Below are 54,281 nucleotides of genomic sequence, written 5' to 3' on the forward strand. Positions count from 1 at the left end.
TTCGGCATGGTGCCGCGCGGCGAAGTGGGCGTGGTGATCGCCAGCCTCGGCCTCGCCGCCGGCGTGTTCAACAACCGCGTCTACGCGATCATCGTGGCGATGTCCCTGCTGACCGCGATGGTGACGCCGCCGGTGCTGGCGTGGCTGCTGCGGCATACGCCTGCGGTCGGTGACGCCGGCAAGGCGGATGAGTCGTCGCCATGACACCTGCGCGCGCTTCCACCAGATGCCGGCAGCCTCGTTCACGTAACGTGGGGGTAGTCACAGCATAAACTTGCGTTCGACCGCATTAATACCGTACCCGTCACCCAGGAGCTCCCCGATGAACGCCAAGTCCCTGCTCGCCCTCTCCTTTGCCACCGTGCTCGGCTTCGCCGCCAGCGGTACCGCCGCCGCCCAGAGCAACGGGGTGCTGGTGCGCAACGACGGCATCTACCTGCGCTGCGACCAATGCGGCACCGTGCAGCGCGTGGACCAGAACATCACCCAGGGCGGCGGCCACGGCACGGCCGGCGCGATCATCGGCGCCATCGCCGGCGGCGTGCTCGGCAACCAGGTCGGCAAGGGCAACGGCAGGAAGCTCGCCACCGTGGGCGGCGCCGTGGGCGGTGGTTTCGCCGGTAATGCCATCGGCAACAACGCCGGCAGCAGTACCAGCTGGATCGTGCAGATCAGGATGGGCAACGGCAGCTACCAGAACGTGCAGGTCAGGGATGCCAGCGCCATCCGCGCAGGCGACCTGGTGCAGGTCGACGCGAACGGAAACATCCAGCGGATCCAGTAACGACCGGACCGCGAGAAGCAAAGCGCCCCGCAAGGGGCGTTTTGCTTGGCGGAGATCCTTCCGCACCGCAGATCAAGCTCCCTGCCCGTTGCCGCACGCGGCCGCCGGCCGAGGATCGCGGTTGCGCCACGTGGCCGGGCAAAGCGCATCCGAGCGCTTGACCCCGTCCTGCGGCGCCCGCATCCTGCCCGTCTTCACTCGCCAGAAACCCCACGCATGAGCAGTCGCTACAACGCCGCCGACATTGAAGTCCTTTCCGGCCTGGACCCGGTCAAACGCCGCCCGGGCATGTACACCGACACCACCCGCCCCAACCACATGGCGCAGGAAGTGATCGACAACTCGGTGGACGAGGCGCTGTCCGGCCATGCGAAAGCGATCGAGGTGGTGCTGCACGCGGACGGTTCGGTCGAAGTCACCGACGACGGCCGCGGCATGCCGGTGGACATCCATCCGGAAGAAGGCATCCCCGGCGTGGAACTGATCCTCACCCGCCTGCACGCGGGCGGCAAGTTCAGTGGCAAGAACTACAACTTCTCCGGCGGCCTGCACGGCGTGGGCGTGTCGGTGGTGAATGCGCTGTCGCAACGCGTGGAAGTCACCATCCGCCGCGACGGCAACGAATACCGCATGGCGTTCGAGCACGGCGACCGCGTGAGCGAGCTGCAGGTGATCGGCACGGTGCCGAAGAAGAAGACCGGCACCACCGTACACTTCTGGCCCGATCCGAAGTACTTCGACTCGCCGAAGATCTCGCTGTCGAAACTCAAGCATCTGCTGCGCGCCAAGGCCGTGCTGTGCGCCGGCCTTTCGGTGAAGCTCACCGACGAAGCCAGCGGCGAAACCAGCGAATGGCTCTACGAGGACGGCCTGCGCGACTACCTGCGCGGCGAGCTCGACGGCGGCGAAGTGCTGCCGGCGGATCTCTTCGTACACCACATCGCGCGCGACACCGAGGGCATGGACGTGGCGCTGGCCTGGTTGCCGGAAGGCGAGCTGGTGCAGGAAAGCTACGTCAACCTGATCCCCACCGCGCAGGGCGGCACCCATGTCAACGGTCTGCGTTCGGGCCTCACCAACGCCATCCGCGAGTTCTGCGACATCCGCAACCTGCTGCCGCGCGGCGTGAAGCTGGCGCCGGAGGACGTGTGGGAGCGGCTGGCCTTCGTGCTCAGCGCCAAGCTGCTCGATCCGCAGTTCGCCGGCCAGACCAAGGAGCGCCTCTCCTCGCGCAACGCCGCCGCGCTGGTCGAGAACGTGGTGCACGACGCCTTCAGCCTGTGGCTGAACCAGAACGTGGACAGCGGCGAACGCATCGCCCAGCTCGCCATCGAGCGCGCCAGCGCGCGGCTCAAGGCCGCCAAGCAGGTGGTGCGCAAGAAGATCGTGCAGGGCCCCGCCCTGCCCGGCAAGCTGGCCGACTGCACCTCCACCGACCTCTCGCGCACCGAGCTGTTCCTAGTGGAAGGCGACTCCGCCGGCGGCAGCGCCAAGCAGGCGCGCGACAAGGAGTTCCAGGCGATCCTGCCGCTGCGCGGCAAGATCCTCAACACCTGGGAAGTGGAGTCGACCTCGGTGCTGGCCTCCGAGGAAGTGCACAACCTCGCCGTGGCGATCGGCTGCGATCCCGGCAAGGACGATCTTGCCGGCCTGCGCTACGGCAAGGTCGTGATCCTCGCCGACGCCGACTCCGACGGCCTGCACATCGCCACCCTGCTCAGCGCGCTGTTCCTCAAGCACTTCCCGCACCTGGTCAGCGAAGGCCACGTATTCGTGGCGATGCCGCCGCTGTTCCGTGTGGACGTGGGCAAGCAGGTGTTCTACTGCCTCGACGAGAACGAAAAGCAGGCGATGCTGCAGAAGATCGAGCGCGAGAAGATGAAGGGCGCGGTCAGCGTCACCCGCTTCAAGGGCTTGGGCGAGATGAACCCGCCGCAGCTGCGCGAATCCACCATCCACCCCGACACCCGCCGCCTCGTCCAGCTCACCGTGGACGGCGACGACGGCACCGCGAAGCTGATGGATCTGCTGCTAGCCAAGAAGCGCGCCAGCGACCGCAAGGCGTGGCTGGAAGAGAAAGGCGACCTCGCCACGCTGGAGGTCTGAACCCGACCTGTGCACCCGGCCGCTTGCCGGCCACCGGTCCAGCCGGCATGCTGTCGCGCATGCCGGCCCTCTTCGCCATCCGCATCCCGCCCCGCGCAACGCGCGGGCTGGAAACGATCGCCGCATGAGCAGCAGCCCGGCCGAGCGCGAGGAACTCTCGCGCATCCTTGTCGCTGCAGGCCATGGCGATCAACGCGCCTTCGCCGAACTGTACCGGCGCACTTCATCCAGGCTGTTTGGCGTATGCCTGCGCATGTTGCGTGACCGCGGCGAAGCGGAGGATACGTTGCAGGAGATCTACACCACGGTGTGGCGCCGCGCGGGAAGCTTCGATCCGGCCCGTGCCAGCGCCATCACCTGGTTGGTCACGCTGGGACGCAACAAGGCGATCGATCGCCTGCGCCAGCATCGCGAAGCGCCGTTGCCGGACCCGGCGATCGCGTTGGACCTCGTCGACGAGCAGCCCTCGCCCGCCACGGATGCCGAACTCAGCCAGGAGCGCCAACGACTCGAACGCTGCCTCGACGCACTCGAGCCCCAGCACAAGGCAGCCGTGCGCGCAGCCTTTTTCAGCGGCGCCACGTATAACGAATTGGCGGCACACTGCAGCGTGCCGCTGGCCACCATGAAAAGCTGGATCCGGCGCAGCCTGATCCGCCTGCGGACCTGCCTGGAGTCATAAGACGGCGCGATGAATACGCCTACCGACCACGATCGCGACGATCTGCGTTACGCCGAGTACGTACTCGGCGTGCTGGATGCCGATGCGCGTGCCGCGGTGGAGCGGGAGATCCACGACAACCCACAGGCCGCCGCGGCCGTTGCGTTGTGGCAACGGCACCTGCTGCCGCTGAGCGAGGACATCCCGGCAGTGGCGCCCGCCGATTACGTGTGGGCGCGGTTGCAGTCCGGACTCGGTCTCGCCCCCGACATCCCGGCTCCCGCACCGGCACGCCGCCGGCTGTGGGACAGCCTGCCCCTGTGGCGCTGGCTCGGCATCGGCGCCAGCATGCTGGCTGCGGCCTGTCTGGTAATGCTGTTCAGCACGCCGCTCCCTGCACCGATCACCGTCGGCGCGCAGTACATGGTCTCCAGCATCCAGCAGGACAACGGCATCACCGGATGGACCGCCGCCATGGACATCCAGCACGCGCAGATGGTGGTGGTGCCGGCCACTCCGGCAGCGATCGCCGGCGACCGCTCGCCCGAACTGTGGTTGATCCCGCCCGGCGGCAAGCCGATGCCGCTGGGCGTGATCGCGCGCGACAAACCCACCACGGTGAAGCTGCGCCCCGATCAGCTGGCCAACCTGACCGCCAAGGCATTGCTCGCGGTGTCGGTGGAGCCTGCCGGCGGCTCGCCCACCGGCCAGCCCACCGGCCCGGTCGTCGCGAAGGGCCCGATCAGCGGCGCTTGAACCCTTTCCGCGGCGATTGCATCCATTTCGCCGCAGCCCACGTATCTCCCAACGCTTCCGCTCCGGAAGTCCATGTCATCGAGACGAGGGAGATCGCACCATGAAAGTTCTCAGCCATCGTATCCGCATGCTGTCAGCCGCACTGGCGCTTGCACTTGCCACCGTAGCCGCCGCTCCGGCCGCCATCGCCGCACCGCAAGGCCAAAGCATGGATAAAACCGTGATGGTCGGCGGCGCGGCGATGTATCCGTCGCGCAACATCGTCCAGAACGCCGTCAACTCGAAGGATCACACCACGCTGGTTGCTGCGGTGAAGGCCGCGGGCCTGGTCGACACACTGGAAGGCCCAGGGCCGTTTACCGTTTTCGCGCCGACCAACGAAGCGTTTGCCGCGCTGCCGGCCGGCACCGTCGACAACCTGCTCAAGCCGGCGAACAAGGCCACCCTGGTAGGAATCCTCACCTATCACGTGGTACCCGGCCGCCTGACCGCAAGCGACCTGGCCGCCAAGGTCGCCGCCGGTGGCGGCAAAGCCGAACTGAAGACCGTGCAGGGCGAAGACCTGACCGTCAGCAAGGACAGCAGCGGGTGGGCCGTAACCGACGCCAAAGGCAATACCGCCCACATCACCATCGGCGACGTGATGCAGTCCAACGGAGTGATCTTCGTGATCGACAAGGTGCTGATGCCGTAAGCACGGAAACGGAAACCGCCCCGCCAATCCGGGACGGTTTCCGTCGCGGTATCCGCAGCGCTAAGGTAGGAGTACCTACCACGGATCGCCGCGCATGGCCCTGACGCCCCCGTTCGACCTCAGGCACTGGATAGACGAGCACCGCCACCTGCTGAAGCCGCCGGTGGGCAACAAGTGCATCGTGGACGGCGACTTCATCATCATGATCGTCGGCGGTCCCAACGCGCGTACCGACTATCACCACGACGAAGGCCCGGAGTTTTTCTACCAGCTCGAAGGCGAGATGGTGCTGAAGGTGCAGGACGAGGGCACGGCGCGCGACATTCCGATCCGTGCCGGCGAAATCTTCTACCTGCCGCCACGCGTGCCGCATTCGCCGCAGCGCATGCCCGAGTCCGTCGGCCTGGTGATCGAACGTCGACGCCTACCACACGAGAAGGACGGCCTGCTGTGGTTCTGCGAGCGCTGCAATCACAAGCTGTACGAGGAGTACTTCATCCTCGACAGCATCGAGCGCGATTTCCCGCCGGTGTTCGAGCGCTTCTACCGCTCACGCGAGGCGCGCACCTGCCAGGAGTGCGGACATCTCAATCCCGCGCCCGAACGCTATGCGTAGCAGCCCGTCCCGCGCGAGGCGGCCCTGACGCTCGAAGCGAAAGCCGGGCAACGGATGCGTTTCTAGAGCGGACGGTCCAGCCACTTGCGGGCCATGCGCCGCAGCGAGTCGTCCGTCTTCGCGTCGAAAGCGATCTCGCGCACCGGCTTCCACGCCAGCGCAAGCGACTCCGCGCTGATCGCGAACGCCTCGTTGCCGGTGGCGCGCACCACGTAGCGCACGTCGTAGTGCCAGTGCTCCGGCTCGTGGCCGCGTGCCGGGATGCGGTGGCGATCGATGTCGAAGATGCTGGTTTCCACCGCCAGGCCGCCCAGGCCCGATTCCTCCTCTGCCTCGCGCAATGCCACGCGGGCGAGATCGGCATCGCCATCGGCATGGCCGCCAAGCTGCAACCACCGCCGCAGCTTGGCGTGATGGGTGAGCAGCACGCGTTCGCCGTCCGCGCTCATCAGCCAGGCCGACCCGGTGAAATGGCCGACGGCATGGCCGCGTTCGAACACGGCGGCGTGCGAGGAAAGAAACTCCTCGAAGTCGGCGACGGCTTCGCCTTCTTCGGGGTGGCGCGCGAGATAGTCGTCGAGCGCGGCGGCAATCCGCGGAAAATGGAGTGGCATGACTTGTGGCAGAGGCGCGAAAAACAAAGCGGCATTCTAGCTGCATCGCGTCTTGTCCCCCTCCAACCGCTCGGCTATGGTTGGGCGTCCGTCGGCTCGTCGCGCCCCTTTTCGTCGCGTTTCCGTTCGAGCGTGACGCCGTAGTTTCCCGGGGAGCAACACATGCTGTTCAAACGCGTCAAGCCGATCGATCAGATCATCGCCACGGCGGAGAAGAAAAGCCTCACCCGCCAGCTCGGCGCCTTCCAGCTCACCATGCTGGGCATCGGCGCGATCATCGGCACCGGCATCTTCGTGCTCACAGCCGAAGCGGGCCAGAAGGCCGGCCCCGGCATGATGATCGCGTTCGTGATCGCCGCGGTGGTCTGCGCGTTCGCCGCGCTGGCCTATGCGGAGCTCGCCGCCATGGTGCCGGTGGCGGGCTCGGCCTATACCTATACGTATGGTGTGCTCGGCGAGGGTGTCGCCTGGATCGTGGGCTGGGCGCTGGTGCTGGAATACACCATCGCCGCCAGTACGGTCTGCGTGGGCTGGGCCGGGTACGTCAACGGCCTGCTAGCGCATGCCGGGTTCGGCTTGCCGCACTTCCTGCAGGCTGGCCCGATGGACGGTGGCAGCTTCAACCTGCTGGCCTGCCTGATCGGCCTGGCGATCACCGGCCTGCTGGTGATCGGTACTTCGAAGTCGGCCAAGGTCAACACTGTGCTGGTGCTGGTCAAGATCGCCGCCCTCACCGCCTTCATCTTCGTCGCGCTACCGGCGGTGAAGGATCAGAACTTCACACCCTTTGTGCCCAACGGCTGGGGCAGCCCGATGGGCGGCATCGGCGTGCTGGGCGCGGCGGCTTCCATCGTGTTCGCCTACATCGGCTTCGACGCCATCTCCACGGCGGCCGAGGAAACCAAGAACCCGAACCGCAACATCCCGATCGCCCTGATCGGCTCGCTGGGCGTATGCACTATCTACTACCTGCTGGTGAGTTACGCCGCGGTGGGTTCGGTGGGCGCGCAACCCATGCTGGGGCCGAACGGCATGGCTCTCGAGCCGGGGACGCCGGCGTTTGCCGCGGCCTGCGACGGTTCGCAGGCACTGGTGTGCAGCAAGGAGGCGCTGGCCCACGTGGTGCGCCTGCTCAACCACAACACCATCGCCGCCTTCATCGCCTTCGCCGCCGGCATCGCACTGCCGTCGGTGATTCTGACGATGACCTACGGCCAGACCCGCATCTTCTTCACCATGTCGCGCGACGGCCTGCTGCCCAGCAAGCTGGCGAAAATCCACCCGCGCTTCCACACGCCGCACATCATCACCCTGATCACCGGCACCTTCGTGTCGCTGTTCGGCGCCCTGTTCCCGGTGGGCATCCTCGCCGACATCACCAACTCGGGCACGCTGTTCGCCTTCATCATGGTGGCGATCGGCGTGCTGATCCTGCGCCGCACCCAGCCCGATCGCCCGCGCCCGTTCCGCACCCCGATGCCCTGGGTGGTGTGTCCGCTGGCGGTGATCGGCTGCCTGCTGCTGTTCCTCAATTTGTCGAACGAAGCCAAGATCACGTTCTTCGTGTGGGGAGCGATCGGTCTGGTGGTGTATTACCTGTACGGCCACCGCAAGAGCCACCTGGCCCGCGGCGTCGAAGCGGACTGACTCGCGCATACATCGTTCGTCACGCCACCGGCACGACCCAGTCGTGCCGGTCTCATTTCCGGAAGCCCCATGTTCAAGCAACTGCTCGCCCGCAAGATCGATTTTTCCGGCGCTGACGGCGCACACGGCGTCACGCTGAGGCGCACGCTCGGCCCCTGGGGGATCACCGCGCTGGGCATCGGCGCCGTCATCGGCACCGGCATCTTCGTGGTCACCGGGCAGGCAGCGGCCGAGCATGCCGGTCCGGCGGTGCTGCTTTCCTTCATCCTTGCGGCGATCTGCAGCGGCTTCAGCGCCCTGTGCTACGCCGAATTCGCCACGCTGATACCGATCTCGGGCAGTTCCTATTCCTACGCCTACGCCACGCTGGGCGAGCTGGTGGCCTGGTTCATCGGCTGGAACATGGTGCTGGAGTACGGCATCTCCGCTTCAGCCGTCGCGGCCAGCTGGACCGGCTATTTCGTCAGCCTGCTCGGCGAGGTCGGCATCCATTTGCCCAAGGCGCTTACCGACGCGCCGCTCGCCTTCACGGACGGCCACCTCGTGGCGACCGGCCATTTGATGAATCTGCCTGCGGTGGCCATCGTGATGGCACTGACGGCGCTGTGCTACGTCGGCATCAAGGAATCGTCCGGCCTGAACGTGCTGATGGTGGCGCTGAAGGTGGGCCTCATCATCATCGTGGTGGTGGCCGGCTACCGCTACATCAATCCGGCCAACTGGCACCCCTTCATCCCCGACAACGTGGCGCCGGGCAAATACGGCTGGTCGGGCATCATGCGCGGCGCGGCGATGGTGTTCTTCGCCTATATCGGCTTCGAGGCCACCTCCACCGCTGCGCAGGAATGCAAGAACCCGCAGCGCGACCTGCCGTTCGGCACGCTGGTGTCGCTGGTGATCTGCACGGTGCTCTACCTGGCGATGGCGGCCGTGCTGACCGGCCTGATTTCATACACCCAGTTGGACACGCCCGATCCGGTGGTCACCGCCATCAAGAACATCCCGCAACTGGCATGGCTGCGCTGGGTAGTGGAGATAGGGGCCCTGATCGGCCTCTCCTCGGTGATCCTGGTGATGATCATCGCGCAGCCGCGCATCTTCATGATCATGGCGCGCGACGGCCTGTTGCCGCCGGTGCTGGAACGCATCCATCCACGCCACCGCACACCGCACATCAACACGATAATCACCGGCGTCGGCATCGCGATCCTCGCCGCGGTGTTTCCGCTCGACCTGCTGGCCGACCTCACTTCGATGGGCACGCTGATCGCGTTCGTCGCGGTGTGCGCGGGCGTGCTGATCCTGCGCTACACCGCGCCGGAACTGCATCGCGGTTTTCGCGTGCCATGGGCGTGGGTGATCTGCCCTGCCGGCGTGCTGAGCTGCCTGACGCTGCTGGGTTTCATGTCCTGGTTCAACTGGATGCTGATGATCACCTGGACGGTGATCGGCCTGGCGATCTACTTCGGCTACGGCTACCGGCACAGTAAACTGCGCCGCGCCCAGGCTGCCAGCTGAGCCAATAAGTCGCCAAAATCCCGAAAAATCGTCCATTTTCGGGATAAGACGCAGATAACGAGAAAGTCGCCGCCGAATCGAGCCTGCACCCGGCCCAGGCTCGACATCCAAAAACAAATCCTTTCCCTTGAAGGACTTAACGGAATATTTCCGAAAGAGTCTCGACTATCCACAGCCATAGCCCTCGGCCAGGGGTATGATCCCAAGTCCGAGGGTTGATCACTTGGCAGTGGGCCCCGGATCGCAGCCCGGCACGTCAGATGGGTAGCTCCTCAAACCTGACGTGCCGGGCAGCACTTTTCCTGCAGCATCCCCTCCTCCGATTCCAGCCGCGCATCGCGCGCAGCGATCGTGTCCGCGCGACTGCGATCACAGGGAATCTTTGCAGTCATTCTGGATCGCGGGAATCAGACAAGCCCCCATCCTTGCCGCTCGTTCCAAACAAAAAGGCCGGCAACCCTTGCCGGCCTTTGCCGTATCGACGGCGGTGTCTCGTATGCGATCAAGCCTTGGGCGAATGCGACACGCACCAACCCTTCGCACTGACGGCCTTGCCCGGGAACAACGCACAGGGACCGTAGCCCGTCGCGCCGCCGGAGTAGAACTGGCAGTTGGCGCAACTGTCGCCGGCCTTGTGCTTCGGGTCGGTGGTCTTGCTGGCGTCTTCCACGTAGCCCAGCGCCTTGGCCGTTTGGTCGGCATCGCTCACGTGCGGCAGATCCGCAGCGCGCGCAAGACGCGGGAGCGCGCCACCCAGCACAGCCGCAGCTGCCGTGGTGCCGGCAGCCAGCTTCAGGAAACGGCGACGCGATTCGTTGTTTTCGTCATGCGACATCGGAAACCTCCGTCATGGGAAAGAAGCCCACCGCGCACCGCGATGGAACCATTCGCGCATGCTACGCCCGCCACCGCACCCGCAGCGCGAATGGCTCGCATTTGGCGACGGCAGGTTGTCGCAGGGCATTCACCCCGGCGTGGTATCATCGCCCTCTCGTTTGGACGTCCATTTGCATGAGCCAGCACCTGCCCGACTCGATCCCGGCCGACCTTTTCGCCGCACGCGCCGACGCCATCGCCGACGCCGCGCGCGAGCTGGCGCTGGCCGGCTGGACGCCGGCCACCAGCAGCAATTTCTCGATGCGCGTCGATGCGCAGCATGCCGCGATCACCATCTCCGGCCGCGACAAGGGCAAGCTGGGCCGCGACGACATCATGTTGGTGGACATGCAGGGCAAGGCCGTAGGCACCGACGCCCGCCCCAGCGCGGAGACCGAATTGCATACCCACGCCTACCGCCGCTTTCCGGAGACGAACGCGGTGCTGCACACCCATTCGCGCACGCAGAGCGTGGCCTCGCGGCTGTTCGCGCGCGACGGCGTGATCCGGCTGCAGGGCTGGGAACTGCAGAAGGCCATCGCCGGCCACACCACCCACGAAGGCGTGCTGGAAATCCCCGTCTTCCCCAACACCCAGCACATGCCTGAACTGGTGACGCGCGTGGATGCCTGGCTGGATGCCGGCAAGCCGCTCGCGGCCTACCTGATCGACGGGCACGGCATCTACACCTGGGGCCGCGACATGGCCGAGGCACGCCGCCATCTGGAGGCGCTGGAATTCCTGTTGGGCTGCGAACTCGACCTACGGAGACTCAACGCATGAGCCGTCTGCGCATCTTCGACGAAAAACACCCCGACGCGCCGCTGTCCGTCCATGCCGAGCACGCGGCCATCGCCCGCGAACTGGGCAAGGTCAGCGTGCGCTTCGAGCAGTGGGCGGCCAACCAGCCCATCGCGCCCGGCGCCAGCCAGGACGAGGTGATCGCCGCCTATCGCAGCGACATCGACCGGCTGATGCGCGAGGAAGGCTACCAATCGGTGGATGTGATCAGCCTCAAGCCCGACCACCCCGACCGTGCCACGCTGCGCCAGAAATTCCTCTCCGAGCACACGCACAGCGAGGACGAGGTGCGTTTCTTCGTCGCCGGCGCCGGCCAGTTCACCCTGCACATCGAAGGCAAGGTGTACGACGTGCTGTGCGAACAGGGCGACCTGATCGGCGTGCCCGACGGCACCCGCCACTGGTTCGACATGAGCGAGGCGCCCTACTTCGTGGCGATCCGCCTGTTCACCAACAAGGACGGCTGGGTCGCCAACTTCACCGGCAGCGACATCGCGCAGGGGTTCCCGCGCATGGAGCCCATCGCGGCCTGAGCCTCGTTTCCTGCGAGGGGAAGGGTTTGGCACGCGAGGCCGGGTAAACTGTCAGCTCACCACGCCAAGCAGCAGCCATGCCCGAAATCCGCGCCATCGTCACCGATATCGAAGGCACCACCAGTTCGATCAGCTTCGTCAAGGACGTGCTGTTTCCCTACGCGCGCAAGCGCCTGCCCGCCTTCGTCGAAACCCACGCCGACCGGCCCGAGGTGCGGCATTGGCTGCACGAAGCGGCGAAGGAAGCGGGCTACATCGAGGCCAGCCGCCAGGAAGTGATCGAGCTGCTGCTGCGCTGGATCGACGAGGACCGCAAATCCACGGCGCTGAAAGCCCTGCAGGGCATGATCTGGCAGGAGGGCTACGAAGCCGGCGACTACCGCGCCCACGTCTATCCCGAAGTGGCGGCACGGCTGCGCGCATGGCGCGCCGAAGGCTTGCGCCTCTACGTGTATTCCTCCGGCTCCGTGCCGGCGCAGAAACTGTTCTTCGGCTACAGCGAAGCGGGCGACCTCACGCCGCTTTTCGCTGGTTATTTCGATACCGAAACCGGGCCCAAGCGCGAGCAGGCTTCCTACGAAAAAATCGCCGAGGCCATCGGAGAGCAGCCGCAGCACCTGCTGTTCCTCTCCGACATCGTCGAGGAACTGGATGCCGCGCGAGCCGCCGGCTTCCACACCGGCTGGCTGCTGCGACCGCCACAGGCGATGCCCGCCGAGCCGCGCCATCCCGCCTATACCGATTTCGACGCCATCACCATCTGAGCCAACCGCTGCATGCGCACCGCACTCACCGCACTGTTCGCCTTCGCCGCCGGCATCCTGCTGATGCTATGGCTGCCCGGCCATGCTTCTTCGCCGTCCACTACCACTACCACCATGATAGCCACGACGAGCAGCGTCGCCTCGGCCAGCTCCGCTGCAGACGATGGCGACGACGAGGGCGATGCCAACAACTGGCCGCAGCAGGGCCCCACGCCCGAGCAGGTGCAGTACGCCCAGCCGAAGATGCTGCAGGACGAGCTCGCGAAGCTCGGCCCGCGCGTGCCCGGCAAACCCAACCTCTACCTGGTCACCTTCGCCGGCGATGGCAGCCAGGACGTGTTCCGCAACGAAGCCGAGTATGCGGCCAAGCTATTCCGCGAACGCTTCGGCGCCAGCACCCACACCCTGGTGCTCGAGAACAACCCCGCCTCGCTGTCCACCTACCCCATCGCCGGCTGGAACAACCTCGAAACCGCGCTGGACGGCCTGTCCAAGGTGATGCAGCCCGACGACATCCTGATGCTCTACGTCACCACCCACGGCAGCGACGACCACGAGTTGCTGGTGGACATGGATCCGCTGCCGCTGGACCAGATCGGCGCCCAGGATCTCGCGGACATCCTCAAGGAGCACGCGTTCAAGTGGAAGGTAGTAGTGGTCAACGCCTGCTATTCCGGCGGCTTCATTCCGCCGCTGGCCACCAAGGGCACCCTGGTGCTCACTTCCGCACGCACCGACCGCAGCTCGTTCGGCTGCGGTACCGAATCGGACCTCACCTACTTCGGCCACGCCTTCCTGGTCGATGCCTTGAACCGCACCGACAACTTTGCGGATGCCTTCGGCCAAGCCAAGACCGAGATCGCGCAGTGGGAACAGCGCGACAAGCTCACGCCGTCGGAACCGCAAAGCTATGTGGGTGACGGCATCGAAGGCCAACTGGATGCATGGCGCAAGGGCATCGTGCCGGGCCCTTCCGTGCGGTTCATGGCGGCGCCGCCGGCACCCGCTTCCACGGCGGCGACTCCCTGAGCGGTTGCTCAAAATCCTCGCAGCCCAGGCCGTAGCCTACTGCCCTCCGGCCTTTGGGCCGGCTTCGCCGTTCGCTACCACTCCTGCGGCGGCATAGGCCAGCAAAGAGAAGCCGTTCGAGTGTCGGCAGGCGGCCGAAACCGCTTTGTTACTCGCGCTGCCGGGCTGGCTCTAAGGCAGTGCTTCAACGTGCGGCGTGGCGCCGCACCAGCACATCCGTGGCATCGGCCAGCGACAGCCCGCGCGCACGCAACAGCACCGTAAGGTGGAACAGCAGATCAGCCGCCTCGCCAAGCAGTTCCTCGTCGCCTTGCGCCACGGCAGCCAGTGCGCTTTCCACACCCTCTTCGCCCACTTTCTGGGCGATGCGGCGGACGCCGCCTTCGAACAGTTTCGTGGTGTAGCTGCCTTGCGGGCGCTCGGCATCGCGGCGCGCCACCAGCGCGTCGAGCTCGGCAAGAAAGCCCAGAGGCGGACTCGCATCGTTGCCGAAGCAGCTGGACGTTCCGTTGTGGCAAGTCGGCCCGTGCGGCTCCGCCTGCACCAGCAGCGTGTCGGCGTCGCAATCGACGCGAATGGATTTCAATGCCAGCACATGGCCGGAGCTTTCGCCCTTCGTCCACAGGCGCTGCTTGCTGCGGCTCCAGAACGTGACGTGGCCGCTGCGTTGCGTTTCCGCCAGGGCATCCGCATTCATATAGCCGAGCATCAGCACCTCGCCGCTCAGCCAGTGCTGCACGACGGCAGGCAAAAGGCCATCGCCCTTGGGCCAGTCGAGTCGCGCCGGATCGATGTGGGTCTCGGTCATCATGGATGTCCTGTGGTGCAAGCGTAAAGAGTGCGGCCGTGGATGGCCATCCGTCCGGCTTTCGCGATCAAGGACGATCGCATGGACCAAGGCGCACGGCCACACCCTGTTCGTGCAGGTAACGTTTGAGTCCGGGAATCGCGATGGCGCCGGAATGGAACACGCTTGCGGCGAGCGCGCCGTCCACGTCGGCTTCGGCGAAGGCATCGCGGAAATGCTCGATGGCGCCGGCACCGCCCGAGGCGATCAGCGGCACGCGGCACAGCACACGCACTGCATTGAGCTGTTCGAGGTCGTAGCCCTGGCGCACACCATCGCTGCCCATGCAGTTGAGCACGATCTCGCCCGCACCCAGGCGCTGCGCCTCGGCCACCCAGTCGAGGGTGCGGCGCGCCAGGGCGCGCGTTTTCGACGGGTCGCCGGTGTACTGGCGTACGCGCCATTCGCCGTCGGCGTCGCGCAGCGAATCGACGCCCACCACCACGCACTGCACACCGAAGGCGGCCGCCAGTTCGGCGACCAGCTCCGGGCGTTCCAACGCCGGAGAGTTCACCGACACCTTGTCCGCGCCTGCATGCAGCACGGCGCGCGCATCGTCCACCGAACGGATGCCGCCGGCCACGCAGAACGGGATATCGATCACCCGTGCCACCTTCTCCACCCAGCCGCGGTCCACGCTGCGCCCCTCCGGGCTGGCGGTGATGTCGTAGAACACCAGCTCGTCGGCACCTTCGTCGCGGTAGCGCAGCGCGAGATCAACGATACCGCCCATCGCCACGTGGTCGCGGAAACGCACGCCCTTGACCACCTGGCCGTCGCGCACGTCGAGGCAGGGAATGATGCGCCGGCTCAGCATGCCAGTGCCTCCGCCACGGTGAAGCGGCCTTCCAGCAAGGCGCGTCCGAGGATCACGCCGCGTGCGCCGGCTTCGCGCGCCGCACGGATGTCGTCCAGCGAACGCACACCGCCCGAGGCCTGCACCGCCAGTTGCGGCACGGTGCCGGCGAGGTGCCGGTACAAGTCGAGATTGAAGCCCGCCAGCATGCCGTCGCGTTCGATATCGGTGCACAGCAGATGGCGCGCGCCGCGCGCGGCGTACCACGGCGCGAGTTCGTCCAGCGTGCGCGTTTCCGCCTCGGTCCAGCCCGCGCTGGGCAAGGTCCAGCGGCCTTCGATATTGCGGGTATCGAGCGCCAACGTGAGCCGTTCGGCACCGTGCTTTTCCAGCCAGCCAGACACGCGCGCGGGATCGCGGATCGCCACGCTGCCCACCACGACGCGCGACACGCCGGCATCGAACAGGCGCTGCAGATCGGCCTCCTCGCGCACCCCTCCGCCGGCTTGCACCTGCATGCCGTCACGGGCGATGGCCTCGATCACCGCGAGATTGTCGAGGCTGCCCGAACGCGCGCCATCCAGGTCGACCAGGTGCAGCCAGCGCGCGCCGGCCTCGGCATAACGCTGCGCCACGGCACGCGGATCGTCCGAATAAGTAGTCTGCTGTGCGTAGTCGCCCTGCTTCAGGCGCACCACGCGGCCGCCGCGCAGGTCGATGGCGGGAATCACGGCAAAAGTCATAGGGCGAGAAAATTCTTGAGGAGCCTGGCGCCGACGGCGGCGGAGCGCTCGGGGTGGAACTGCATGCCGTGGAAGTTGCCGCGCGCGATCACGGCGGAAAACGGTTCGCCGTAATTCGCCGAAGCCAGGGTCCACTCGTTCACCGGCACGGCATAGCTGTGCACGAAATACGCCTGCTCGCCTTCGGCCAGGTCTCTCAGCAGGGGATGCTGGCGCCGGGCCGATAAATCATTCCAGCCCATGTGCGGCACGCGCAGACCAGGCTGTTCGGCGAAGCGGCGCACCGTGGCCGGGATCAGGCCAAGGCATTCGGTATCGCCCTCCTCCGAGTGCGCGCAGAGCAGCTGCATGCCCAGGCACACGCCAAGCACCGGCTGAGTCAGCGAGCGCATCAGTTCGACCAGGCCCAGCTCGCGCAGTCGCGCCATACCCGGGCCCGCCGCGCCCACGCCGGGCAGGATCACCTTGTCGGCAGCGCGTATCGTCGCGGCATCGGAGGTCAGCGCCGCATCCACGCCGAGGCGCTGCAGTGCGTAGCGCACCGAGCCGATGTTGGTGCCGCCCGCATCGACCAGCACCACGGCCATTACAGCGCTCCCTTGGTGCTGGGCAATTCGTCGCCTTCGCGGCGGATCGCCTGGCGCAGCGTGCGCGCCACCACCTTGAAGCAGGCTTCGACCATGTGGTGCGCGTTGTCGCCGCGCACCGCGAGATGCAGGTTCGCACCCAGCGTTTCGCACAGCGAACGGAAGAAGTGCGGCACCATTTCCACTGCCACTTCACCCACGCGTTCGCGCGGGAAATGGCCCTCGAACACAAAATACGGTCGCCCGGAAAGATCCAGCCTGGCCTCCGCCGCGCTCTCGTCCATCGGCAGACAGAACCCGTAGCGGGCTATGCCGCGCTTGTCGCCCAGCGCCTGCTTCAACGCCTGCCCCAACGCCAGCGCGCAATCCTCGACGGTATGATGTTCGTCGATGTGAATGTCGCCGTCGCAGGAAAGTTCCAGCGCGAAACCGCCGTGCTTGCCGATCTGCTCCAGCATGTGGTCGAAGAAGCCGAGCCCCGTGTGCACCTTCGGCTCGGCCACCTTGTCCAGGTCGACGCGCACGCGGATGCGGGTTTCCTTGGTATTGCGTACCGCTTCGGCGATGCGCGGCGCATCCAGCATCAAGTGCGCCACTTCGCCCCATGCCATGCCTTGCGGCCCCACGCGCAGGCCGCGCACGCCGATGTTCGCGGCAAACTTCAAGTCGGTTTCGCGGTCGCCCACCATCGCGGAAGCCGCGCGGCTCCAACTGTCATCAGCTAGCCAACCGCGCATCAGGCCGGTACCGGGCTTGCGCGTATCCAGGCTCTCGTGCGGGAAACTGCGGTCGATCAGCACTTCACGGAAACGGATGCCCTGCGAGGACAGGATGCGCAACAGCAACTCATGTGGCCCCCGGAAATCCGCCTCCGGAAAACTCGCCGTACCGAGGCCATCCTGGTTGGTCACCATCACCAGTTCGTAGCCCGCGGCGGCGAAGCGCTGCAGCGCGGCGATCACGCCGGGCAACAGCGCCAGCTTTTCGTAGCTGTCGATCTGCTCGTCCTGCGGCTCCTCGATCAGGCAGCCGTCACGGTCGACGAACAGGATCTTGCGTCCGCTCATGCCGCGCCCCGCACCGTCGCCGAACTGGCCAGCACGGCCAGCACCTGCGCATTGTCTGCCGGCGTACCGACGGTGACGCGCAACGCGTCGCCCAGGCCCGGATAGCGGCGTACGTCGCGCACCACAATACCGGCGTCGAAGAGGCGGCGATACGCGGCCTCGGCATCGTCGAAACGCACGGTGAGGAAGTTCGCCTGCGACGGCAGCACGCCACGTACGCCCGGCAGTCGGGCCAGCGCCGCACGCATGCGCGCACGCTCGCTGCGCACCACGTCGATGTGCGCACGGGCATTCGCCTGGCCCCAACCGGACAGCGCGAGCAGGGCCGCGTCCACGCTGGGCAGGGGCAACGGATACGGCGGCATGATCCGGCGCAGCAATGCGATCACGTCCGGGTGCGCGAGCAGGCAACCGATGCGCGCGCCTGCCAGCGCCCAGGCTTTGGAGAGCGTGCGCAGCACGGCAAGGTTGTCGTAGCGTTCCAGCAGGTCGGCCACGCTGCCTTCGTCCGCGAACTCCACATAAGCCTCGTCCACCACCAACAGTGCGCGTCCGTCCAGCGCCCGCACCAGGCGCTCGATGTCGCCGCGCGGCACCACACTGCCGGCGGGATTGTTCGGCGTGCAGACGAACACCAGTTTCACCGCATCGGTGACCGCAGCAAGCACGGCATCCACGTCCAGCGTGAAGTCGCCGCGCAACGGCACCTCGATCACGGCCGCATCCTGGATGCGCGCGCTTACCGCGTACATGCCGAAGGTCGGCGGCTGGATCAGGATCGCGTCGCGCCCTGCGCGGCAGAACGCCCGCACCAGCAGGTCGATGGCTTCGTCGCTGCCGCGGCCCACCAGCAACTGCTCGCGGCGCACTTCGTACAGGCGCGCCAGCACATCCACCAGCGCCGACGGCTGCGGTTGCGGATAGCGGTTGCAGCCCGTGCCCACGTCGCCGGTCGGCGCCCACGCCGATTCGTTCGCATTGAGCAGCAGCTGACCGCCGCTGGCTTCCATGCGCGCCGAGGAATACGGCTGCAAGGCGCGGATTTCCGCCCGCGCAAGATCGAGCACGCTCATTTCGTCGCCTCCAGTTCGGCCAATCGCAAAGTCACCGCGCGGCGATGCGCCTCAAGCTGCTCGGCAGCCGCCAGCGTGGCGGTGCATGGGCCGATGGCCCGCAGCCCGTCGGCCGAAAGCTCCTGCACGGTGATCTGTTTCTGAAAGCTGGCCACCGATACGCCGCTGTAGCTGCGGGCGTATCCGTAGGTGGGCAGCACGTGGTTGCTTCCGCTGCAGTAGTCGCCCACCGACTCGGGCGTCCACGCACCAAGGAATACGGAGCCGGCGCTCTCGATGCCGGACAACAGCGCGCGCGGCGCAGCCACCTGCAGGATCAGGTGCTCAGGCGCATAACGGTTGCTCACTTCAACCGCCTGCGCGGGCGACGACACGGAAATCAGGCGGCTCTGCGCCAGCGCCTGCCGGGCGATGCCCGCGCGCGGCAGCTCGGCACATTGGCGCTCGACTTCCATCTCGACGCGATCCAGCAGCGCAGCGGACTCGCTGACCAGGACTACCTGCGAATCCGGACCGTGTTCGGCCTGCGACAGCAGGTCGGCAGCGACGAAAACCGGATTGGCTTCCGCGTCGGCGATCACCAGCACTTCGGATGGACCCGCCGGCATGTCGATGGCCGCGCCGTCCGGCTCGGACGACACCTGCAGCTTGGCTTCGGTGACCCATGCGTTGCCGGGTCCGAACAGCTTGTCGCACTTCGGCACGGAAGCCGTGCCATAGGCCATCGCGGCGATGGCCTGCGCGCCGCCCAGCTTGAACACCTTGTGCACGCCGGTGAGGCGTGCCGCATACAAGACCGCCGCGTCGCAACGGCCATCGGTGCGCGCCGGCGAGCACAGCAGCACTTCGCGGCAACCGGCGATGCGTGCCGGGACGCCCAGCATCAGCGCGGTGGAAGGCAGCGGCGCGCTGCCTGCCGGGACGTACAGGCCCACACGTTGGATCGGACGCAGCATGCGTTCCACGCACACGCCAGGCGCGGTATCCACGCCCACAGCCTGCGGCGCGGCAGCGCGGTGAAAGGCTTCGATGCGACCGGCGGCTTCGCGGATCGCCGATTTCAAGTCGGGAGCCAGCGACGCTTCGGCCTCGGCAAATTCGGCTTCGGTAACTTCGAGTTCCGCCAGTGCGCAGCGGTCGTATTTCGCGCTCAGTTCGCGCAGGGCTTCGTCGCCGCGAGTGCGGACGTCCGCGATGATGCGGGCCGTGCCTTCGCGCAGTTCCGCCGCGCGCGACTGCGCTGGCCGCGCCAGCGCAGCGCCGCGGCCCGGCTCGTCAAGCAGATCCCAGTCGATCCAATTCATGGCAGCTGGCCTTTCATGCAAGCATCTTCTCCACGGGAAGGACGAACATCTCGCGCGCGCCGGCCTTCTTGATCTCCTCCAACTGGCGCCAACTCACCTCGCCCGCGCACAGCGCCTGCAGCATCAGCTGGTCGGGCTGGCCGGCCACCGGCAACAAGGTGGGCTGCGGGCCGCCGGGCAGCAACCGGGTCACCGCTTCCAGCGTGGCGCGCGGGGTCTGCAGCAGCAGCAGGCGCGATTCGCGCACCTGGATCACGCCGTCGAGACGCTTCAGCAGCAGTGCGACCAGATCGCCGCGCTCGTCCGCCGGCAGATTCTGCGGGCCGGCCAGCACCGCTTCGCTTTCGAGCAATACGTCGGCCTCGCGCAGCTGGTTCGCCACCAGCGTGCCGCCGCTCTGCACCAGGTCGCAGATCGCATCCGCCGTGCCCAGCTTCGGCGCGATTTCCACCGAGCCGGCCAGGGTCACCACGCCGGCGTCGACGCCATGCTCGCGCAACCATGCGCCAAGCAGGCCCGGATACGAAGTGGCGATGCGCTGGCCGGCCAGTTGCGCCGGTTCGCGGTAGGCGGATTCCTGCGGCACCGCGATGGACAGCCGGCAGCGGCCGAAGCCCAAGGGGCGCAGCTCGGCCAGCGGCTCCTGCCCGCGTCCGTCGGTGAGGCGGAATTCGTCGAGCACGTTGCGCCCCACGATGCCCAGCTCGCACACGCCTTGCGCGATCAGGCCGGGAATGTCGTCGTCGCGCACCAGCAGCAGGTCCACCGGCTCGCCTTCGCCGAAGCAGAACAGCTTGTCGCGGCTTTGCCGGAACGTGAGGCCGCAACGCTTGAGCAGCTCCAGCGCCGGCTCGGTCAGCCGACCGGATTTCTGCATCGCGATGCGCAGGCGGTCGCGGGGCTTCATGCGCGAGCCCTCTTCGCAGTGGCACGGCGGCGCGAGGCACGCGCCGCCGCGGCAAGGTAGCCGCCATTGCCCTGGTTGAGGAAGCGCGCCACGCGGCCGATGGTGGTGATGCTCACCGCGGTGCGCTCGTGGATCTCGCGGTAGGCCACGCCTTCCAGCAGGAACGGCACCACGCGCCAGCGATCCACCAGCACCTCCAGTTCGGCCGGAGTGCAGAGGTCGCGCAGGAATGCCTCCATCTCGGATTCGTCCTTCAGCGACAACAGGGCCAGGCACAGGCTCTGCTCGGCCGACTCGGCGGGTGTCTCGGGGTCCAGCGATCGACGTTTCATAATGTATTAACGCGTTAGTACATTGGAACGCGATTGTAGGACGTGCCGACGCCCTTCGCAACCCGCCACCCACCGGCTGCATTCAGCGAAACATCACTATCCGGAGCACGGGAACATTGGCGGTACCGGTCCCTGGTACCGCATCGACGACTCCAGGGGCCTTTTTCCGCGAATCGCAGCCAAGAAAAAACCCCGCACCAGGCGGGGTTCTTCATGACACGCCGAGGAATCGACTCAGGCCGACTTCTTCTTCGGCGCGGCCTTCTTCGCGGCGGCCGGCTTGGTCACGGTCGGCTTGGCGCCCACCACGGCCGGCTGGGCGCCGTGCACGCGGGTATTGCCGTAGCTGCCGCGGTAGGTCTTGCCACGACGGGTCTTGCGATCGCCCTTGCCCATGGGAATCTCCTCAGGAATACATGATGGTTCGCAATGATAGCAGCGCCGGCGACGGTGCCATAGCCGGCGCGGGACTCAGCCGTGGCCGTGGCCGGCACAGCCCTGCGGCTGGTCCAGGCAATCCTCGGGGTCGATCTGCACGGTGACGTGCTGGATGCCGAAGCGCTCCTGCAGGAGCCGGTTGATCGCGCGCAACGCCTGCGCGGCATCGCCTTGATCGTGCAATTCGGCATGCAGGGTGGCCATGCGCGAACCGGAAGCCAGTTGCCACACGTGCAGATGATGGATGCCCCGGATCGCGGGATCAGCGCCATTCAACGCAGCTTCCACCTCGGCGCTGTCCATGCCCTCAGGCACGCCTTCCAGCAGGATGTGCGCCGAACGGCGCAACAGCTGCCACGCGCTGCCAAGGATCAGCACGGCCACCAGCAGCGACAGCACCGGGTCGGCCCAGAGCCAGCCCAGCCAGCGGACCACCAATGCCGCGAGCACCGCCGCCACCGAACCGAGCAGGTCGCCCAGCACGTGCAGGCTGGCGCTGGCCAGGTTCACGTCGTCGTGCGAATGCCCATGCAGGCTGCGCAGCACCAGCACGTTCACCAGCAGGCCGACGAGGGCCACTACCAGCATCATGCCCGACAGGATCTCGCCCGGATGCAGCAGCCGCTGGACGGCCTCCCACGCCACCCAGCCCACCAACACGAACTGGCTGATGGCATTGACGAAGCCGACCAGCACCTCCATGCGCCCGTAGCCATAGGTGCGCCGCGTATCGGCCGGCCGTAATGCGAGACGCGCGCCGACGTAGGCCATCAGCAGCGCCAGCGCGTCCACCATCATGTGGCCGCCATCGGTAAGCAGCGCCAGCGAGCCCGACCACGCGCCGCCGACTATCTCGGCCAGCATCGTGATCGTGGTCAGCGCGAAAGCGACCAGGAGTTTGCGGCCGCGCGGATCGGCTTGCACCGCATGGTCGTGACCGTGACCGCGCGCATCGGTGGCGCGCGAATGCGGATGATCGTGTTGACAGGAATGCACGTTGCTCATGCGCAAATGCTAGGAAACGCCGGTGGCGTTACACAATCACCGCACGGCCTCGCGCGCGCCTTCACCACGGAACGACCTGGCCGAAACGGTCGAGATACTGCAGGCCAGGCACACCGCGCTTGGCGATCAGCAGATCGACCAGCAGCGGCACGCTCTCCTCGACCGTGTAAGGTGCCTCGGGGCCGCCCAGGTCGGTACGGATCCAGCCTGGAGCGAGCACCGCCATGGCGCGCGGGTTCGGTGCCTCGCGCGCCGCGAAGCTGCGCATGAACATGTTCAACGCAGCCTTGCTGCCGCGGTAGACCTCGCGCATACCGGTTTCGTTGTTCGCGATGCTGCCCTGCCCGGACGACATCGCGCCGATCAACCCATCCGCCGGCACGAGGTCCTGCAGCGCCTCGATGACGCGCATGGGACCGAGCGCGTTCGTCACCATCACGCGGACGAATTCTTCCGTGGACACGTCGCCGACATGCATGTGCTGATCGCGCGTTGTGGTTCCAGCGTTCACGAACAGAATGTCGAGCGTGCTGCCAGCGAGGCGCCTGCGCAGGGCGGCGATCTGCTCCGCCTCGTCGATGTCCAGCATCTCGATCCGGACGCGGCCCGGGTGCTTCTCCGCCAGGCCATGCAGCTCGGTTCGGGAGCCCGATCTGACCGTGCCGATGACATGCCATCCACGGCCAAGGAATCCGGCCGCCAAGGCGGCGCCCAGCCCGCGCGACGCACCGACGATGAGGATCGTGGCAGCAGTTGGCATGGTCTTCGCGCTTCCGATGGCGCTCAGTGCGCGCACTGCGGACCGTGCACATGCGTGTCGGCATGCGCATGGCGGCGGTCGATATAGAGGTTGACGAAATGCGCCGAGGCCACCAGCAGGCCGCCGCAGGTCACCATCACGCTATGCACGATGAGGTGCTGCCCTTCCGACACCCAGACGACCCCAAGCACCAGCAGAAGCAGCCCCGGCACGGCAAGCCGCAGCGGCAACGCTTGATGATGCCGGCGATAGCCGCCGACCAGGGCGAACAGTGCCAGCGAAGAGGCGAACAGCACGAAGTTGCGCTCGAAGCGGTGCCCGGCGAGAAACTCCAGCCCGAGCAACGGCAACACCGTGAGCACGAACGGCAGCAGCGCACAATGGATGGCGCACAGGAACGAAGCCGCCGCCCCCACGCGATCGGCCAGATGCCACCAGCGCGAGGATTCCGCCACTTCGCCCACGACGGCAGCGCCCGTGGCCACAGGCTGCAGCAGCACGCTGTCGGTATTGGCGGAGCTTCCAATCCTGTCCATGGCTGAAATGTTACTTTATAACACTCGTGCCGCACAAGCGACGATGCCGCCGGCCAAGGGCCGACTCAGGATTTGCGGCAGCGTTTGCACACACCGTGCACTTCCAGGGTCTGCGCCTGGGCGCGGAAACCCAGCGCCTTGGCCTGCACCTCGATCAGCTCGGCCACACGCGGGTCGCAGACCTCCTCGGCACCGGAGCAGACGTCGCAGATCAGGAACGGCACCTGGTGCGCCTCGGCCGGGTGATGGCAGGAAACGAAGGCGTTGATCGACGACAGCTTGTGGATGAAGCCCTGTTCCAGCAGGAAATCCAGGGCGCGGTACACCGTAGGCGGCGCCGCGTTGCCATGGCGTTCGCGCAACTGGTCGAGCAGGTCGTAGGCCTTCACCGGCTTGTTCGCAGCAGCAACCAGTTCCAGCACTTCCATGCGCAGCGGGGTCAGGCGCAGGCCGCGCTCTTCGCTGACGTGCGCCACCTCGCGCACGAAGCTCTTCGCATCGTGCGGGTGCGAATGATGGGTGTGCGGCTTGCTGGCGGCGTCATGGGCCAAGTGAACTCTCCTTCCCGAGAGATCATACATGCGCCCGAACCCGGCAGATGCAATGGCTCAGCGCCGCAGCGGCGGCGGCTCGACGCGCGGCCGGGCACGCGGGCGATGCCACACCACCAGCCAGCCTATCGGCCCCAGCACCAGGGCCCACACGACGCCCTGCCACAGGCGGCCACGCCACCAGCCCAGCAACGCCCCCACCGCCACGAACAGCAGGTTCCACCAGAACAGCGCTGTCCACGGCATCATCGCCCACAGGTTCAGGAACACCTGCCAGAACGCGCCGGGCGAATCCAGGTCGACGCCATGCGTTGCGCGGGCAAGCAGTTCGTCCACGTCGCGGCCGCCCTGCCCGCCGGACTCAGCCGCGCGCCAGCGTCAGCGCGTGGTCGATGCGCCGCAGCGCCTCGTCGCGGCCGCAGAGGTAGAGGGTATGGTCGATCGACGGCGACACCTGCGTGCCGGTGATCGCCACGCGCAGCGGCTGGGCGATCTTGCCCATGCCCAGCTCCAGCTTCGCGGCCACCTGCTCGATGACCTGATGGATGGGTTCGGGGCGCCACTCCACTCCGGCCAGCAGCGTCTTCGCCGCTTCCAGCACGGCGGCCGCGCTGTCGTTCTTCAGGTGCTTGGCGACGGCCTTGTCGTCCCACTCGGTGATGGGGCCGTACCAGATCTTCGCGCGCTCGGCCATTTCCTTCAGCGTGTGCACGCGATCGCGCAGGGCCACGATCACATCGGCAGGCTGCGGACCGTGCGCAACGTCGATGCCGGCTCGATCCAGATGCCAGGCAAACTCGGCAGCCAGCGCCGAGGGATCGTCCGTCTTGAGGTAATGCTGGTTGAGCCAATTGAGCTTCTCGGTGTCGAACCGCGAGGCGGCCTTGTTGACGTCGGCGGCATCGAACAGCCTGACCATCTCCTCGCGAGAGAAGATTTCCTGGTCGCCGTGCGACCAGCCGAGACGCACGAGGTAGTTGAGGATGGCGTGCGGCAGGTAGCCCTCCTCCCGGTACTCCATCACGCTCACCGAATTGGTGCGCTTGGAGAGCTTCTTGCCCTCCTTGTCGAGGATCATCGGCAGGTGCGCGAATTCCGGCACGGCCGCGCCCAGCGCGTGGTAGATGTTGATCTGGCGCGGCGTGTTGTTGACGTGGTCGTCGCCACGGATCACCTCGGTGATGCCCATGTCGATGTCGTCCACCACCACGGCGAAGTTGTAGGTGGGCCAGCCGTCGGAGCGGAAGATGACGAGATCGTCGAGTTCGGCATTGGCCCACTCCACGCGCCCCTTCACCTTGTCCTCGAACACTACCGAGCCTTCCAGCGGGTTCCTGAAGCGGATCACGCGGTTCGGATCCTCGCGGTACGGCTCGTTGCGGTCGCGGTAGTAGCCGTTGTAGCGGGGCTTTTCGCCCTTGGCCATGGCGGCCTCGCGCATCGCCTCGATCTCCTCCTTGCTCTCGTAGGCGTAATACGCCTTACCCTCGGCAAGCAGGCGATCGGCCACTTCCTTGTAGTGTGCGAGGCGGTGGGTCTGGTAGACCGGAGCCTCGTCGGCGGAGAGATCGAGCCAGGCCATCGCGTCCAGGATCGCCTGCACGGCTTCGTCGGTGGAGCGCTCGCGGTCGGTATCCTCGATGCGCAGCAGGAATTCGCCACCGCGGCGCCGCGCCTCCAGCCAGCAATACAGGGCGGTGCGTGCGCCGCCAATATGCAGGAAACCGGTGGGACTGGGGGCAAAACGGGTGCGGACGGTCATTGGCATGCTGGGAGTGCTACGGAGAAACCATGGATTTTAGCCGATACCACAGCCGGCTCGGCATGGCGGCATTACTGCTGGCCTGCTTCGCCACCACCGCGTCGGCGCTGGACAACCCCGGCTACGACCGCCCCGGCATCGGCTTCACGCCAGTCGTGCTGGGCAGCGGCGACATCACCGTGGAACAAGGTCTGCCGGACTGGAGCCTGGTCCGCGACAGCGGCGGCAGCAGCGCGCAATACACCGCCGACAGTCTGTTTCGGTTGGGCATCGGCCATTCGCTGGAATTGCAGCTCGGCAGCTCGTACAACCGTCTAAGCCAAGCCGGCGCGATCGATTACGGACGCGGCGACAGCACCCTGGCCCTCAAATTCGCGCTGCCTGCGCGCGGCAACTTCACATGGGGGCTGCTGGGCAGCGTGGAGTTCACCGACGGCGCAAGCGACTTCCGCAGTCCGCACCGCCAGTACCTGCTCGGTGCTGCCTTCAACTGGCAACTCGACGAACGGAACGGCGCCGCGCTGTATCTGGAAAACGTGCGCAGCGACGGCCACGACAGCCGCCAGTTGGCCGTCAACGACGGCTACGCATTCACGCCCAGATTCGGGGGTTATGTGGAATTCGACGTCATGGACACCGCCGGCTCGGGTCACGGCAGCCGCGCCGGCGCAGGCCTGGTCTGGATGCTCACGCCGCGCGTACAACTGGATGCCAGCATGCGCCACCGTCTCGATGGCGCGGCGCCCGAATGGGAGGCGGGCCTCGGCGTGGCCGTGTATTTCGGCCACTGAGACTTGCCGCCCGTCATCCTCCCGTCACATATCCGCCACCGGCACGCAAAGCCATTGCGCGAAGCTGCATGCAGGGTCACGCGAAGGCAAGCGTCATGCGCATCGGCATCGTCAGCGAAACTTGGCCGCCGGAGATCAACGGGGTCGCGCTCACCGTGAACGGCCTCGCCACCGGGCTTGCCGCCCGTGGCCACGCCATCGAGGTGGTGCGGCCGCGGCAGACGCGACCCAGCGTGGCCGACCCGCAGTTCGAAACCGTGCTCACGCGCGGCGCGGCGCTGCCGCGCTACCCCGGCTTGCGCTTCGGCCTCCCTGCCGGGCAGACCCTGAGCGAACGCTGGACGCAGGAACGCCCCGACGCGATCTACGTCGCCACCGAAGGCCCGCTGGGCGGCTCGGCCCTGCGCGCGGCCAATGCCCTGCGCATCCCGGTGGCCACCGGCTTCCACACGCGTTTCGACAGCTACGTCGGGCATTACGGCCTGCGCTGGCTGACGCCGCTGGTGCGCGGCCATCTGCGCCGCTTCCACAACCGCGCCCGCGCCACCCTCGTCCCCACCGACGCGCTGGCGCGCGAACTTGCCGAACTGGGCGTGGACAACGCACGCCTGCTGCGCCGCGCGGTGGACACGCAGCTCTTCCATCCCGGCCAACGCGATGCGGCGCTGCGCGCGCAATGGGGTGTCGATGCCGGCACGCCGGTGATGCTTTACGTGGGCCGCATCGCGGCAGAGAAAAACCTCGACCTCGCCGTGCAGGCGTTCCGCCTCGCGCAACGGCAGCAACCCATGATGCGCTACGTGTGGGTGGGCGACGGCCCCGCGCGCGCCGCACTGCAGGCAGCCAATCCGGACTTCATCTTCGCCGGCATGCAACGCGGCGACGCGCTGGCGCGGCACGTCGCCAGCACCGACCTGTTCCCCTTCCCCAGCCTCAGCGAAACCTTCGGCAACGTGATCCTCGAGGCGCTGGCCTGCGGCGTGCCGGTGGTCGCCTACCGCGAAGGCGCCGCGCGCGAGCATCTGCGCGACGGCTACAACGGCTATTGCATCGCGTCGGGCGACGCCGATGCATTCGTCACGGCCACCACCACGATGGCCGGCAACCCGGGTTTGATCCGTCACATGGGCCGCCGTGCGCACGAGAGCATGGCACGCCTGTCGCCGGATCAGGTGATCCGCGAATTCGAATCCCTGCTGCGCGAACTGGCCGAGGAGCAGCACCATGAACACGATACCGTCGTCGTCCATGCCTAGAACCATCGCCTTCGACCGCCGCGTCTGCGTGGCGGCAAACCGCTGGGGCACGCGCCGCGCCGTGGGCGTGTTCTTCGGCACCGTCAGCCGGCTCGGCAACGGCATGTTCTGGTATGCCTTGATGCTGGCCCTGGCCGTCATGGATGGCCGGCGCGGGTTGTTCGCCGCCGCGCACATGGCAGTCACCGGGCTGACTGCCCTGTGGCTCTACCGCGTGCTGAAGCGGTACACCCGCCGGCCACGCCCGTTCCGCGCCTGCCCTGGCGTGATCGCGCACGTGCCGCCGCTGGACGAATTCAGCTTCCCGTCCGGCCACACCCTGCAGGCGGTGGGTTTCACCATGGTGGCGCTGGCCTGGTATCCGGTGCTGGCGCCGCTGCTGCTGACCTTCACCGCACTGATCGCCGCATCGCGCGTGATCCTCGGCCTGCACTATCCCAGCGACGTGCTCGCCGCCATCGGCATCGGCGGCGCGCTGGGCGGCCTGTCGCTGTGGCTGGTGCACGCCTCGACCATGCTGGTCTGAGCAAGATCTGCGCATCGCGTCGCGCACCGTTGTGCGCTCAAGCACTTGCGACACCTATCCACAGGCTGTGCCCATGGGCGTCCACACTTGTTGTGGAAAACCTGCCATGCGCTGCGCAGAAATTCATCAGCGTGTGCCAAGTGCTTGTCGCCAAAGCGGTGAACCCGGTTTGTCCACAACTTTGTTCCGCAGACATCCACATCGGCTGTGGAAAACCGTGCGACGGAAACGACGATGCCGCCCACAGGCGGCATCGCGCTTTGCGCATCGAACGGATGAGACGAAACGGCGCGTATCGTAGACGCTGCGCTCCGCCCAGTTTCGCGACCTATCAGCCTGCGTTCGGCCACTCACGGAAAACCACGCAAACCGTCGTCTTGTCCAGCATGGCGAACTCGCGCGCACCCCACGGCCTGAGCGAAACGCTGCGCGAGTTGGGATGCAGGAGCTGCGGCGCGCGGGAAGACATTTCCTTGAATATCTCGTCGATGCAGTCTGTTTCCACCGCAAGCTCCGGGCGATCCTTTGCGGCGTACTCGGGACTTTCGACGATATAGGCCTTCGCACCATCGCGGGCGACGACGGCCATGTCTCCATCCTGATAGAGGATCTCGAATCCGAGGCCGCCGACGAAGAACTCCAACCCGTCCTGCAAATGGTCGTAGAAGATCTTTGGGATCAGATTCCTGAACATCGAAAATCCCTCCGTTGAAATCGGGGCCACGGGCAGCATGCACTCTTCCCGCAAGGCTTGCACCTTGCGCAAAAGCGACGATGCCGCCCGACGGCGGCATCGCGTCACGCAATAACGGGAAACGTCACGCTGCGCGCGGCGCCTTCTGCAACAGGTTGAGCAGGTCGGCGAGCTTGTCGCGCATCTCGCGGCGGTCGACGATCAGGTCGATCGCACCGTGCTCCACCAGGAACTCGGAGCGCTGGAAACCTTCAGGCAGCGTTTCGCGCACAGTCTGCTCGATCACGCGCGGACCGGCGAAGCCGATCAGCGCCTTCGGCTCGCCGATGTTGATGTCGCCCAGCATGCCGAGGCTGGCGGAGACGCCGCCGGTGGACGGATTGGTCAGCACGCTGATGTAGGGCACGCCGACATCGCGCAGCTTGGCCAACACGGCGGAAGACTTCGCCATCTGCATCAGCGAGTACAGGCCTTCCTGCATGCGCATGCCGCCGCTGGCGGCGAAGCACACCAGCGCGCTCTTCTCGGCCAGCGCGCGCTCGCCCGCACGGGCGAACTTCTCGCCGCCCACCGAACCCATCGAGCCGCCGACGAAACCGAACTCGAACGCAGTGGCGACCAGGGGCCGGCCCTTCAGGCGACCGCTCATCGCGACCAGCGCGTCCTTCTCGCCGCTGGCCTTCTGCGAGGCAATGATGCGCTCGCGATACTTCTTGGAGTCGCGGAACTTGAGCGGGTCGGTGGCCTCCATGCTGGGCCACAGCTCCTGCGTGGAGCCTTCGTCGAACAGCGCGAGCAGGCGCGTGCGGGCACGAATGGCGTGATGGTGCCCGCACTTGGGGCAGACCATCAGATTGCGCTCCAGCTCCGGCTTGTACAGCACCGAACCGCAACCTGCGCACTTCTCCCACACGCCTTCGGGCACCTTGCCCTTGCCTGCGCCAGAGCCTTGCGTGTGCGCACGCGGGTTCATGATTTTCTGCAGCCAGTTCATAGCGACGCCTCTGGTGAAGCTGGCATTCTAGCCGAGATCGCCCGCGGCACCGGACGCAGGCGTGTGGTGCGCTCCGTCAACGGGGCCGGAAATGGCGTTCGAGGTCTTCGGTCAGCCCGGGGCCGGCAGGCGCCCAGTGCAGCCGCGCCTTGGTTTGCGCGCTGGAAGCCGTCAGGTCGAGCCCGGCGAACATCCCCAGCCAGCCGAAATGCGCTGCGGCCTCCTCCGGCGACAACGAGGCCAGCGGCACATTCAATCCGCGGCCGATGACTTCGGCGATGTCGCGGAACGCCACGCCTTCCTCGGCCACCGCGTGGTAGCGAGCACCGGGCTCGCTCTTCTCCAGGGCGAGCCGGTAGAGATTCGCCACATCGAGGACGTGCGCCGCCGAGAAGCGGTTGCTGCCATCGCCCACGTAGGCGGAAACGCCTTTTTCGCGCGCCGTTGCGATGGCATAGGTAATGAGCCCGTGTCTGGCCGTGTCATGCACCTGCGGCAAGCGCACTACCGACACGTTGACTCCGTCCGCAGCCACCGTGCTGGCGGCCAGTTCCGAGGCTTTGCGTGGATTCGGATGCTCGAGATTGAAAACGTCCTCGGTAGCAGGCTCTCCATGTCCCGGGCTCCCCATGCCGACACCGGAGGTGATGACCAGGGGTCGATCCGAGCCGGCGAGCGCGGAACCCAATGCCGCGATGGCACGGCTGTCCTTCTCGCAATTGGCCACGAAGTTGGAGAAGTCGTGATCGAAGGCGCAGTGGATCACGCCGTCCGACCGGGCCGCGCCGCGACGCAGACTGTCTAAGTCCTCGAGGTCGCCTCGATGTGCCTCAGCGCCGGCTGAAGCCAAGGTCTGAGCACCGGCTTCCGATCTTGTCAGGCCGAGCACCTGGTGACCGTTGCGGAGCAGCTCCGCGACGATGGCCGAGCCGATGAAGCCGGTGGCGCCAGTAACGAATACACGCATGGAGTTGCCCTCTGCCGCGAATGGAATGGGCGCTACTATCAGCCCCCTCCTCCTGGCGATGAAGCCGTGACGTCATACGGGTATGAGCACTAACAGGAAGCCACTGCCGAACACGGAACCGAACGCGCTGGGCGCCTACCTCAAAGCCCGGCGTGCGAAGCTCGATCCGGCAACGCTGGGCCTGCCGCTGGAACGGCGCCGTACGCCAGGACTCCGGCGCGAGGAAGTGGCGCAACGCGCCCACGTCAGCGTGACCTGGTACACCTGGCTGGAACAAGGGCGCGGCGGCGCGCCCTCGCCCGATGCGCTCGAGCGCATCGCCGGCGCGCTGAAGCTCGAAGAAGTCGAGCGCGAGCACCTGTTCCTGCTCGCCCTGGGTCACCCTCCGGAAGTCCGTTTCCAGCCCGCCGGCGATGTAGCGCCCCGCTTGCAGCGCGTGCTGGACGCACTGGAATCCAGCCCGGCGTTGATCAAGACCACCACGTGGGATGTGGTGGCATGGAATCGCGCGGCGGCCGCGGCGCTTACCGACTACGGTACGCTAGCGCCCGAACAGCGCAACGTGCTGCGCCTGATGTTTCTCAACCCGCATGTGCGCGCGGCACAGCACCACTGGGAAAGCGTGGCGCGTTCCGTGGTGGCGGTGTTCCGTGCCGACGTGACGCGCACGGGTGCAGGCGCGTCGGAAGGCGTGCGCATCCTGATCGACGAGCTCGAACGGCAAAGCCCCGAGTTCGCCGCCATGTGGCGCGACAGCGACGTGCGCCACTTCGGCGGAGGCCGCAAGCAACTGACCCATCCGCAGGCAGGCGAGATCGCGCTGGAGTACTCGTCTTTCTCGGTCGACGGCCGGCCCGACCTGGGCATGGTGGTGTACAACCCGGCCACACCGGAGGACGCGGCCAGGATCCGCGAACTGATCCGTGCGCGGGAAGGCCGCTGACCGACGCTGTTCAGCGCGCGTCGAGCGCCTTCCGCACGGGTTGCAGGAACGCGGCCACGCGTCCGGCGACGTCCTCGGACGAGACCGCTCCCGCCAGCCTTTCCACCAACGCGCTGCCGATAACTACCGCATCGGCGAAACCGGCGATGGCCTTCGCGCTTTCCGCATCGCGCACACCGAAGCCCACGGCCACCGGCGCCTTCGCATGTGCGCGCACATCCGCCACGCGTGCGGCGATGTCCGTGGTGCTCAATCGCGCCGCCCCGGTGATGCCGGCGAACGACACGTAGTAGAGGAAACCCTCGGCAGCGGCGCACAGCTTCGACAGGCGATCCGGCGCCGTGGTGGGCGCGGCGAGCAGGATCTGTGCAAGACCAGCCGCACGCAGCGGCGCCAGCACCTCGGATTCTTCCAGCGGGCAGTCCACCAGCAGCACGCCATCGACGCCAGCCTGCACGGCTTCAGTCGCAAAGCGCTCATAGCCGTGGATCTCGATGGGGTTCAGGTAACCCATCAGCACCACCGGCGTATCGGCATCGCGGCGGCGGAACTCGGCGACCCATCCCAGCACGTCGCCCAGGCCCACGCCCTTGGCGATGGCGCGCTCGCTGGCGTGCTGGATCACCGGGCCGTCGGCCATCGGGTCGGAGAACGGCACACCCAGCTCGATCACGTCGGCGCCGGACTCGACCAGTGCGTGCATCAGCGCCACCGCATGTTCGGGTGACGGGTCGCCAGCGGTGACGAAGGGAATCAGCCCGGTGCGGCCGGCGGACTTCAGCGCGGCGAAGCGGCGGTCGATGCGATTCATACCTGCACTCCTTCGCGTGCGGCAATCGTGTGCACGTCCTTGTCGCCACGGCCGGAAAGATTGCACAGCACGATGCCGTCCTTCGGATATTCGCGCGCCAGCTTGACCGCCTGTGCGACCGCGTGGCTGGATTCCAGCGCGGCAAGAATGCCCTCGGTGCGCGCCAGCAGATGGAAGGCTTCCAGCGCCTCGTCGTCGGTGACGCCGACGTAGTCGGCGCGGCCGGCATCCTTGAGGAAGGCATGCTCGGGACCGACGCCGGGATAATCGAGGCCCGCCGACACCGAATGCGTCTCGGTGATCTGGCCGTCGTCGTCGCACAGCACGTAGGTACGGTTGCCGTGCAGCACGCCGGGACGGCCCGCCGCCAACGAAGCCGCATGGTGCCCGGTGGCAATGCCTTCGCCCGCCGCCTCGGCACCGACGATGCGCACCTCGCGATCGTTGAGGAAGGCATGGAACAGGCCGATCGCGTTGGAGCCACCGCCCACGCAGGCGGTGAGCACGTCCGGCAGGCGGCCGTACTGCTCCAGCAACTGCGTGCGCGCCTCGCGGCCCACGATGGCGTTGAAGTCGCGCACCATCAGCGGATACGGATGCGGCCCGGCCACGGTGCCGATGATGTAGAAGGTGTCGGCCACGTTGGTGACCCAGTCGCGCATCGCCTCATTCAAGGCGTCCTTCAACGTCTTCGAGCCGGATGTCACCGGCACCACCTCGGCGCCCAGCAGCTTCATGCGGTAGACGTTGATCTTCTGGCGCTCGATGTCGGTGGCGCCCATGTAGACCACGCACTGCAGCCCCAGCCGCGCCGCCACGGTGGCGCTGGCCACGCCGTGCTGGCCGGCGCCGGTCTCGGCGATGATGCGGGTCTTGCCCATGTGCCGCGCCACCAGCGCCTGGCCCACCGTGTTGTTGATCTTGTGCGCGCCGGTGTGATTCAGGTCCTCCCGCTTGAGCAGGATGCGCGCGCCGCCCACGTGCCGGGTCAATCGTTCGGCGAAATACACCGGGCTGGGCCGGCCCACGTAATGCGTGAGGTCGCGGTCGAGCTCGGCGATGAAGGCCGGATCCTGGCGCAGGCGCAGGTAGGCCTCGGTCAGTTCGGCCAGCGGCGCCATCAGGGTTTCGGCGACATAGCTGCCGCCGAACTGGCCGAAGCGGCCCTGGGCGTCGGGAAAGGCGTGGAAATCCCGGATCTCGGGCATGGGAACTCCAAAGGAAGATGCGGCGACAGGCTCACACCTTAGCGCCTAGTTCTCTGGTGAAAAAGCGAAAAGATCGCCCTGATACTTGAGTTAGACTCACAGCATGTCGGATCGCGACCTGCCCTCGTTGAATGCCTTGCGCGCCTTCGAGGCCGCCGCGCGGCTGGGCAGCATGAGCCTGGCCGCGCAGGAATTGCACGTCACCCATGGCGCCGTCAGCCGGCAGGTTCGCGCCCTGGAAGAAGCCCTGGGGCAGCCGCTGTTCGTGCGCCAGGGACGCGGTGTCGCACTCACCGCGACCGGCCAGCAGTTGCGCGAGCAATGCAGCGTCGCGTTCGGGCAGTTGCGGGAAGGCTGGCTGCAGTTGCGGAACAAGCGCGCCACTGCGGCCTGCGTGCTCGGCTGCTCCGGCAGCGTGCTGGCGCGCTGGGTGATTCCGCGGCTGGAGCGCCTGCGCCACGAACTGCCCGCGCTGACCCTGCACCTGGCCGTACAGGAAGAACCCGTGGTCGACCACCTGGCCAGCGTGGATGCCGCCCTGCTGCTGGCGGCGCCGCCCTGGCCAAGCAGTTGGCAGGTGCATGAGCTGGCGCCCGAACGCATCGGCCCCGTGCTGAGCCCGCGCTACCCCGGTGCCGACCGCCTGCGCGAACTGCCCGCCAGCGCGCTGTGCGACGAACCATTGCTGCATACCGCTTCACGCCCGCAGGCATGGCCGGAATGGGCACGCGCCATGGACCTGCCGCCCGAGTCGTTACAACAAACCCAGGCCCTGCCCCATCTCTACTTCCTGCTGGAAGCCGCCGCGGCAGGACTGGGCGTGGCCATCGCGCCGCAGCCGCTGGTGGCTGACGACCTCGTCAACGGGCGACTGCTCGCACCCTGGGGATTCCGCGAGACCTCCGCGTGCTGGGCGCTGGTTTCGACGCGGCGCACCGACGATGCGCGGCTTGCCGCGTTGGCGGACTGGCTGCGCCGCGAGCTGGCCGAGGCGTGAAAACGGGCGCGCTCAGAGATTCTGCCGCGCACCCTCCTTCAGTTTCTCCACGATCTCCGGCGTCTGCGGTCCCAGCACGCCGCGGCGATGCTCCGGGATGTGCGCCACGGTTTCCTCGCCGCCGAACACGTAGTAATCCAGCAGCCTTCGCCACTGCTCCCGCTCCGCCACCGGCAGCTCGCGGAAGGCCAGCAGGCAATGGAACAGCGCCGCCCTCGCATAGCCGGAGTTGTAGCCGGGCACGTCCACCGGGCTCCACCAATAGTTCATCAGCGCGTTGAGCTGCTGCAGCGACTCCACGTTGTGCCACCACAGCGGCGGGATGTAGATCGCGTCACCGGGATGCAGCTCCGCCACCTGCGCGGCGGCCAGCGCCTGCTTCAGGCGCGGGTAGCGCGGGTCGTCGGGCCGGTCCAGCCGCGCCAGGCTGATCGCCGCGCCGGTGGGCGCGAAATCCAGCGGACCGATGTAGAGGTTGGGCAACTGCTCCGGCGGAAACAGGGTGAAGCGCCGCGCGCCGCACAACACGCAGGCGATGTTGCGCATCGAGTCGAAATGCGTGGGCGTGGTGGCCTTGTTGCCCATCCACAGGCGCGGCTCCACCGCGGAATCGAGGAACGGCAGCCGGTGGTCTTCCAGCAGGCCCGGCAGGCATTCGCGCACACGTGCGCTCTGGATTACCAGCGCCGGCGCGTTCTCCCGCCGGCTGTAGTTGGCCAGCCGCTGCAGGCCCATGGTCACCGGCACTTTGAAGTGCTGGTAGCTCATCTCGCCCAGGTCCGCCGAGTAGCCGACGATGCCGTCGGCTTCCGGCGCCACCATCAGGGTGCTGACTTCGGCGCCGTTGTCCAGCTCGGCCAGCCGCTGCGCGAAAGCAGTATCCGACTGCAGTGCCAGTTGCACGATCGGCCAGTCGCGCACCAGTCCGCGGATCACCAGCGGGCGATCGCGGTCGACCAGGATGTGCGGGTCGAAAGGATGATCGGCATCGACCCGATACTCCTCCATCGCAGCCGGCACGGGCACCGTGCTGGAACCTTCGCTCATGGTTTGCCGTCCCCCTGGTTTGTACGGTGCGCCTCGTCCGCGGCGCGCACCGCCGCGATGAAATCCCGCAACTTGCCGGCATCCTTGATGCCCGGCGCCGACTCCACGCCGCTGGCCACGTCCACCGCCCACGGCCGCGCCACGCGTATCGCCGCACCCACGTTGCCCGCGTGCAGGCCGCCGGCGAGGATCACCGGCTGCGCAAGGTCACGAGGCAGCAGCGACCAGTCGAAGGCCTTGCCGCTGCCGCCGGCCTCGCCCGCGGCGTGGCCGTCCAGCAGCAGCGCGGCGGCACGCGGGTAATCCTGCAGGCGCGGCAGTGCGCCGGCCCCCTCTCCCATCGCGATGGCCTTGAGGTACGGGCGTCCGAACTGCGCGCACCAGCCGTCGGCTTCGCCGCCATGGAATTGCAGAAGATCCGGCTGCACCGCTGCAATGACTTCATCGACCAGACTGGCCTCGTCGTCCATGAACAAGGCCACGGCATCCACGAACGGCGGCAACGCGCGACGGATCGCCTGCGCCTGTTCCAGCGCCACCCGCCGCTTGCTGCGCGCGGTGAACACCAGGCCGATCGCATCCGCCCCCAGCCTTGCGGCCAGCAGGGCGTCCTCGGTGCGGGTCATGCCGCAGCACTTGATACGGGTCATTGCGAAACCTCCGCCGGCAAGCCCCAGTGCGCTTCGTAACGCGGCCCAAGGAAAGTCAGCCCTGACGATGGCGCGGTGGGCCCGGCCACTTCGCGATTACGGCCGGCCAGCAGTTCGGCGACCCACTCCGCCGGCTGCTCGCCGCGCCCCACCGGCAGCAGCGAACCGACGATGTTGCGCACCATGTGATGCAGGAAAGCATTCGCCTCGATCTCCACGATCACCTGCTCGCCCTCACGCCGTACGCTTACCGCCAGCACGCAGCGACGCGGGTGGGTGGCCTGACAGGAGACCGCGCGAAACGCGGAGAAATCGTGTTCGCCCAGCAGCGCCTGGGCCGCGGCATGCATGCGGGCGGCATCCAGCGGCAGGCGTTCCCAGGTGACATAGCGCGCATCCAGCGCCGCGCGCATCGGCCGGTTGAGGATGGTGTAGCGATAGCGCCGGCTGCGCGCGGAAAAGCGCGCATGGAAATCCTCCGCCACCGGCTGCGCCCACAGCACCGCCACGCTGAGCGGGAGGTTGGAGGTGGCACCTAACTGCCAGCTGCGCATCTCGCGTTCCACCGGCGCGTCGAAATGCACCACCTGGCAGCGGCCGTGCACGCCGGCATCGGTGCGGCCCGCACAAGTCACTTCGACCGGCTGCGCGGCGACCTTCGACAAGGCCTGCTCCAGCGCGCCCTGCACCGTGTTGCCGTGGGTCAGGCGCTGCCAGCCGAGGAAGTCGGTGCCGTCGTATTCGATGCCCAGGGCGATGCGCATGGATCGTGCTGTCGATTCAAAGCGGTGAGCGTAACAGGGCGCTCCTCCAACACGGAACGCCTGGAAGCCATGTACGGGCTCGTGAAGCAAACGGGCCGGCATGGCCGGCCCGTTTGCGGATCACCCGTACGACGCGGTGCTCAGTGCAGGTCGTCGAGCAGGCGCTTGGCGACGTCGCGCTGCATCTGGCTGCCTTCGTGCAGCACTTCCTCGAGCATGGCGCGGGCGCCTTCGGGATCGCCCATATCCATATAGGCGCGAGCCAGGTCGAGCTTGGTGTCCACCGGATCGTCGCTGAACTCGCGCGGCTCGATGTCGTGCCCGGCCGGCTGCACCTGCATCTCCGGCTCGTCGAAATGCCAGCTCGGTGCCGGCGCATGGGCCGCCTCGGCGGGTTCCGCGGCGTGATGCGCGCTGTCCGAACCGGCTTCGTCGGCCGACTTGGCTGCGTTGTCGTGCACGGGCGTGATGTCGAAGCTGTAGCTGTACTCGCTCACCTTCACCGGACCCGCCGGCATCGGCGGCGGACCGGCAGGCGTGGGTGCGGGCGCGGGCGCCGCAACAGGCTCGGCGGCGTACCGGTCGATGTCGAACTCGTGGTGCGCCTCGAGCTCGTCCGCCGACATGGCGCCATGCTGCGCAAACAGCGGATGGCTGGGCGCCAGTTCCTCGCCCATGTGGACCACTTCCTGCCACTCTTCCTGGTGCACGTCGCTGACGTGGGCATGCATGGCCTCTGCCGCTGCTTCGAAATGCTCGACGTCGCGGCGGTCGTAGTACAGGCTGACCAGTTCGAGATGCAGGCCGATGTCGTCGGGGTGCTCGGCCAGTTGGTCGAGCAGCGCATCCAGTTCGGCATCGCCGGTGCTGCCCAGCGGCGGCGAGGCTTCGAACCGGTCGGCCAGCGAAGGCGCCGTGCGCGACGGCGCGGCGGCAGGCTTCGCCGCGCCGCGGCGACGCAGCAGGCCCAGCAAGACCAGCAGAAGGATGACGCCACCCAGCGCTTCGACCCAGAGCTGCGAGTACCAGGGTTCTTCATTGACGGGCGCCGGCTTGCTGGCGCTCGGCTTCAACGGTGCGGTCTTGGCCGATGTCGCGACCGGCGCGGGCTTACTTGCCACGGCGGGTGCCGTCGAGGCGCTGCCCGGAACCGACGCCGCTTTCGCGGCAGCGTTCGACGCCGTCGTGCTGCTGGCGGAAGGAGCCGCGGCCGTGCCGGCACCGGCTGGCTTGGCCGCCGGCTGGGCAGGAGCATTCGCAGCGGCCGCAGCAACTGCAGTCGCCGCTGGAACTGCCTCGGCCGGCATGCCGGCCGCCTTGCGCGCCGCGGCCAGCTTTTGCTGCAGCTCGGCGATTTCGTTGTCCTTGAGGGCCAGCAGGCGCTGATTCTTGCCGTTGATGTCGGTGAGGTCCTTCAGGCGCGACTTCAGGTCCTCATCCTGCTGCTGCAGGCTGGCGAGGGTTTCCTGGCTGCGCTGCAAGTCCTGGCGCAAGGCATTGCCGCCCTCCCCGCTACCGGACGTTCCGCCGGCCTTGCCGCCCTGCTTTGCCGGAACCAGGGCCAGATGGTCGCTTGCGCTGCCCGCGGCTGACGTGGGCGAACTGGACGTGGAGGCTCGCGTACCGGCATCGGCCACGGTCGTCGGGGCGCTGCCCACCGTGCCATTGCGCCAGTCGCCGTTCTGGCGGCGCACTTCCGCGGCTGCGGCCGCCACGGCGATCGCCTCGGCATCGGCCTTGCTGGGGATGCGCAGCACCGCGCCAGCTTTCAGCGCGTTGATGTTGTCGTGATAGAACGCATCGGGATTGGCCTGCTTGAGCGCCAGCAGCATCTGGTTGAGGTCGACGCCGGCCGGCGCCGTCTGACGGGCCACCGTAGACAGGTTCTGGCCCCGCTCGATCGGTCCGAAACGGCCGTTCGCTTCCTGCTCCGACGCATGCTCGGACGGACGGGTATGGGAAGGCGCGGACGCAGCCGCCGATTTCGACGTGCGGGTGGGCGGCGGCAGCTGTGCCAGCGGCAGGGCGCGGTTGCTGCCGGGCGGATCGAGCAGGATGGTGAATTCGTGAACGTTCTTCTGGCTTTCGAGCAGCAGGTCCAGGAAGGGATCGTTGACCGCCGTATCGCTGGTGATGCGGATCAGCTTGCCGCCATCGACCACGGAGACATGCAACGGTATGGAGGACCCTCCGCTGGATGCATCCCCCGAAGCCAGGCGCACGCTGAGCTGCTGCAACTCTGCCGGCGTGGCCTGCTGCACGGGGATTTCGGCCAGCAAGGGCTGACCAAGCGCGGACTTGACCCGGATCTGCCCAAGGTCCATCGCCAACGCATGACCGCTGCCAAGCGCCAAGGCCATCAGCAATGGCAGTTTCAACGAACGATTCATCAGGTGTTCCCCCGAACAAGCCGTAGCCTCCGGCGAGGCCGCCACGATGGCGGCGCTTCAGCCAGATAGGGCGTCACTTTAGTTAGATGCAGGCGTATCAACAATAGGCGTATCGAAGACTTGCGGCGCATTGCTGCTACGCATTCCAGAAATTGGCGGCCAATCCGGCAACCCGCTCAAGGCCCCCAGACTGGCCAGGCGACACTCAATGCTGCGACCTTGCGGCCTCCCCGGCCTGCTGCGTCGCCTGCAATTGCTCCTGCAATCTGGTGATTTCCGCGTCCTGCTCCTTGAGCTTTTCCGCCGCCGCCTTGCTGCTGGCCTCTTGCGCGGCCACGTCGTTCTGCAATTGCTGCACCGCAGTACGCTGCTTGGCGACGGCTGCCGCGTCCTTGCGCGCATCCTTGGAAACCTGCGCCGTGGCGGCAGGCTGGGATTGCGCCCACAGCGCCGGCGCCAGCAGCGCGCCTGCCAGGACCAGACCAACCATGCCGCGCCTCACAGGTAGTCCTCGATCAGCAGTTCGGCGATCTGCACGGCGTTCAGCGCTGCGCCCTTGCGGATGTTGTCGGAGACGACCCACAGGTCGAGGCCGTGGTCGTGCGAGATGTCCTCGCGGATGCGCCCCACGTAGACCGGGTCCTTGCCGGCCACATCGCCCACCGGGGTGGGATAGCCGCCCGCCTTGCGCTCGTCCATCACCACCACGCCCTCGGCCTGCTCCAGCAGTTCGCGGGCCTGCTTGGCGGTGATCTTGTCGCGGGTCTCGATGTGCACCGCCTCGGAATGGCCGTAGAACACCGGCACGCGCACCGCCGTGGGGTTCACCTGGATGGAGTCGTCCTCGAGGATCTTGCGCGTTTCCCACACCATCTTCATCTCCTCCTTGGTGTAGCCGTTGGGCTGGAAGTCGTCGATGTGCGGGATCACGTTGAAGGCGATCTGCTTGGAGAACTTCTTCGACTCCACGTCCTGGAAATTCAGCAGGGCCGCGGTCTGCTTGCCCAGCTCCTCCATGCCCGAACGGCCCGCACCGGAAACCGACTGGTAGGTGGCCACGTTGATGCGCTCAATGCCCGCCGCGCGATGGATCGGCGCCAGCGCCACCAGCATGCCCATGGTCGAGCAGTTGGGGTTGGCGATGATGCCGCGGGCAGCGTACTGCGCAATGGCGTGCGGATTCACCTCGCTCACCACCAGCGGGATGTCGTCCTGGTAGCGGAACTCGGAGGTGTTGTCGATCACCACCGCGCCGGCCGCCGCCGCACGCGGCGCATGCACCTTGCTCACCGAGCCGCCGGCGGAGAAGAACGCGATGTCCACGCCCGCGAAGTCGTAGTCGTCGAGGTTGCGCACCGTCACCTGTTTGCCCGCGAACTCCACCTTGCTGCCGGCGGAACGCTCGCTCGCCAGCGGCACCAGCTCGCTGACCGGGAACTGGCGTTCGGCGAGAATCGAAAGCAGGGTCTCGCCCACGGCGCCGGTGGCGCCGACCATCGCAACCTTGTAACTGCTCTTCTTGCTCATCGGGTGGGTTCTTCACGGGTGGGGAAAGGGGCGCGGGCCACGACCAGCGCTTCGGAATTCAAGAGGTTCGGCGGAGACCCGGCATGCGGGCCGTGGCTGAACAGGGCCAGCACATTGTCCACCGCCACGGCGGTCATGGCACGGCGCGTTTCGGTCGTGGCGCTGGCGATATGCGGGCTGAGCAGCGCGTTGTCCAGCGCGAGCAGGTCGGGATGCACCTTCGGCTCGCCCTCGAACACGTCCAGCCCGGCGGCGGCAAGGCGGCCTTCGCGCAATGCGGCGGCCAGCGCCGCATCGTCCACGATGCCGCCGCGCGCCACGTTCACCAGCACCGCGGTGGGCTTCATCTGCGCCAGCTCGGCGGCGCCGATGGCGTGGCGCGTCTGCGGCGTCAGCGGCAGCACCAGCACCAGGAAATCGGATTCGCGCAGCAGCGTGGCCTTGTCCACCAGGCGAGCGCGGCATTCGCGCTCGGTGGTTTCGGGCAGGCGCGAACGGTTGTGGTAGAGCACCGGCATGCCGAAGCCCTGCGCGCGCCGCGCGATGGCCTGGCCGATGCGGCCCATGCCCAGGATGCCCAGCGTGCGTCCGCGCACGTCGATACCCAGCCAGGCCTTGAAGCCAGTGGCATGCCACTGCCCCGCGCGCAGCCAGCGCTCGGCCTCGCCGACGCGACGCGCGGCGCCCAGCAGCAGGGCCCACGCGAAATCGGCCACGCTCTCGTTGAGCACGTCGGCCGTGTTGCTGGCGGCGATGCCGGCCGCGGTGAGCGCAGTCACGTCGAGGTTGTCGTAACCCACGCCGAGGTTGGCGACGATGCGCAGCCGCTGTGCGCCGGCGATTTCCGCCGCGCCAACGCGATCCTTCAGACCCACGATGGCGGCGTCGCAACCGGCCAGCTTCGCGGCCAGATCGGCAGAGGCGAACTTCACTTCCGCCGCTTCCTCGCGCACTTCGAAATGCGGCAACAGCCGCGCGATCTCGCTGTCGAAGGTGGGGCGCGACACCCAGACGACCGGTTTGTTGCCTGCCATGCTCACTCCAGCGCGCCGCTGCCTCAGGGGATGCGCGGCGCAACGATGCCCACGTCGCCGCATTGCGCGCGATGGCGCAAGGCGTGGTCCATCAGCACCAGCGCCATCATCGCCTCGGCGATGGGCGTGGCACGGATGCCGACGCAAGGATCGTGGCGACCCTTGGTGACCACGTCCACCTGCTCGCCGGCCAGGTTCACGCTGCGGCCGGGGATCAGGATGCTGGAGGTGGGCTTCAGCGCGATCGAGGCGATCACCGCCTGACCCGTGCTGATGCCGCCAAGAATGCCACCCGCATGATTGGACGTAAAGCCGTCCAAACGCATTTCGTCGCGGTGTTCGCTGCCGTGCTGGGAAACCGCGGCGAAACCGTCGCCGATCTCGACGCCCTTCACCGCGTTGATCGACATCAGCGCGCTCGCGAGGTCGCCGTCCAGCTTGCCGTAGATCGGCTCGCCCCAGCCCGGCGGCACGCCTTCGGCCACCACGCTGACGCGCGCGCCGACCGAGTCGCCCGATTTGCGCAGTGCGTCCATGGCCTTTTCGAGTTCGGGCACCTGCTCCGCGCAGGGCCAGAAGAACGGGTTCTGCTCGACCGCGTCCCAATCGAAGCCGGACGGCGCGATGCTGCCCAACTGGGCGAGATAGCCGCGCACGCGCACGCCGTGGCGCTCGGCCAGCCATTTCTTCGCGATCACGGCGGCCGCCACGCGCATCGTGGTCTCGCGCGCAGACGAGCGGCCGCCGCCGCGCGGGTCGCGGATGCCGTATTTCTGCCAGTAGGTGTAGTCGGCATGCCCCGGACGGAAGGTCGAGGCGATGTCGCCGTAGTCCTTGCTGCGCTGGTCGGTGTTGCGGATCAGCAGCGCGATGGGCGTGCCAGTGGTCTTGCCCTCGAATACGCCGGAGAGGATTTCCACCTCGTCCGCCTCGCGGCGCTGCGAGGTGTGCCGGCTCTTGCCGGTGGCGCGGCGGTCGAGATCCTGACGGAACTCTTCCTCGCTGATCGGCAGCCCGGGCGGACAGCCGTCGATCACGCAGCCGATGGCCGGCCCGTGGCTTTCGCCGAAGGTGGTGACGGTGAAGAGCTTGCCGAAGGAATTGCTGGACACGGGATTTGGACGTCCGAAGAAGACCCCCACAGCTTACCGCGATGCAGCAATTCCTGCGCCCTTCGCCGCGAGATCGGCCCATTCGCGCGCCAGCAGTCCGAAAACGACATCGTCGACCCATTCGCCACGGAACAGCAGGCTTTCGCGGAAATGAGCCTCCTTGCGCATGCCCAGCGCCTGCAGCATCGCCATGCTCGGGGCATTGCGCGGATCGACCGACGCATGCACGCGATGGATGCCCTGGCCGCCGAATAGCCAGCCGAACAATGCATGCAGCGCTTCGCGGGCGAGGCCTTTGCCTTGGACGGCAGGCGCCAGCGTGATGCCGAATTCGGCCTGCCCGTCGGCCATGCAGAAGCCGACGTCGCCGATCAGCACGCCGTCAACGCGATCGCGGATGGCGCGCTGGAACCACTGGGCCTGCACTGGCTCGGCCAGCGCCGACTGGTCCTCGATGAAACGCTCGGCCTCGGCCAATGCCGCCGGTCGCCAGCCTTGATAACGGCAGACCTCGGGGTCGGCGCGGTAGCGGAACAATGCCTCGGCATCGCCTTGCCGCAGAGCGTCCAGCCGCAAACGGGCCGTCATCAGCTCCATCGGCTCAACGTCGCGCGGCCGCGGCGGCATGGATCGACGCGCGATGCTCGACCAGGTCGCGCCGCTCCAGCGCGAACACACCCATCTGGCCCACCTTGAACTCGATCCACACGAAGGGCACTTCCGGCAGCAGCGCGGCCAGCGCGTGCTCGCTCTCGCCCACCTCGACGATCAGCAGGCCGTCGTCGGTGAGGAGGCCGGCCGCCTCGTCCAGGATGCGCAGGCAGATGTCCAGGCCGTCCTCGCCCGAGGTGAGGCCGAGCTTGGGCTCGTGTGCGTACTCGCCGGGCAGCGCGGCGTATTCGTCTTCGGTGACGTAGGGCGGGTTGGAGACGATCAGGTCGTACTTGCGCCCGCGCACGCCTTCGAACAGATCGGACTTCACCGCCTCCACGCGCGATTCCACGTGTTGGAACACGATGTTCTCGCGTGCCAGCGACAGCGCTTCGTCGCTGATGTCCACGATGTCCACGCACCAGTCCGGGTTGTATTCCGCCATCGCGATGCCGATGCAGCCGGAACCGGTGCACAGGTCGAGCGCGCGTTCGACGTGGCGCTCGTCCAGCCAGGGCGCGAAGCCGGACTCGATCAGCTCGGCGATCGGCGACCGCGGCACCAGGGCGCGGCGGTCGCTCTTGAACTTCAGGCCGGCGAACCAGGTTTCGCCGACGAGATAGGCCACCGGCAGGCGCTCGCTGACGCGGCGCTCGATCAGCGCCAGCACGTTCGCACGCTCCTCGGCGGTGAGCCGGCCCGCGCCGTAGGCCGGCGGGATGTCCGGCGGCAGGTGCAGGCTGGCGAGCACCAGGTGGGTGGCCTCGTCGATGGGGTTGTCGTGGCTGTGGCCGAAGGTCAGCCCGGCGGCCGAGAAGCGGCTGGCGCCGTAGCGGATGAAGTCGATGATGGTGGCGAGTTCGGCGGTCACGGGCGGCCCACGGCGCGGCAAAAAGACCGCTGATTATAAACGCGAGCCCCGTATACTGGCTGGATGACTTTCAAAGTATTGCTCCAATACATCCTTCCGCACCGCTTCCTGTCGCGCCTGGTCTATTGGGGCACGCGCTGGACGTTCGCGCCCTGGAAGAACTGGCTGATCTCCACCATCGTGCGCAACTACGACGTGGACATGGCCGAAGCGGCGCAGCCCGATCCGCTGGCCTACCAGCACTTCAATGCCTTCTTCACCCGCAAGCTCAAGCCCGGCGCACGCCAGGCCGACGGCGACCCGGCCGCCCTGCTCTCGCCCGCCGACGGCCGCATCAGCCAGGCCGGCAAAATCGTGGACGGGCGCATCTTCCAGGCCAAGGGGCAGGAATACACCGCCGCCGAATTGCTGGGCGACGATGCTTCCGCCGCCCCCTACCGCAACGGCCGCTTCGTCACGGTGTACCTGTCGCCGCGCGACTACCACCGCGTGCACATGCCGCTGGCCGGCACGCTGCGCGAAACCGTGCACGTGCCGGGGCGCATCTTCAGCGTGGCGCCGTTCGCGGTGGAAGCCATCCCCCGCCTGTTCGCGCGCAACGAGCGGCTGGTCTGCCATTTCGAGAGTCCGCGCGGGCCGTTCGTGGTGGTGATGGTGGGGGCGATCCTGGTGTCTTCCGTGGCCACCGTGTGGGATGGGCTGGTGATCCCGCCTTATGCGTCCTCGATCCGGCGCAAGTCGTTCGCCGGGCAGAACATCACGCTGGAGCGTTTCGCCGAGATGGCGCGCTTCAACATGGGCTCCACCGTGATCCTGCTGTTGCCCGAAACCCTGGCCGAGCTGGACGGGCTGGCACCGCAGCAGGCGGTGAAGGTAGGGCAGCGGCTGGGCGTCTGCACACGGGAAAACTGACGCAACACGTCATTTTGTGACGCACTGGGCGCGTCGCACGATGCGACCGCCGGTATTCTCCCGGCCTTAGCCGCGGCCGTCGCGGCGTCTGGGGACGGGGATTTCATGCAACTGCTCAGTCCGGCCATCGCCTTCTTTCGCGCCCACCAGCTCAACCGCCAATTGCGGGAGATCGCGCGCCGCGTCCATGCCCTGCCCCAGCGCAGCCGCACCCAGCTGAGCGTGCAGACCCTGCGCGAGATCGGCCATGCCACGCGCAGCGAGTTCCCGCACCTGTACGGCACCGCGCCGGAAGCGCGTTACCTGCCCTGGGGCCAGGGCACCGATGCCGGTTACGAGCGGGCCCGCTCGGACAACCCCGAAGTGGCCATGCGCGGCATCGCGCTGTGGCTGGCCGTGGCCTATCACGAAACCAAGCATTCGCCGCAGGACCGGCTGCTGCCGCAACACCGCCAGGTGCTGCAGCTGGTGAACGAGCTGAAGCGCCTGCATCGCCCGGTAGCCGATCCGGTCAAGGATTGGATGAACGCAGGCGCCACCGCCTGACCGGTCTCAACCGGCGGCGCGGCTCAACGGCACTCCGGCACCTTCAGCGCCTGCCCTACCGAGATGTGCTGGTGGTGCAGATGGTTCATCTCGGCGACTTCCTGCACGCTGGAGCAGCGCAGCTTGCGCACGATGCCCACCAGCGTATCGCCACGGCGCACCGTGTAACGGCGGACACCGACCGGACCCGGCGGTGGCGGCGGCGGATCGTCCACCACCGGCGCGGCGGCGTTATGCAGATCGGTGGCGAGGATGGGCCACGGGCCGTCCTCGCAACGCGCGGCATACGGCTGCTCCAGCAGCTTCGGCACCTGCAGCACCGCGCCCGCCGGCTGCTCCTGCTGCGGATCGAGCCGCGGGTTGAGGTTGCGCAAGGTGCGGAACCAGCCTTCCTCCATGCCGCCGGCCGAACCCAGGCACACGGTGAGCTCGCTCAGCGACGCCGGCCGCTTCAGCGTGATGCTGCCGGGCGCGCCGTCGATCTTCGGGAAGCGCAGGTTGTAGCTGTCCGGATGCAGGAACAGCCACGCCGCCGCCAGCACCGAAGGCACGTAGTCGCGCGTTTCCTGCGAAAGCTGGTTGTAGATGCGCGGATCGTAGAAGCTCACCTTGGTGTCGTCGCCCACCAGCCGGCGCATGCGGCCCTCGCCGGTGTTGTAGGCGCCGATGGTCAGCTCCAGGTTGTCGTTGAATACCGCCAGCTGCTCGTCCATGTACTCGGCGTTCGCGCGCGCCGAGGCGGCTGGGTCGAAACGCATGTCGAAACCGTCGTCGGTGGTGAGGCCGAAGCGCATGCCCGTGGCGTACATGAACTGCAGCGGGCCGGCCGCGCCGGAGCGCGACACCGCATGCACCTTGCCGCCGGATTCCTTGGCCATGATGCCGAACAGCAGCGCCTCGGGCAGATCGGCCTGCTTGTACGCGGGCCACATTTCGCTGCGCATGTACTGGTAGCTGATCCACGCGTCGATCAGGTTCGGGCGCCATTGCGTCAGCCACATCTGCAATGCGGCCTTCACCGCGCCGTTCATCGCGATCAGCTCCGAGAGCTTCTGGCCGTGCAGCAAGGTCACGCTGCGCTGCGCCTCGGGCAGCACGGCCGGGCCATGCTGGTCCAGCGCCATGCCGGTCTGCGGATCGCCGTCGTCGTTCTCGTCGCCGATGGAACTGCCGTCCTTCGCCCGCAGCATGTGGTCGTACGCGGAGAAGAAGCGCTGCGTATCGCAGCCGGGCGTGCTGCCGCAGCGGACGGAGGCGTTCTTCACCGTGTCCAGCGCCTGGTTCAGCGTCTGCTGGCCTGCGGCGACATTGCCGGCACGCACCTGCTGCAGCGCCGTTTCGTAGCCCTGCGTGGCCTGGTCGAGCTGCGCATAAAGCGCGGTCACCGTCGGCTTGGTCGGCCCCGGGCTGGCACAGGCGGCCAACAGAACCAGCGCAGCCGCCAATGGAGCCAGACGCAAGGAACGAACAAGACGTACAGACCGCATGAGAAAAACCACCCGACGAAAGTGCGACACCATAGCCCGCGGCATCCGCATACTCAATGAAGTGAAATCTTGCGGCTGGCTACAATCGGATCCGGTTTCGGCGAAGAGGTTCCCATGAGCGACATCCTGGCTGGCGAGACGCGCTGATGCCGCGCGTCGAAACCGTCGCCGCCGATACGCCGTTCGGCGAACGTCTCGCCACCGGCTTCGGTTATCCGTTGCGCGGTGCCGGACTGGCCACCTGCACGGCACTCGCGCTGGCGCATTGGGCAGGCCTGCTGCCTGCCATCGGTACGCTGGCCAGCCTGCTGGTGTGGGCCGCCACCTGGCGCTACGCCGCCGAGTGCCTGCAGCACACCGCGCATGGCTACGCCAATCCTCCGGACGTCGGCGTGGACGAAGCCGGCGCGACGGGCTGGGCGCTCACCCTGATCCATCTGGCCGCGGGGGCGTTGTTCATCGCCTGCGCGTGGCTGGCTCCGGCCGCGTTGTGGCTGCTGGTCCCGATACTGGTGCTGGCGCCGCCGGCCATCGACATGTCGCTGGCCTTCGACGGCAACGTGCTGCTGGCCCTCAACCCGGCCACCTGGTGGCGCACCGCGCATGGCTTCGGCGGTGCCTACCTGGTGCCAGTGGCGATCAACCTGCTGCTGGGCGCGCTGCTCGCGCTGGCGGCATTCACCTCCCACCTGGTGCCGCGCTTCGTCGCGCTGCCGCTGTTCGGCTTCGCCTACACCTATCTGATCGTGCTGGCCTTCCACCTGATGGGCGCATTGATCCACCAGCGCCACGAACGCTTCGGCCTGGAGCCCGAGGCGCCGAAACTCGCCGAGGCCAGCGGGCAGGACGAGGACACCCGTCTTGTCGATGCAACCCGCACGCTGGCCGGCAACGATCCTGTCGCGGCGCTACACCAGCTGGCCGATCGCCTGCGCCAGCGCAATGCACCCGCGCCGGTGCACCAGCTCTACCGCGAGCTGCTGCATCGCCAGGGTTTGCGCGACGATCTGCTGGTGCACGCCCAGATCTGGATCGCCGCATTGGTCGCACAACACGAAGCGCGTCGCGCCCTGGGCCTGGTGCAGGAATGCTGCGGCATCGATCCTGTGTTCGTCCCCGACGATCCGCGCACCTGCGGCGAACTGGCCGACCTCGCCGCACGCCTGGGCATGGGGCGCCTGGCCATCCATCTCGGTCGCGGCTATCTCGCGCACTGGCCACGCGACGAACACGTGCCGCATTACGGCCTGCTCGTCGCGCGCTTGCTGGGAGCGCAGACCGAACATCGCACCGAGGCCCTAGTGCTGCTGGAAAAACTCGCCGCTGCGTGGCCCGAGCATCCATCGCGCAACGACATCGCCTTGCTGCAAAGGCAATTGGCGGGTGCCGCATGAATGCAACACGGTCCGCAGCCGCCATCGCGCTTGCCGGCATGCTCGTCTTCCTCGCCACCGGCATCGCCGCGCAATGCCTGCGCCCCGATCTCGACTGGGTGCGCGTGCCCAACAGCTTCTACCTGATCGGCCCATGGGGTGGCATGGTGCGCACCGGCTACTACGCCATGGCATTCGCTTTGGCACTCTTCGGCGCAAGCGCGTATTCCGCGCTCATGCCCGCAGCACGCAGCGGGGCGCCGTTGCTGCTGTTCGTCGTGGCCGGTGCGGCGCTGGCACTCACCGTGCTGGCCACCACCGATACGCCGGGCCGACCGCCCACGCTGCACGGCTACGTGCATGGCATGGCGGCACAGACCGCTTTCCTCTGCACGGCCACCGCCATGTTGCTGCAGGCGTGGCGATGGCGCGGCGACCCGCACTGGCGGCGCTGGTTCCGATCCGCCTTCGCGTATGCCGCGCTTTGTTTCGTGCTGCTGTGGGTGCAGGCATTCTGGCGCACGCTACCCCGCGGCCTCAGCCAGAAAATGTTGATACTGCTGATACTGGGCTGGCTGATCGCCGCCGCATGGCGACTGCTGCGCAGCCCCCATTACGACGGAACAGACGCATGAGCCGCTGGCGCCCACCCTCCCCCGGCTCCACGGCCATCATCACCCGTGCCGGCTTCGAGAAGCTCAAGGCCGAACTCGACCACCTGTGGCACACCCTGCGCCCGGAAGTGGTGAAGGCATTGGCCGCTGCCGCGGCGGAGGGCGATCGCTCGGAAAACGCCGAGTACACCTACCGCAAGAAGCAGCTCGGCGAGATCGACCGCCGTGTGCGCTACCTCAGCAAACGCATCCCCGCGCTCAAGGTGGCCGAAGGATCGCCCGGCGACCGCGAGGCGGTGTTCTTCGGCGCCGCGATCGCGCTGGAAAACCTCGCCAGCGGCGAGGAGGTCACCTACCGCATCGTCGGCCCCGACGAGACGGACGCAAAGCTGGGCTGGATCAGCATCGACTCGCCGCTGGCGCGTGCGGCGCTGAAGAAGCGGCTGGACGACGAGTTCGAGGCGGAGCTGCCCGGAGGGCGCACGCGATTCCTGATCGTGGATGTGCGCTACGAGGCGTGAACGCGTTTCCGTACGTGGGCTCCTTCGCCAAGGGCATCAGGAAAGCGCACTGACCATGACGCAGTAGCCGTCGGGATCGCGTAATGCAAACTCCAGCGTTCCCGTGGCCGGGTTGCGGGCGGGCTCCTCGTCCAATCTGGGCACGAGGCTGCGCGCCCTTTGCACCGCGGCCTCGAAATCATCGACGCGGAAGAACAGCAGAAGGCCGTTGCCGGGCTTGGCGACGCCGGGACTGGTCAGCGAAGGATGATCGTGCGCACCCCATGCATGCAGGCAAAGCAGCACCGTGCCGTCCGCATCGAGAATCTGTCCGAAGTAATCGTGCTCGGGCGCCGTCGCAGGTTGGCCGAACAGCCGCTGGTACCACGCGAAACTGCGGGCGACATCGTCCACGCCGATGATGGTCCAGGTGCGTTTCATCAACGGCCTCCTGCGCCCCTCAATTCGCCTGATTCGCCAGTGTTTCCGCCAAGGCCAGGTATTCCTCGCCCTTTTCCAGTCCCGCGATGAAGCGCGCGGGAATCGCCTCGAGACCGCCTAGTGCACCGCACAGGGCACCGGTGAGCATGGCGCGCGCCTGGTTCTGGCCGCCTGCGTTCACCGCATTGAGCACGCCCTGCTCCACGTCGCCCTGGAAGCGCGCCGCGAGGTAATAGGCCGCGGGAAACTGGTGATACACCGCGCACGGCAGGCCATAGACCAGGCCCACTTTCGACGCCGGTTCGATGGCCACGCCGGGGTCGTGCGCCGCACGTGCGATGGACGACACCGTGAGCAAGGCATCGGGCGAGGCGAACTGCCCCGCCTGCAAGGGTGCCTCCGCACCTTGCGGTACGTCCAGCGCGCCGCTGGTCACGGTGTGGAACGGCAGTTCGCCGGACTTCACCATGCCCATCAGCCGGCCGGACAAGTCCCCGTTCAGCGCCACTCCGTTCACCAGTTGCCCAAGTACCACGGCGAACGCCAGCGTCATCGCACCCACCGTGGGGTCGCGCTGAGTGAGCGCCACGTTGCTGCTCACATGCCGTGCCAGCTGCGAAGGCTCGCCCGCATAACGCACCGCGATGGCCAGCACACGCTCCGCCCCCTCGGTATTGTCCGCCAGCCCCGCTACCTGCCCCCACGGCAGGCCGGCATGGCGCTTGCGCCATGCCTCGCGGATCGACTGGCTGGTGTACCCGCCCGGACCGGCCATCGGTGTGCCGTCCAGCAGCGGAAAGAGTTCGCGATCCATCCGCGCGCAGAAGTCTTCCTCGTCGTAGCTCTTGCGCTCCACCAGCGAGCGCAGCGTCAACGCCAGGATGAAACCCGCCTGCGACGACGCTCCTGCGGGCAATCCCTCGTGATAGCGCCCGGGCTTGGGTGCCGTGTAATCGCTGACCCAGTCGCCGTAGTCGCGCCTGAGGGCGTCGAGGTCGTAGTACCAGTGGGGCCCCAGGGCCAGCGCATCGCCGATGAAGGCGCCAAGCAGAGCGCCCTGGATGCGGTTTTTTCTTGAAACGGAAGACGGGATTTGCGGCATGTTGGAGAGCCCTGCAATGCGACGGAAACAAGTCATCGTACGCTTGACGCCAACACACTCCAAAGGAGAGCTTGAGCCACATCAGACGAACAAGCTAAGTAAACCTGACACCGTTTTAGGTCCCGACGAGACCAATGCTAGGCTGGACTGGATGAGCATCGACTCGCCACTGACCTGCGCGGCGCTGAAGAGGCGCCTCGACGACGAGTTCGAGGCGGAACTGTCCGGCGGACGCACGCGCTTCCTGTTTATGAAGAAGATTTGCCTCGTCCAAATTGCAACAGCGTACAAACAGTCATGACGACAAAGGCGGCAAGGAGAAATCCATCTCCTACTATCAAAACCAACATGCGTAATATGAAATGTCCAGGCTCCTCGCTAAAGACAGGCAAGTTGTTGGTGCACTGAACCCAAATTACCCATCCCATAGAAATTGCAGGTATGCCCACAAGCAACCACATGAAGAGCATCCCTGGCAGTCCGACACGGCCCGATGCTAGGCGTTCATACAAGGCAACACGCGAGCGAGCCATGTCGTCTGGGGCAACGCTGGATGGTCTAATGGGGGCTGGCGACTTCGGCTCTGGTCTCATGAAAGACACCAAAGTGTCCGAGGTCGTATGCTCCTGATGTTGTTCTTTACATTCAATGGGAGTCCCGCGCATCAGGCTGCTCTCTTGATCGTCGACGACAAAAGATTTGCCGCCGATCTTCAGCTCGCTAGACATGAAGCCCCCTATGGACGTTGGACTCGCTTTAAACAGGGCAAATATCTCTTACCCCACGTAACTCACATGCTTTTCAATACCGACCCAGCAATTCAACCGCTGGAGGGTAACACCGCCCTATTCTGACTGGTCGAAAACACGCTGCCTCGCGACAAAACGCTTCCTGCTTATTTCCTGGATGCCAGCCGGGCACTCCAGCCAACGGCAAAGGCCGCAGTTCCAGCGGATCGCACAACACCTCGCCTGTGAGAGTTGCATGTGCACAAGCGTCGGCAACCATGGCCGTCGAGACATCTGGCCCAGCCACCACCAAGGCTTTCCCCACAAGCAGCTGTCCCGGCGTCAGCGCATGCTCGAGCAAGGCATGGCCAAACAACTCCACCTGGATGCGGCCATCCAGCCACGCCGCACGCTCGCGCCAGAACAGGCCATGCCAGTCGTGCGCGTCCCATAGTGCGAGCAGCGCCGGATCGCGCAGCGCGACCACCACACCGGCTTCGTCGAAGTGGGTGAGCGCGTATTGGGCCCGTGAGCGTTGTCTTGTGCCCATGTGGGCGATTTCGGCCATCTGCCGCGCATTGAGTGCGCGCTTCAAAGCCGGATGGCGAAGCCAGACCAGGGCGTTGAACAGATCGTGCCAGTTGTTTTCGCGGGTGGCGATTTCGCCGTGTTCGGCGATGCGCTGTTCGTAGTGCAGGCCATCGGCCAGCAGTTCGCGGGTTTGCGCCGCGAAACGTTCGCGCATGCCGATAGGGCGACATGCATTCAGTGCCGCGACCGAAGGCCAATCGCGGCCTTCGATCAACCCCGCGTACTCTCGCCAATCCGCCAGCGGCATCCGCTGGAACACCTGCGGATCGACCGCGTCGCGGGCCGGCGCCACATATCTCATGCGCACATCCATGAACGCGGTATTCCGCGAATCGTCATGGCATGCATTCCACGCTTCGCATCCACGCCAGAAGCGGCCATCGCTGGCCGCACGCTCAAACGATCTTCAGCGCGGGATGCGCGAGGCGTGCATGCAGGTCGTGCTCGCCGGCACCCTCGACCACCACGTCGACGAACTGGCCCGGCATGAGCCCCTGCCCGTCGGCGATCAGCACGGTGCCGTCGATCTCCGGCGCATCGGCGGCGGAACGCGCCACGGCGCCCCCGGCATTCGCTTCGTCCACCAGCACCTTGATGGTCCGGCCGATCTTGCGCTGCAGCTTGGCCGCGGAGATTTCCGCCTGCAC

61 protein-coding genes and 1 pseudogene (1 of these 62 running past the window's edge) are annotated in these 54,281 nt (G+C 67.0%); 24 read left to right on the top strand and 38 right to left on the bottom strand.

Annotated features, from left to right (window positions below; all coding sequences use genetic code 11):
• From IHE46_RS14720 to IHE46_RS14750, 7 genes are all read left to right on the top strand, one after another.
• On the top strand, positions 1-204 hold a 204-nt coding region (locus IHE46_RS14720; RefSeq protein WP_192165424.1), incomplete at its 5' end, for a cation:proton antiporter.
• Positions 205-322: 118 nt separating this feature from the next.
• Positions 323-784 (top strand): glycine zipper 2TM domain-containing protein, encoded by a 462-nt coding sequence (locus IHE46_RS17185; protein ID WP_192165425.1) that lies wholly within the window; start codon positions 323-325, stop codon positions 782-784.
• Between the two features lie 216 nt (positions 785-1,000).
• Positions 1,001-2,890, top strand: a complete 1,890-nt coding sequence (parE, locus tag IHE46_RS14730; protein ID WP_192165426.1) for a DNA topoisomerase IV subunit B — start codon at positions 1,001-1,003, stop codon at positions 2,888-2,890.
• Between the two features lie 124 nt (positions 2,891-3,014).
• Positions 3,015-3,572, top strand: a complete 558-nt coding sequence (locus tag IHE46_RS14735) for a sigma-70 family RNA polymerase sigma factor (RefSeq protein WP_192165427.1) — start codon at positions 3,015-3,017, stop codon at positions 3,570-3,572.
• 9 nt (positions 3,573-3,581) lie between these two features.
• Positions 3,582-4,307, top strand: coding sequence for an anti-sigma factor (locus IHE46_RS14740; RefSeq protein ID WP_192165428.1), 726 nt, complete (start codon positions 3,582-3,584; stop codon positions 4,305-4,307).
• Between the two features lie 127 nt (positions 4,308-4,434).
• The gene (locus tag IHE46_RS14745) at positions 4,435-5,001 is read left to right on the top strand and encodes a fasciclin domain-containing protein (RefSeq protein ID WP_225563101.1); all 567 of its coding nucleotides are present in this window, start codon (positions 4,435-4,437) and stop codon (positions 4,999-5,001) included.
• 94 nt (positions 5,002-5,095) lie between these two features.
• Positions 5,096-5,617, top strand: a complete 522-nt coding sequence (locus IHE46_RS14750; protein WP_192165430.1) for a 3-hydroxyanthranilate 3,4-dioxygenase — start codon at positions 5,096-5,098, stop codon at positions 5,615-5,617.
• A 62-nt stretch (positions 5,618-5,679) separates the two neighbouring features.
• Here IHE46_RS14750 and IHE46_RS14755 read toward each other — a convergent pair whose 3' ends face one another.
• Positions 5,680-6,231: an NUDIX hydrolase gene (locus IHE46_RS14755; RefSeq protein WP_192165431.1), complete on the bottom strand. Its 552-nt coding sequence runs from the start codon at positions 6,229-6,231 to the stop codon at positions 5,680-5,682.
• A 162-nt stretch (positions 6,232-6,393) separates the two neighbouring features.
• On the opposite strand from IHE46_RS14755, the gene IHE46_RS14760 reads away from it, so the two are divergent.
• Positions 6,394-7,878 carry an amino acid permease gene (locus IHE46_RS14760; protein ID WP_192165432.1) on the top strand — a complete coding sequence of 495 codons (1,485 nt, stop codon included), beginning with the start codon at positions 6,394-6,396 and terminating at the stop codon, positions 7,876-7,878.
• 69 nt (positions 7,879-7,947) lie between these two features.
• The gene (locus IHE46_RS14765) at positions 7,948-9,396 is read left to right on the top strand and encodes an amino acid permease (protein ID WP_192165433.1); all 1,449 of its coding nucleotides are present in this window, start codon (positions 7,948-7,950) and stop codon (positions 9,394-9,396) included.
• Between the two features lie 502 nt (positions 9,397-9,898).
• On the opposite strand, the gene IHE46_RS14770 is transcribed toward IHE46_RS14765, so the two are convergent.
• Positions 9,899-10,231, bottom strand: coding sequence for a high-potential iron-sulfur protein (locus tag IHE46_RS14770; protein ID WP_192165434.1), 333 nt, complete (start codon positions 10,229-10,231; stop codon positions 9,899-9,901).
• A gap of 176 nt (positions 10,232-10,407) precedes the next feature.
• Between IHE46_RS14770 and IHE46_RS14775 the strand changes: the two genes are divergently transcribed.
• The 4 genes from IHE46_RS14775 (at position 10,408) to IHE46_RS14790 (ending at position 13,399) form a co-directional block, all read left to right on the top strand.
• Complete coding sequence (locus tag IHE46_RS14775) at positions 10,408-11,055, top strand: methylthioribulose 1-phosphate dehydratase (protein WP_192165435.1); 648 nt, start codon at positions 10,408-10,410, stop codon at positions 11,053-11,055.
• Positions 11,052-11,606, top strand: coding sequence for an acireductone dioxygenase (locus tag IHE46_RS14780; protein ID WP_192165436.1), 555 nt, complete (start codon positions 11,052-11,054; stop codon positions 11,604-11,606). The genes IHE46_RS14775 and IHE46_RS14780 overlap by 4 nt, the downstream gene beginning before the upstream one ends.
• Positions 11,607-11,683: 77 nt before the next feature.
• Positions 11,684-12,370, top strand: coding sequence for an acireductone synthase (gene mtnC / locus IHE46_RS14785; RefSeq protein WP_192165437.1), 687 nt, complete (start codon positions 11,684-11,686; stop codon positions 12,368-12,370).
• A gap of 12 nt (positions 12,371-12,382) precedes the next feature.
• Positions 12,383-13,399: a C13 family peptidase gene (locus tag IHE46_RS14790; protein ID WP_192165438.1), complete on the top strand. Its 1,017-nt coding sequence runs from the start codon at positions 12,383-12,385 to the stop codon at positions 13,397-13,399.
• 184 nt (positions 13,400-13,583) lie between these two features.
• On the opposite strand, the gene hisIE is transcribed toward IHE46_RS14790, so the two are convergent.
• The 16 genes from hisIE to gltX form a co-directional block, all read right to left on the bottom strand.
• A complete protein-coding gene (gene hisIE, locus IHE46_RS14795; protein WP_192165543.1) occupies positions 13,584-14,207 on the bottom strand; it encodes a bifunctional phosphoribosyl-AMP cyclohydrolase/phosphoribosyl-ATP diphosphatase HisIE in 624 nt (207 codons plus the stop codon).
• Positions 14,208-14,274: 67 nt separating this feature from the next.
• Positions 14,275-15,063: an imidazole glycerol phosphate synthase subunit HisF gene (hisF, locus tag IHE46_RS14800; protein ID WP_192165439.1), complete on the bottom strand. Its 789-nt coding sequence runs from the start codon at positions 15,061-15,063 to the stop codon at positions 14,275-14,277.
• Positions 15,057-15,785 carry a 1-(5-phosphoribosyl)-5-[(5-phosphoribosylamino)methylideneamino]imidazole-4-carboxamide isomerase gene (gene hisA, locus IHE46_RS14805; protein ID WP_192165440.1) on the bottom strand — a complete coding sequence of 243 codons (729 nt, stop codon included), beginning with the start codon at positions 15,783-15,785 and terminating at the stop codon, positions 15,057-15,059. Before hisA ends, hisF begins: the two co-directional genes overlap by 7 nt.
• Entirely contained in the window at positions 15,782-16,372 is a 591-nt protein-coding gene (gene hisH / locus IHE46_RS14810; RefSeq protein ID WP_192165441.1) for an imidazole glycerol phosphate synthase subunit HisH, read from the bottom strand. The genes hisA and hisH overlap by 4 nt, the downstream gene beginning before the upstream one ends.
• Positions 16,372-17,439 (bottom strand): bifunctional histidinol-phosphatase/imidazoleglycerol-phosphate dehydratase HisB, encoded by a 1,068-nt coding sequence (gene hisB, locus IHE46_RS14815; RefSeq protein ID WP_192165442.1) that lies wholly within the window; start codon positions 17,437-17,439, stop codon positions 16,372-16,374. The genes hisH and hisB overlap by 1 nt, the downstream gene beginning before the upstream one ends.
• The gene (gene hisC / locus IHE46_RS14820) at positions 17,436-18,512 is read right to left on the bottom strand and encodes a histidinol-phosphate transaminase (RefSeq protein WP_192165443.1); all 1,077 of its coding nucleotides are present in this window, start codon (positions 18,510-18,512) and stop codon (positions 17,436-17,438) included. Before hisC ends, hisB begins: the two co-directional genes overlap by 4 nt.
• Positions 18,509-19,816, bottom strand: a complete 1,308-nt coding sequence (gene hisD / locus IHE46_RS14825; protein WP_192165444.1) for a histidinol dehydrogenase — start codon at positions 19,814-19,816, stop codon at positions 18,509-18,511. The genes hisC and hisD overlap by 4 nt, the downstream gene beginning before the upstream one ends.
• Before the next feature lie 13 nt (positions 19,817-19,829).
• A complete protein-coding gene (gene hisG, locus IHE46_RS14830) occupies positions 19,830-20,723 on the bottom strand; it encodes an ATP phosphoribosyltransferase (RefSeq protein WP_192165445.1) in 894 nt (297 codons plus the stop codon).
• The gene (locus tag IHE46_RS14835) at positions 20,720-21,055 is read right to left on the bottom strand and encodes a YerC/YecD family TrpR-related protein (RefSeq protein ID WP_192165446.1); all 336 of its coding nucleotides are present in this window, start codon (positions 21,053-21,055) and stop codon (positions 20,720-20,722) included. Before IHE46_RS14835 ends, hisG begins: the two co-directional genes overlap by 4 nt.
• Before the next feature lie 234 nt (positions 21,056-21,289).
• Positions 21,290-21,451, bottom strand: coding sequence for a 30S ribosomal protein THX (locus tag IHE46_RS14840; RefSeq protein WP_077483554.1), 162 nt, complete (start codon positions 21,449-21,451; stop codon positions 21,290-21,292).
• Between the two features lie 75 nt (positions 21,452-21,526).
• Complete coding sequence (locus tag IHE46_RS14845; RefSeq protein WP_192165447.1) at positions 21,527-22,498, bottom strand: cation diffusion facilitator family transporter; 972 nt, start codon at positions 22,496-22,498, stop codon at positions 21,527-21,529.
• 61 nt (positions 22,499-22,559) lie between these two features.
• Positions 22,560-23,258, bottom strand: a complete 699-nt coding sequence (locus tag IHE46_RS14850) for an SDR family oxidoreductase (RefSeq protein ID WP_192165448.1) — start codon at positions 23,256-23,258, stop codon at positions 22,560-22,562.
• Between the two features lie 23 nt (positions 23,259-23,281).
• A complete protein-coding gene (locus IHE46_RS14855) occupies positions 23,282-23,794 on the bottom strand; it encodes a MerC domain-containing protein (RefSeq protein WP_192165449.1) in 513 nt (170 codons plus the stop codon).
• Positions 23,795-23,859: 65 nt separating this feature from the next.
• Positions 23,860-24,375 (bottom strand): transcriptional repressor, encoded by a 516-nt coding sequence (locus IHE46_RS14860; protein ID WP_192165450.1) that lies wholly within the window; start codon positions 24,373-24,375, stop codon positions 23,860-23,862.
• 27 nt (positions 24,376-24,402) lie between these two features.
• A complete protein-coding gene (locus IHE46_RS14865; RefSeq protein WP_192165451.1) occupies positions 24,403-24,681 on the bottom strand; it encodes a hypothetical protein in 279 nt (92 codons plus the stop codon).
• Between the two features lie 25 nt (positions 24,682-24,706).
• Positions 24,707-26,107, bottom strand: a complete 1,401-nt coding sequence (gltX, locus tag IHE46_RS14870; RefSeq protein ID WP_192165452.1) for a glutamate--tRNA ligase — start codon at positions 26,105-26,107, stop codon at positions 24,707-24,709.
• Between the two features lie 29 nt (positions 26,108-26,136).
• Here gltX and IHE46_RS14875 point away from each other — a divergent pair, with 29 nt between their 5' ends.
• From IHE46_RS14875 to IHE46_RS14885, 3 genes are all read left to right on the top strand, one after another.
• Positions 26,137-26,898, top strand: coding sequence for a transporter (locus tag IHE46_RS14875; RefSeq protein WP_192165453.1), 762 nt, complete (start codon positions 26,137-26,139; stop codon positions 26,896-26,898).
• A gap of 95 nt (positions 26,899-26,993) precedes the next feature.
• Complete coding sequence (locus IHE46_RS14880; protein ID WP_192165454.1) at positions 26,994-28,154, top strand: glycosyltransferase family 1 protein; 1,161 nt, start codon at positions 26,994-26,996, stop codon at positions 28,152-28,154.
• Positions 28,123-28,680 (top strand): phosphatase PAP2 family protein, encoded by a 558-nt coding sequence (locus IHE46_RS14885; protein ID WP_192165455.1) that lies wholly within the window; start codon positions 28,123-28,125, stop codon positions 28,678-28,680. Before IHE46_RS14880 ends, IHE46_RS14885 begins: the two co-directional genes overlap by 32 nt.
• Positions 28,681-29,011: 331 nt before the next feature.
• Here IHE46_RS14885 and IHE46_RS14890 read toward each other — a convergent pair whose 3' ends face one another.
• The 3 genes from IHE46_RS14890 to IHE46_RS14900 all read right to left on the bottom strand — a co-directional run bounded on the left by IHE46_RS14890 (position 29,012) and on the right by IHE46_RS14900 (position 31,335).
• Positions 29,012-29,413 carry a hypothetical protein gene (locus IHE46_RS14890; protein WP_225563091.1) on the bottom strand — a complete coding sequence of 134 codons (402 nt, stop codon included), beginning with the start codon at positions 29,411-29,413 and terminating at the stop codon, positions 29,012-29,014.
• 85 nt (positions 29,414-29,498) lie between these two features.
• On the bottom strand, positions 29,499-30,368 hold the full coding sequence (accD, locus tag IHE46_RS14895) for an acetyl-CoA carboxylase, carboxyltransferase subunit beta (protein WP_192165456.1): 870 nt from the start codon (positions 30,366-30,368) through the stop codon (positions 29,499-29,501).
• Between the two features lie 76 nt (positions 30,369-30,444).
• Entirely contained in the window at positions 30,445-31,335 is an 891-nt protein-coding gene (locus IHE46_RS14900) for an SDR family oxidoreductase (RefSeq protein WP_192165457.1), read from the bottom strand.
• A gap of 82 nt (positions 31,336-31,417) precedes the next feature.
• Between IHE46_RS14900 and IHE46_RS14905 the strand changes: the two genes are divergently transcribed.
• Positions 31,418-32,278 carry a helix-turn-helix transcriptional regulator gene (locus tag IHE46_RS14905; RefSeq protein WP_192165458.1) on the top strand — a complete coding sequence of 287 codons (861 nt, stop codon included), beginning with the start codon at positions 31,418-31,420 and terminating at the stop codon, positions 32,276-32,278.
• A gap of 10 nt (positions 32,279-32,288) precedes the next feature.
• Here IHE46_RS14905 and trpA read toward each other — a convergent pair whose 3' ends face one another.
• Both trpA and trpB read right to left on the bottom strand, forming a co-directional pair.
• The gene (gene trpA, locus IHE46_RS14910; RefSeq protein WP_192165459.1) at positions 32,289-33,089 is read right to left on the bottom strand and encodes a tryptophan synthase subunit alpha; all 801 of its coding nucleotides are present in this window, start codon (positions 33,087-33,089) and stop codon (positions 32,289-32,291) included.
• A complete protein-coding gene (gene trpB, locus IHE46_RS14915) occupies positions 33,086-34,297 on the bottom strand; it encodes a tryptophan synthase subunit beta (protein ID WP_192165460.1) in 1,212 nt (403 codons plus the stop codon). The genes trpA and trpB overlap by 4 nt, the downstream gene beginning before the upstream one ends.
• A 103-nt stretch (positions 34,298-34,400) precedes the next feature.
• Between trpB and IHE46_RS14920 the strand changes: the two genes are divergently transcribed.
• The gene (locus IHE46_RS14920) at positions 34,401-35,294 is read left to right on the top strand and encodes a LysR family transcriptional regulator (RefSeq protein ID WP_192165461.1); all 894 of its coding nucleotides are present in this window, start codon (positions 34,401-34,403) and stop codon (positions 35,292-35,294) included.
• Positions 35,295-35,306: 12 nt separating this feature from the next.
• Here the strand turns inward: IHE46_RS14920 and IHE46_RS14925 are convergent, their stop codons facing one another.
• The 10 genes from IHE46_RS14925 to prmB all read right to left on the bottom strand — a co-directional run bounded on the left by IHE46_RS14925 (position 35,307) and on the right by prmB (position 45,340).
• Complete coding sequence (locus tag IHE46_RS14925; RefSeq protein ID WP_225563092.1) at positions 35,307-36,341, bottom strand: cupin-like domain-containing protein; 1,035 nt, start codon at positions 36,339-36,341, stop codon at positions 35,307-35,309.
• The gene (locus IHE46_RS14930; RefSeq protein ID WP_192165462.1) at positions 36,338-36,991 is read right to left on the bottom strand and encodes a phosphoribosylanthranilate isomerase; all 654 of its coding nucleotides are present in this window, start codon (positions 36,989-36,991) and stop codon (positions 36,338-36,340) included. The genes IHE46_RS14925 and IHE46_RS14930 overlap by 4 nt, the downstream gene beginning before the upstream one ends.
• A complete protein-coding gene (gene truA, locus IHE46_RS14935) occupies positions 36,988-37,755 on the bottom strand; it encodes a tRNA pseudouridine(38-40) synthase TruA (protein ID WP_192165463.1) in 768 nt (255 codons plus the stop codon). The genes IHE46_RS14930 and truA overlap by 4 nt, the downstream gene beginning before the upstream one ends.
• A gap of 140 nt (positions 37,756-37,895) precedes the next feature.
• Complete coding sequence (locus tag IHE46_RS14940) at positions 37,896-40,145, bottom strand: FimV/HubP family polar landmark protein (protein ID WP_192165464.1); 2,250 nt, start codon at positions 40,143-40,145, stop codon at positions 37,896-37,898.
• A 205-nt stretch (positions 40,146-40,350) separates the two neighbouring features.
• Positions 40,351-40,635 (bottom strand): hypothetical protein, encoded by a 285-nt coding sequence (locus IHE46_RS14945; RefSeq protein ID WP_192165465.1) that lies wholly within the window; start codon positions 40,633-40,635, stop codon positions 40,351-40,353.
• Positions 40,636-40,643: 8 nt separating this feature from the next.
• A complete protein-coding gene (locus IHE46_RS14950) occupies positions 40,644-41,672 on the bottom strand; it encodes an aspartate-semialdehyde dehydrogenase (protein WP_192165466.1) in 1,029 nt (342 codons plus the stop codon).
• Positions 41,669-42,706: a D-glycerate dehydrogenase gene (locus IHE46_RS14955; RefSeq protein WP_192165467.1), complete on the bottom strand. Its 1,038-nt coding sequence runs from the start codon at positions 42,704-42,706 to the stop codon at positions 41,669-41,671. Before IHE46_RS14955 ends, IHE46_RS14950 begins: the two co-directional genes overlap by 4 nt.
• A 23-nt stretch (positions 42,707-42,729) precedes the next feature.
• Positions 42,730-43,818: a chorismate synthase gene (gene aroC / locus IHE46_RS14960; protein WP_192165468.1), complete on the bottom strand. Its 1,089-nt coding sequence runs from the start codon at positions 43,816-43,818 to the stop codon at positions 42,730-42,732.
• A 33-nt stretch (positions 43,819-43,851) separates the two neighbouring features.
• Positions 43,852-44,406 carry a GNAT family protein gene (locus tag IHE46_RS14965; RefSeq protein WP_225563093.1) on the bottom strand — a complete coding sequence of 185 codons (555 nt, stop codon included), beginning with the start codon at positions 44,404-44,406 and terminating at the stop codon, positions 43,852-43,854.
• A gap of 13 nt (positions 44,407-44,419) precedes the next feature.
• On the bottom strand, positions 44,420-45,340 hold the full coding sequence (gene prmB, locus IHE46_RS14970; protein ID WP_192165470.1) for a 50S ribosomal protein L3 N(5)-glutamine methyltransferase: 921 nt from the start codon (positions 45,338-45,340) through the stop codon (positions 44,420-44,422).
• A gap of 63 nt (positions 45,341-45,403) precedes the next feature.
• Here prmB and asd point away from each other — a divergent pair, with 63 nt between their 5' ends.
• Both asd and IHE46_RS14980 read left to right on the top strand, forming a co-directional pair.
• Positions 45,404-46,252 (top strand): archaetidylserine decarboxylase, encoded by an 849-nt coding sequence (gene asd, locus IHE46_RS14975; RefSeq protein WP_192165471.1) that lies wholly within the window; start codon positions 45,404-45,406, stop codon positions 46,250-46,252.
• A gap of 105 nt (positions 46,253-46,357) precedes the next feature.
• Complete coding sequence (locus IHE46_RS14980) at positions 46,358-46,798, top strand: hypothetical protein (protein WP_192165472.1); 441 nt, start codon at positions 46,358-46,360, stop codon at positions 46,796-46,798.
• 23 nt (positions 46,799-46,821) lie between these two features.
• On the opposite strand, the gene IHE46_RS14985 is transcribed toward IHE46_RS14980, so the two are convergent.
• Entirely contained in the window at positions 46,822-48,285 is a 1,464-nt protein-coding gene (locus IHE46_RS14985) for a transglycosylase SLT domain-containing protein (protein ID WP_192165473.1), read from the bottom strand.
• Between the two features lie 146 nt (positions 48,286-48,431).
• Between IHE46_RS14985 and IHE46_RS14990 the strand changes: the two genes are divergently transcribed.
• From IHE46_RS14990 to greB, 3 genes are read left to right on the top strand one after another with little or no spacing between them, the layout of a single operon-like run.
• Positions 48,432-49,679 carry a hypothetical protein gene (locus IHE46_RS14990; protein WP_192165474.1) on the top strand — a complete coding sequence of 416 codons (1,248 nt, stop codon included), beginning with the start codon at positions 48,432-48,434 and terminating at the stop codon, positions 49,677-49,679.
• A complete protein-coding gene (locus IHE46_RS14995) occupies positions 49,676-50,293 on the top strand; it encodes a DUF998 domain-containing protein (RefSeq protein WP_225563095.1) in 618 nt (205 codons plus the stop codon). The genes IHE46_RS14990 and IHE46_RS14995 overlap by 4 nt, the downstream gene beginning before the upstream one ends.
• Complete coding sequence (greB, locus tag IHE46_RS15000; protein ID WP_192165475.1) at positions 50,290-50,793, top strand: transcription elongation factor GreB; 504 nt, start codon at positions 50,290-50,292, stop codon at positions 50,791-50,793. Before IHE46_RS14995 ends, greB begins: the two co-directional genes overlap by 4 nt.
• A 36-nt stretch (positions 50,794-50,829) precedes the next feature.
• Here the strand turns inward: greB and IHE46_RS15005 are convergent, their stop codons facing one another.
• Both IHE46_RS15005 and IHE46_RS15010 read right to left on the bottom strand, forming a co-directional pair.
• Complete coding sequence (locus IHE46_RS15005) at positions 50,830-51,213, bottom strand: VOC family protein (RefSeq protein WP_192165476.1); 384 nt, start codon at positions 51,211-51,213, stop codon at positions 50,830-50,832.
• A 19-nt stretch (positions 51,214-51,232) separates the two neighbouring features.
• Entirely contained in the window at positions 51,233-52,315 is a 1,083-nt protein-coding gene (locus tag IHE46_RS15010) for an ADP-ribosylglycohydrolase family protein (RefSeq protein ID WP_192165477.1), read from the bottom strand.
• Between the two features lie 112 nt (positions 52,316-52,427).
• Between IHE46_RS15010 and IHE46_RS17045 the strand changes: the two are divergent.
• Positions 52,428-52,616 (top strand): annotated as a pseudogene (locus tag IHE46_RS17045) (hypothetical protein); the annotation flags it as partial.
• Between the two features lie 500 nt (positions 52,617-53,116).
• Here the strand turns inward: IHE46_RS17045 and IHE46_RS15020 are convergent.
• Together IHE46_RS15020 and rimO are read right to left on the bottom strand one after the other, a co-directional pair.
• Positions 53,117-53,935 carry a DUF3025 domain-containing protein gene (locus IHE46_RS15020; RefSeq protein WP_192165547.1) on the bottom strand — a complete coding sequence of 273 codons (819 nt, stop codon included), beginning with the start codon at positions 53,933-53,935 and terminating at the stop codon, positions 53,117-53,119.
• A 94-nt stretch (positions 53,936-54,029) separates the two neighbouring features.
• Positions 54,030-54,281, bottom strand: the 3' portion of a protein-coding gene (gene rimO / locus IHE46_RS15025; RefSeq protein ID WP_192165479.1) for a 30S ribosomal protein S12 methylthiotransferase RimO. Its footprint extends 1,086 nt past the window's final position; 252 of the gene's 1,338 nt are visible here — the last part of the coding sequence; its start codon lies off the right edge, out of view; it ends in the stop codon at positions 54,030-54,032.

The organism is Rhodanobacter sp. DHG33 (assembly GCF_014843005.1).
GTDB lineage: Bacteria > Pseudomonadota > Gammaproteobacteria > Xanthomonadales > Rhodanobacteraceae > Rhodanobacter_A.

Bases quoted from the DNA above. Each gene is read 5' to 3' on its own strand.
- IHE46_RS14945 (WP_192165465.1), bottom strand. From the start codon at position 40,635: ATGGTTGGTCTGGTCCTGGCAGGCGCGCTGCTGGCGCCGGCGCTGTGG.
- IHE46_RS14875 (WP_192165453.1), top strand. From the start codon at position 26,137: ATGGATTTTAGCCGATACCACAGCCGGCTCGGCATGGCGGCATTACTG.
- IHE46_RS14925 (WP_225563092.1), bottom strand. From the start codon at position 36,341: ATGAGCGAAGGTTCCAGCACGGTGCCCGTGCCGGCTGCGATGGAGGAG.
- IHE46_RS14835 (WP_192165446.1), bottom strand. From the start codon at position 21,055: ATGAAACGTCGATCGCTGGACCCCGAGACACCCGCCGAGTCGGCCGAG.
- IHE46_RS14890 (WP_225563091.1), bottom strand. From the start codon at position 29,413: ATGCTGCCCGTGGCCCCGATTTCAACGGAGGGATTTTCGATGTTCAGG.
- IHE46_RS14760 (WP_192165432.1), top strand. From the start codon at position 6,394: ATGCTGTTCAAACGCGTCAAGCCGATCGATCAGATCATCGCCACGGCG.
- greB (WP_192165475.1), top strand. From the start codon at position 50,290: ATGAGCCGCTGGCGCCCACCCTCCCCCGGCTCCACGGCCATCATCACC.
- IHE46_RS15010 (WP_192165477.1), bottom strand. From the start codon at position 52,315: ATGCCGCAAATCCCGTCTTCCGTTTCAAGAAAAAACCGCATCCAGGGC.
- IHE46_RS14905 (WP_192165458.1), top strand. From the start codon at position 31,418: ATGAGCACTAACAGGAAGCCACTGCCGAACACGGAACCGAACGCGCTG.
- asd (WP_192165471.1), top strand. From the start codon at position 45,404: ATGACTTTCAAAGTATTGCTCCAATACATCCTTCCGCACCGCTTCCTG.
- IHE46_RS14900 (WP_192165457.1), bottom strand. From the start codon at position 31,335: ATGCGTGTATTCGTTACTGGCGCCACCGGCTTCATCGGCTCGGCCATC.
- IHE46_RS14735 (WP_192165427.1), top strand. From the start codon at position 3,015: ATGAGCAGCAGCCCGGCCGAGCGCGAGGAACTCTCGCGCATCCTTGTC.
- IHE46_RS14750 (WP_192165430.1), top strand. From the start codon at position 5,096: ATGGCCCTGACGCCCCCGTTCGACCTCAGGCACTGGATAGACGAGCAC.
- hisA (WP_192165440.1), bottom strand. From the start codon at position 15,785: ATGACTTTTGCCGTGATTCCCGCCATCGACCTGCGCGGCGGCCGCGTG.
- IHE46_RS14845 (WP_192165447.1), bottom strand. From the start codon at position 22,498: ATGAGCAACGTGCATTCCTGTCAACACGATCATCCGCATTCGCGCGCC.
- IHE46_RS14885 (WP_192165455.1), top strand. From the start codon at position 28,123: ATGAACACGATACCGTCGTCGTCCATGCCTAGAACCATCGCCTTCGAC.
- hisF (WP_192165439.1), bottom strand. From the start codon at position 15,063: ATGCTGAGCCGGCGCATCATTCCCTGCCTCGACGTGCGCGACGGCCAG.
- IHE46_RS14860 (WP_192165450.1), bottom strand. From the start codon at position 24,375: ATGTATGATCTCTCGGGAAGGAGAGTTCACTTGGCCCATGACGCCGCC.
- IHE46_RS14965 (WP_225563093.1), bottom strand. From the start codon at position 44,406: ATGACGGCCCGTTTGCGGCTGGACGCTCTGCGGCAAGGCGATGCCGAG.
- parE (WP_192165426.1), top strand. From the start codon at position 1,001: ATGAGCAGTCGCTACAACGCCGCCGACATTGAAGTCCTTTCCGGCCTG.
- IHE46_RS14755 (WP_192165431.1), bottom strand. From the start codon at position 6,231: ATGCCACTCCATTTTCCGCGGATTGCCGCCGCGCTCGACGACTATCTC.
- hisIE (WP_192165543.1), bottom strand. From the start codon at position 14,207: ATGACCGAGACCCACATCGATCCGGCGCGACTCGACTGGCCCAAGGGC.
- IHE46_RS17185 (WP_192165425.1), top strand. From the start codon at position 323: ATGAACGCCAAGTCCCTGCTCGCCCTCTCCTTTGCCACCGTGCTCGGC.
- hisB (WP_192165442.1), bottom strand. From the start codon at position 17,439: ATGAGCGGACGCAAGATCCTGTTCGTCGACCGTGACGGCTGCCTGATC.
- IHE46_RS14770 (WP_192165434.1), bottom strand. From the start codon at position 10,231: ATGTCGCATGACGAAAACAACGAATCGCGTCGCCGTTTCCTGAAGCTG.
- IHE46_RS14765 (WP_192165433.1), top strand. From the start codon at position 7,948: ATGTTCAAGCAACTGCTCGCCCGCAAGATCGATTTTTCCGGCGCTGAC.
- IHE46_RS14880 (WP_192165454.1), top strand. From the start codon at position 26,994: ATGCGCATCGGCATCGTCAGCGAAACTTGGCCGCCGGAGATCAACGGG.
- trpB (WP_192165460.1), bottom strand. From the start codon at position 34,297: ATGCCCGAGATCCGGGATTTCCACGCCTTTCCCGACGCCCAGGGCCGC.
- hisH (WP_192165441.1), bottom strand. From the start codon at position 16,372: ATGGCCGTGGTGCTGGTCGATGCGGGCGGCACCAACATCGGCTCGGTG.
- IHE46_RS14740 (WP_192165428.1), top strand. From the start codon at position 3,582: ATGAATACGCCTACCGACCACGATCGCGACGATCTGCGTTACGCCGAG.
- hisC (WP_192165443.1), bottom strand. From the start codon at position 18,512: ATGAGCGTGCTCGATCTTGCGCGGGCGGAAATCCGCGCCTTGCAGCCG.
- IHE46_RS14745 (WP_225563101.1), top strand. From the start codon at position 4,435: ATGCTGTCAGCCGCACTGGCGCTTGCACTTGCCACCGTAGCCGCCGCT.
- IHE46_RS14995 (WP_225563095.1), top strand. From the start codon at position 49,676: ATGAATGCAACACGGTCCGCAGCCGCCATCGCGCTTGCCGGCATGCTC.
- IHE46_RS14930 (WP_192165462.1), bottom strand. From the start codon at position 36,991: ATGACCCGTATCAAGTGCTGCGGCATGACCCGCACCGAGGACGCCCTG.
- mtnC (WP_192165437.1), top strand. From the start codon at position 11,684: ATGCCCGAAATCCGCGCCATCGTCACCGATATCGAAGGCACCACCAGT.
- IHE46_RS14980 (WP_192165472.1), top strand. From the start codon at position 46,358: ATGCAACTGCTCAGTCCGGCCATCGCCTTCTTTCGCGCCCACCAGCTC.
- gltX (WP_192165452.1), bottom strand. From the start codon at position 26,107: ATGACCGTCCGCACCCGTTTTGCCCCCAGTCCCACCGGTTTCCTGCAT.
- IHE46_RS14840 (WP_077483554.1), bottom strand. From the start codon at position 21,451: ATGGGCAAGGGCGATCGCAAGACCCGTCGTGGCAAGACCTACCGCGGC.
- IHE46_RS14985 (WP_192165473.1), bottom strand. From the start codon at position 48,285: ATGCGGTCTGTACGTCTTGTTCGTTCCTTGCGTCTGGCTCCATTGGCG.
- IHE46_RS14855 (WP_192165449.1), bottom strand. From the start codon at position 23,794: ATGGACAGGATTGGAAGCTCCGCCAATACCGACAGCGTGCTGCTGCAG.
- IHE46_RS14780 (WP_192165436.1), top strand. From the start codon at position 11,052: ATGAGCCGTCTGCGCATCTTCGACGAAAAACACCCCGACGCGCCGCTG.
- IHE46_RS14990 (WP_192165474.1), top strand. From the start codon at position 48,432: ATGCCGCGCGTCGAAACCGTCGCCGCCGATACGCCGTTCGGCGAACGT.
- truA (WP_192165463.1), bottom strand. From the start codon at position 37,755: ATGCGCATCGCCCTGGGCATCGAATACGACGGCACCGACTTCCTCGGC.
- IHE46_RS14790 (WP_192165438.1), top strand. From the start codon at position 12,383: ATGCGCACCGCACTCACCGCACTGTTCGCCTTCGCCGCCGGCATCCTG.
- accD (WP_192165456.1), bottom strand. From the start codon at position 30,368: ATGAACTGGCTGCAGAAAATCATGAACCCGCGTGCGCACACGCAAGGC.
- IHE46_RS14950 (WP_192165466.1), bottom strand. From the start codon at position 41,672: ATGAGCAAGAAGAGCAGTTACAAGGTTGCGATGGTCGGCGCCACCGGC.
- IHE46_RS14775 (WP_192165435.1), top strand. From the start codon at position 10,408: ATGAGCCAGCACCTGCCCGACTCGATCCCGGCCGACCTTTTCGCCGCA.
- IHE46_RS14920 (WP_192165461.1), top strand. From the start codon at position 34,401: ATGTCGGATCGCGACCTGCCCTCGTTGAATGCCTTGCGCGCCTTCGAG.
- hisG (WP_192165445.1), bottom strand. From the start codon at position 20,723: ATGAAGCCCCGCGACCGCCTGCGCATCGCGATGCAGAAATCCGGTCGG.
- hisD (WP_192165444.1), bottom strand. From the start codon at position 19,816: ATGAATTGGATCGACTGGGATCTGCTTGACGAGCCGGGCCGCGGCGCT.
- IHE46_RS15020 (WP_192165547.1), bottom strand. From the start codon at position 53,935: ATGAGATATGTGGCGCCGGCCCGCGACGCGGTCGATCCGCAGGTGTTC.
- IHE46_RS14955 (WP_192165467.1), bottom strand. From the start codon at position 42,706: ATGGCAGGCAACAAACCGGTCGTCTGGGTGTCGCGCCCCACCTTCGAC.
- IHE46_RS15005 (WP_192165476.1), bottom strand. From the start codon at position 51,213: ATGAAACGCACCTGGACCATCATCGGCGTGGACGATGTCGCCCGCAGT.
- IHE46_RS14940 (WP_192165464.1), bottom strand. From the start codon at position 40,145: ATGAATCGTTCGTTGAAACTGCCATTGCTGATGGCCTTGGCGCTTGGC.
- IHE46_RS14850 (WP_192165448.1), bottom strand. From the start codon at position 23,258: ATGCCAACTGCTGCCACGATCCTCATCGTCGGTGCGTCGCGCGGGCTG.
- trpA (WP_192165459.1), bottom strand. From the start codon at position 33,089: ATGAATCGCATCGACCGCCGCTTCGCCGCGCTGAAGTCCGCCGGCCGC.